The sequence below is a fragment of the Ectopseudomonas oleovorans genome (assembly GCF_003052605.1).
GTDB classification, from domain to species: Bacteria; Pseudomonadota; Gammaproteobacteria; order Pseudomonadales; family Pseudomonadaceae; genus Aquipseudomonas; species Aquipseudomonas oleovorans_A.
The window spans coordinates 1-41248 of the sequence record NZ_QASO01000002.1; the positions used below are offsets into that span (position 1 = coordinate 1).

Annotated in this window: 35 protein-coding genes and 3 pseudogenes; 18 read left to right on the plus strand and 20 right to left on the minus strand. The window is 63.7% G+C overall.

Annotated elements, in window-relative coordinates; genetic code table 11:
* Positions 1–254: 254 nt before the first annotated feature.
* From mksF to mksB, 3 genes are all read right to left on the minus strand, one after another.
* The gene (gene mksF, locus DBO86_RS00530; protein ID WP_108232694.1) at positions 255–3086 is read right to left on the minus strand and encodes an Mks condensin complex protein MksF; all 2832 of its coding nucleotides are present in this window, start codon (positions 3084–3086) and stop codon (positions 255–257) included.
* On the minus strand, positions 3083–3775 hold the full coding sequence (gene mksE / locus DBO86_RS00535; protein WP_108232695.1) for an Mks condensin complex protein MksE: 693 nt from the start codon (positions 3773–3775) through the stop codon (positions 3083–3085). Before mksE ends, mksF begins: the two co-directional genes overlap by 4 nt.
* A gap of 158 nt (positions 3776–3933) precedes the next feature.
* Positions 3934–5175, minus strand: coding sequence for an Mks condensin complex protein MksB (gene mksB / locus DBO86_RS00540; protein WP_108232696.1), 1242 nt, complete (start codon positions 5173–5175; stop codon positions 3934–3936).
* 309 nt (positions 5176–5484) lie between these two features.
* Between mksB and DBO86_RS00545 the strand changes: the two genes are divergently transcribed.
* The 4 genes from DBO86_RS00545 to rimI all read left to right on the plus strand — a co-directional run bounded on the left by DBO86_RS00545 (position 5485) and on the right by rimI (position 9374).
* A complete protein-coding gene (locus DBO86_RS00545) occupies positions 5485–6582 on the plus strand; it encodes a carboxynorspermidine decarboxylase (RefSeq protein ID WP_108232697.1) in 1098 nt (365 codons plus the stop codon).
* A gap of 128 nt (positions 6583–6710) precedes the next feature.
* Complete coding sequence (locus DBO86_RS00550; RefSeq protein WP_059392957.1) at positions 6711–7949, plus strand: saccharopine dehydrogenase family protein; 1239 nt, start codon at positions 6711–6713, stop codon at positions 7947–7949.
* 153 nt (positions 7950–8102) lie between these two features.
* Complete coding sequence (locus DBO86_RS00555; protein ID WP_090431854.1) at positions 8103–8891, plus strand: energy transducer TonB; 789 nt, start codon at positions 8103–8105, stop codon at positions 8889–8891.
* 30 nt (positions 8892–8921) lie between these two features.
* The gene (gene rimI, locus DBO86_RS00560; protein ID WP_024309357.1) at positions 8922–9374 is read left to right on the plus strand and encodes a ribosomal protein S18-alanine N-acetyltransferase; all 453 of its coding nucleotides are present in this window, start codon (positions 8922–8924) and stop codon (positions 9372–9374) included.
* A gap of 185 nt (positions 9375–9559) precedes the next feature.
* Here the strand turns inward: rimI and DBO86_RS00565 are convergent, their stop codons facing one another.
* Genes DBO86_RS00565 through hmpA form a run of 3 tightly spaced genes read right to left on the minus strand, consistent with a single transcriptional unit; the run spans position 9560 to position 12173 of the window.
* The gene (locus DBO86_RS00565; RefSeq protein WP_108232698.1) at positions 9560–10735 is read right to left on the minus strand and encodes an NnrS family protein; all 1176 of its coding nucleotides are present in this window, start codon (positions 10733–10735) and stop codon (positions 9560–9562) included.
* Positions 10722–10973 (minus strand): transmembrane sensor/regulator PpyR, encoded by a 252-nt coding sequence (locus DBO86_RS00570; protein WP_108232699.1) that lies wholly within the window; start codon positions 10971–10973, stop codon positions 10722–10724. The genes DBO86_RS00565 and DBO86_RS00570 overlap by 14 nt, the downstream gene beginning before the upstream one ends.
* 3 nt (positions 10974–10976) lie before the next feature.
* On the minus strand, positions 10977–12173 hold the full coding sequence (gene hmpA, locus DBO86_RS00575) for an NO-inducible flavohemoprotein (RefSeq protein WP_108232700.1): 1197 nt from the start codon (positions 12171–12173) through the stop codon (positions 10977–10979).
* Between the two features lie 349 nt (positions 12174–12522).
* Here hmpA and norR point away from each other — a divergent pair, with 349 nt between their 5' ends.
* The gene (gene norR, locus DBO86_RS00585; RefSeq protein WP_108232701.1) at positions 12523–14073 is read left to right on the plus strand and encodes a nitric oxide reductase transcriptional regulator NorR; all 1551 of its coding nucleotides are present in this window, start codon (positions 12523–12525) and stop codon (positions 14071–14073) included.
* 128 nt (positions 14074–14201) lie between these two features.
* Here norR and DBO86_RS00590 read toward each other — a convergent pair whose 3' ends face one another.
* From DBO86_RS00590 to DBO86_RS00600, 3 genes are read right to left on the minus strand one after another with little or no spacing between them, the layout of a single operon-like run.
* A complete protein-coding gene (locus tag DBO86_RS00590; protein WP_108232702.1) occupies positions 14202–15128 on the minus strand; it encodes a class I SAM-dependent methyltransferase in 927 nt (308 codons plus the stop codon).
* Positions 15121–15459 (minus strand): FKBP-type peptidyl-prolyl cis-trans isomerase, encoded by a 339-nt coding sequence (locus tag DBO86_RS00595; protein WP_099526623.1) that lies wholly within the window; start codon positions 15457–15459, stop codon positions 15121–15123. The genes DBO86_RS00590 and DBO86_RS00595 overlap by 8 nt, the downstream gene beginning before the upstream one ends.
* 1 nt (position 15460) lies before the next feature.
* Positions 15461–15889 carry a group II truncated hemoglobin gene (locus tag DBO86_RS00600; protein ID WP_181565111.1) on the minus strand — a complete coding sequence of 143 codons (429 nt, stop codon included), beginning with the start codon at positions 15887–15889 and terminating at the stop codon, positions 15461–15463.
* 149 nt (positions 15890–16038) lie between these two features.
* Between DBO86_RS00600 and DBO86_RS00605 the strand changes: the two genes are divergently transcribed.
* The 5 genes and pseudogenes from DBO86_RS00605 (at position 16039) to DBO86_RS00625 (ending at position 21560) form a co-directional block, all read left to right on the plus strand.
* Positions 16039–18402 carry a DNA polymerase II gene (locus DBO86_RS00605; RefSeq protein ID WP_208630303.1) on the plus strand — a complete coding sequence of 788 codons (2364 nt, stop codon included), beginning with the start codon at positions 16039–16041 and terminating at the stop codon, positions 18400–18402.
* 262 nt (positions 18403–18664) lie between these two features.
* Positions 18665–19651, plus strand: a complete 987-nt coding sequence (locus DBO86_RS00610; protein WP_108232705.1) for a TerC family protein — start codon at positions 18665–18667, stop codon at positions 19649–19651.
* Between the two features lie 63 nt (positions 19652–19714).
* Entirely contained in the window at positions 19715–20017 is a 303-nt protein-coding gene (locus tag DBO86_RS00615; protein ID WP_108232706.1) for a hypothetical protein, read from the plus strand.
* Between the two features lie 255 nt (positions 20018–20272).
* Positions 20273–20612: pseudogene (locus tag DBO86_RS00620) on the plus strand (manganese efflux pump).
* Between the two features lie 3 nt (positions 20613–20615).
* The gene (locus tag DBO86_RS00625) at positions 20616–21560 is read left to right on the plus strand and encodes a hypothetical protein (RefSeq protein ID WP_244185487.1); all 945 of its coding nucleotides are present in this window, start codon (positions 20616–20618) and stop codon (positions 21558–21560) included.
* On the opposite strand, the gene DBO86_RS00630 is transcribed toward DBO86_RS00625, so the two are convergent.
* The 7 genes and pseudogenes from DBO86_RS00630 to DBO86_RS00660 form a co-directional block, all read right to left on the minus strand.
* A complete protein-coding gene (locus DBO86_RS00630; protein WP_237141236.1) occupies positions 21541–22008 on the minus strand; it encodes a hypothetical protein in 468 nt (155 codons plus the stop codon). The two genes, DBO86_RS00625 and DBO86_RS00630, sit on opposite strands and share 20 nt — an antisense overlap.
* Positions 21959–23098: an NAD(P)/FAD-dependent oxidoreductase gene (locus DBO86_RS00635; protein ID WP_108232707.1), complete on the minus strand. Its 1140-nt coding sequence runs from the start codon at positions 23096–23098 to the stop codon at positions 21959–21961. Before DBO86_RS00635 ends, DBO86_RS00630 begins: the two co-directional genes overlap by 50 nt.
* A 73-nt stretch (positions 23099–23171) precedes the next feature.
* Positions 23172–24620 (minus strand): ATP-dependent RNA helicase RhlB, encoded by a 1449-nt coding sequence (gene rhlB / locus DBO86_RS00640; RefSeq protein ID WP_004424226.1) that lies wholly within the window; start codon positions 24618–24620, stop codon positions 23172–23174.
* 110 nt (positions 24621–24730) lie between these two features.
* Positions 24731–25042: pseudogene (locus DBO86_RS00645) on the minus strand (membrane dipeptidase); the annotation flags it as partial.
* Positions 25043–25168: 126 nt separating this feature from the next.
* The gene (locus tag DBO86_RS00650) at positions 25169–26107 is read right to left on the minus strand and encodes a GGDEF domain-containing protein (RefSeq protein ID WP_074860831.1); all 939 of its coding nucleotides are present in this window, start codon (positions 26105–26107) and stop codon (positions 25169–25171) included.
* A gap of 191 nt (positions 26108–26298) precedes the next feature.
* Complete coding sequence (locus DBO86_RS00655; RefSeq protein WP_108232708.1) at positions 26299–28200, minus strand: acyl-CoA synthetase; 1902 nt, start codon at positions 28198–28200, stop codon at positions 26299–26301.
* A gap of 24 nt (positions 28201–28224) precedes the next feature.
* Entirely contained in the window at positions 28225–28884 is a 660-nt protein-coding gene (locus tag DBO86_RS00660) for an alpha/beta hydrolase (RefSeq protein ID WP_074861235.1), read from the minus strand.
* Between the two features lie 479 nt (positions 28885–29363).
* On the opposite strand from DBO86_RS00660, the gene DBO86_RS00665 reads away from it, so the two are divergent.
* From DBO86_RS00665 to DBO86_RS00700, 8 genes and pseudogenes are all read left to right on the plus strand, one after another.
* Positions 29364–30392 carry an amino acid ABC transporter substrate-binding protein gene (locus tag DBO86_RS00665; protein WP_108232709.1) on the plus strand — a complete coding sequence of 343 codons (1029 nt, stop codon included), beginning with the start codon at positions 29364–29366 and terminating at the stop codon, positions 30390–30392.
* Positions 30393–30488: 96 nt separating this feature from the next.
* Positions 30489–31673, plus strand: coding sequence for an amino acid ABC transporter permease (locus DBO86_RS00670; RefSeq protein ID WP_208630305.1), 1185 nt, complete (start codon positions 30489–30491; stop codon positions 31671–31673).
* 9 nt (positions 31674–31682) lie between these two features.
* Positions 31683–32780: an amino acid ABC transporter permease gene (locus DBO86_RS00675; RefSeq protein WP_108232710.1), complete on the plus strand. Its 1098-nt coding sequence runs from the start codon at positions 31683–31685 to the stop codon at positions 32778–32780.
* Positions 32781–32936: 156 nt separating this feature from the next.
* Positions 32937–33698 (plus strand): amino acid ABC transporter ATP-binding protein, encoded by a 762-nt coding sequence (locus DBO86_RS00680; protein WP_017675242.1) that lies wholly within the window; start codon positions 32937–32939, stop codon positions 33696–33698.
* An 80-nt stretch (positions 33699–33778) separates the two neighbouring features.
* Positions 33779–34009: pseudogene (locus tag DBO86_RS00685) on the plus strand (nuclear transport factor 2 family protein); the annotation flags it as partial.
* Positions 34010–34072: 63 nt separating this feature from the next.
* A complete protein-coding gene (pcsA, locus tag DBO86_RS00690) occupies positions 34073–34828 on the plus strand; it encodes a phosphatidylcholine synthase (RefSeq protein ID WP_424282603.1) in 756 nt (251 codons plus the stop codon).
* A complete protein-coding gene (locus DBO86_RS00695; RefSeq protein WP_104728156.1) occupies positions 34825–35124 on the plus strand; it encodes a GIY-YIG nuclease family protein in 300 nt (99 codons plus the stop codon). The genes pcsA and DBO86_RS00695 overlap by 4 nt, the downstream gene beginning before the upstream one ends.
* A gap of 46 nt (positions 35125–35170) precedes the next feature.
* Positions 35171–36106 carry a glutathione S-transferase family protein gene (locus tag DBO86_RS00700; protein ID WP_108232712.1) on the plus strand — a complete coding sequence of 312 codons (936 nt, stop codon included), beginning with the start codon at positions 35171–35173 and terminating at the stop codon, positions 36104–36106.
* 104 nt (positions 36107–36210) lie between these two features.
* Here the strand turns inward: DBO86_RS00700 and eutC are convergent, their stop codons facing one another.
* From eutC to DBO86_RS00720, 4 genes are all read right to left on the minus strand, one after another.
* Positions 36211–37020, minus strand: a complete 810-nt coding sequence (eutC, locus tag DBO86_RS00705) for an ethanolamine ammonia-lyase subunit EutC (protein WP_108232713.1) — start codon at positions 37018–37020, stop codon at positions 36211–36213.
* A 15-nt stretch (positions 37021–37035) separates the two neighbouring features.
* Positions 37036–38430 (minus strand): ethanolamine ammonia-lyase subunit EutB, encoded by a 1395-nt coding sequence (locus DBO86_RS00710; protein ID WP_104728162.1) that lies wholly within the window; start codon positions 38428–38430, stop codon positions 37036–37038.
* An 85-nt stretch (positions 38431–38515) separates the two neighbouring features.
* The gene (eutH, locus tag DBO86_RS00715; RefSeq protein WP_108232714.1) at positions 38516–39775 is read right to left on the minus strand and encodes an ethanolamine utilization protein EutH; all 1260 of its coding nucleotides are present in this window, start codon (positions 39773–39775) and stop codon (positions 38516–38518) included.
* A 162-nt stretch (positions 39776–39937) separates the two neighbouring features.
* Positions 39938–41248, minus strand: a 1311-nt coding sequence (locus DBO86_RS00720) for an aldehyde dehydrogenase family protein (protein ID WP_108232715.1), incomplete at its 5' end; no start/stop codon positions are given.

Below are 41248 nucleotides of genomic sequence, written 5' to 3' on the forward strand. Positions count from 1 at the left end.
AAACTCCGAGGGCCGGTCTGGGCGCTTAGCTACCGCAGGCGACACATCAACGGAACCAAGCTCGCTGATGCTGTTTGTCAGTAGGCAGGAACCGCCGTATACGGAACCGTACGTACGGTGGTGTGGGAGGACGGCGGGGGTGACCCCGCCTCCTACCCGATTTTGCGGCTATAAAGGCTCGCGGCTAAAGCGGAATGCCGCCCAGCCGCTCCTACACGTGCGTGGGTCGTAGGAGCGGCTTTAGCTGCGACGAGTCAGGCCGGCTCGGTGGCTTCTTCCTGCGCAGGCGCCTGAGCCTTGGCATTCTCGCGTGGCTTGATGAATTTCCAGTCCGCCTCGTCGATATAGATACCGTTGGGGCCGCTGCCGCCTTCCAGGTCGATGGCCACATGGGCCGAGACCTGCGGCTTGACCGAGGCCAGGATCGGCACGAAGCCAAGCTGCAGGCTGGTTTCGATCAGCGCCTGCTGGTTGCGTTCGTCGATGTCCGCCGCCTCGTCCAGGTAGTAGGGCAGGCGCACGCGCCCGGCCAGCTCGCGATCCATCAGGTGCAGCAGCAGGTACATGTTGGTCAGCGCCTTGATGGTCATGGTGGTGCCGTTGGAAGCAGCGCCATCGATGTCCGTGTGGATCACCGGTTGGCCATGCACCTTGGTGATCTCGAAGGCCAGTTCGAACAGATCTTTCAGACCCAGCTGGTTGCCGTTGGCGGCTACCAGGCGCGACAGGTAGTCCTTGGCTTCCTCGTTCTTCGTATCCTGATCGGCTGATTGCGACAGGTCGAATACCGACAGGGTTTCGCCTTCCTCATATTGGCCGGCGCTGTGGATTATCTGATCGATATGGCGCAGGGCTTCCTTGTTCGGTGCCAGGACGATGCGGAAGCTTTGCAGGTTGGAGACCTGGCGCTTGTTGATCTCGCGGTTGAACAGCGCCAGTTGGTGTTCCAGGTTGTCGTAGTCGCTGCGGATATTGCGCAGGGTACGGGCGATATCGGTGACTGCCGCACGGCGCGCCTTGGCCAGGGTCAGGGCTTCGTCCTGGCGGTGGGCGTAAGCGTTGACCAGCAGTTGCAGGCGGCGCTCGACGTCGTCCTCGCTGTCGAACTTGGCAACGCCCTTGAGGCGTACCTGGGCGTAGAGCGCTTCGATCTGACCGTCGATACGCTGCAGCGCCTGCCAGGTGTCCTGGTAGTCGTTAAGCAGCGGCAGCAGGTTGTCCAGCGAGTCGTCCACCGGCTCCATGAACGGCGTGCCGAATGGCAGGTCGGCCGGCAGCAACTGGCGACGACGCAGGGCATCTTCCAGGGTGCGTTCCTTGGCTTCCAGATCGGCCAGTTGGCGGCCGACCAGTTGCAGCTTGGCGGACAGCTGCTGCACGCGCTCGGCGAAGGCATCGCTGGCACGCTTGAGTTCGTCCTGGGCGCCTTCCAGCTCGGCCAGGCGCTCCAGCTTCTGCGGTTCCTCGGCGGCCAGGGTCTGGCTCTTGCGGAAGTCTTCCAGGGCCTTCTGCGCGTCCAGCACGGCCTGGTACAGCGTCTCAGCCTGGGCCTTGCTGGCGGCGCGGTCGGCGGCCACCGACTGCTGGGTCTTGAGCTGCTTGAGCTCGCGCTCCAGGCGATCCTTTTGGTCGCGCAGGGCAGCGCGGTCGGCCAGGGCCTGCAGGGCGGGTGGTTCGATATGGCTGAGGTCGATGGACAGGCCCGGCACGGCGAAGGTGTCGCCCTTGAAGCGATCCAGCACTGCTTCGACCGCCTTGACCCAGTCGTCACCGTCGGCCTGGATGCCCTTCTCGCCCAGTGGCAGGCTGAACAGCTGGCCGTTGAACAGGCGCATCAGGCGATCGACATCGGCCTGGCTGAATTCCTCGCGCAGGCGCGAGTAGCTGTTGTTGTCGGCGTGATCGAGTTGCTGCTTGACCGACTTGAGACGTTTTTCCAGGTCGCGCAGGCGCTCATCCAGGTCTTCGCTGGAGAACTGCCGCGACTGCGCCAGGGCGCCGGCCAGCTCATCGTGGGCGTCCTTGGCCGCGAGCAGTTGCTCTTCCAGCACCTTGGCGTTGTCCACCAGGGCGAAGCGGTTTTTCAGCACCGCAAGCTCGCCGAGCCAGCGCTGGATCTCGCTGATCTCGCGCTCCAGGCGCATCAGCTCACTGGTGCCGCCACGCTGCTCGTTCTGCAGGCCGTCCTGCTCGCTGCGGTAATGCTCGGCCTGGATCACCAGCTCTTCCTTGCGCGCATCGGCATAGTCGTGCCAGGTACCCAGCAGGTTGTCGAGCAGCGGCGAGAGGCGGTGCAGCTTGCCGCGCAGCACTTCGCGCTGGGCCACGCCCGAGGCCAGCGCTTCGATCAACGGGCCGGCGGTGACCAGCGCCTGGTAGTCCTGCTCCATACGGCGTACGTCGCGGAAGGCTTCCTCGGTGGCGGCGATATAGTCGACGCTGCCGGAGCGCAGGCTGTGCTCGAAGGCATCGAGGAACAGCTGCTTGAGCTTGGCGGCGGTGATCTCGCGCATGTGCAGCAGGTTGATGAACAGGGCGCGGAAGGTCTTCAGGCTCTGCTCGCTGGTCGAGCGCAGCGGGATCAGGGTCAGATCCAGTGGAATGCTGGTGTGACCGCCGACCAGCAGGCGACGCAGTTCGTCGGGCTTCAGTTCGTAGGCGGTGATGCCGGCCTGGCCGAGGTTCTTGAACAGCTCACGCTGACGCAGGCAGGTGCCGTTCTGCTGATAGTGCTCCAGATCCAGCTCGCCAGCGTAGGCGAAGAACTGGTGGCCGAAGCCGCCGCCCGGGCCGCGACCGGCTACGCCGATCACGTGCGGGCCGTGGGGCAGGGCGACTTCGACGAGGATGTAGCTGGTGTCTGATGCGAAGTAGAACTTGCGCGAGGCTTCCAGGCTGTACTTGCCGAAGCTCATGTCCGACATGCGCGCCAGGATGGGGAACTGCAGGGCGTTGATCGAGGCGGATTTACCCAGGTTGTTGGCGCCGTAGACCGACAGCGGGTTTTCCAGCGGGAACAGGCCGAGGCTGTAGCCGGCGGTATTCAGCAGGGCGAAGCGGCGGATGCCGTAGCGTTCCTGGCTCATGCGTCCATCTCCTGTGCGGCGCGTTCTTCGGCCATGGCGCGGGCCAGGGCGTCTTCCTCGGATTCTTCGACGCCCACGGCTTCAGTCGGATCGGCGTCGCCATCATCGTCCAGCAGCACCGGAGCCGGCAGCGGCAGGTCACTGCTGTGCAGGCTGGCGGCCAGGTCGCGGTCGTGCTGCACCGACAGGCAGACGTCGAGGAAACGATGCATCGGCGGCAGGAAACGGTACACACCGTTGCTGTCCTCGGCGAAGCCGAGCTGGATGAGACGACGGATGATCTTGTCTTCCAGCTCCTCGAAGGTGGTGACTTCGGCCTGCAGGAACAGGTCGCGGTACTTTTCCAGCAGCGCCGGCAACTCGTCACGGCCGATGCTGCCGCCGTCGAGTACGGAGAGCGGATCGCGGCCCTGGTCAGCCAGGTGCTCGACCAGAATGAAGGTGAACAGCGCCAGACGCTGGGCGGTTTTGTTCACCTGCGGCGCCACCTGCTCGGGTACGAAGTAGTAGAAGCCGCGCGGGTCGCAGACCAGCTCGAAACCGAGGGCGCGGAACAGCGAGCGATATTGATCCTGCATGCTCGACAGCTGGGCGTAGCACTCCGGCTCGCTGCGCGAGATGTGGTAGCCCTTGAACAGGTCGCGGAAGGCGGCCGCGAGCTGGGTCATTTCTTTCAGATCGATGTTCATACGCAAGTCATCTGACGAATGTGGGAGCGAGCTCTGCTCGCGAAGCGTCCCGTAGTCGTTCGCGAGCAGAGCTCGCTCCTACAGGCTCGATCAAGGCAATCAACAAGGTGGAGCAAAGAAGGCGTTGGCTGCGCGCCCTGGTCCACCCTAGGTAAAAATCAGGCACTGGGGCGGCCCACCAACGCATAGGAGCTGATGCTGATTTCGTGCTCGCGGGTCAGGTAGGTCTGACGTTCCAGGCGGTCGCGCTGGAAGCGGCCTTCACGCGACAGGCGCGAGAACCAGTAGAGCAACTCGTCGGTGGCGCCTTCCGGTTCCTGCTCCAGCAGCCAGGTCATCAGGTCCGGCAGTGGCAGGGCCTGTTCGCAGCGCTCGATCATTTCTCGCGCGGTTTTCGGCGCCTTGGGCGCGCCGCCCTTGCGGCTGCTGCTGGCCTTGGGGAAATGCGCCGGCTTGGCTTCGAAGCGGGCCAGGGCGTAGACGTAGGCCTCGACTTGGCTGGCCGAACCGAGGAAGTTGCTCTGTGGCCGGGTGAACAGCGGCATGGCTGCCTGTGGCACGGCGTCGATGCCTTTCTTGCGGATCACCGACAGTGCCAGCGCCGCGCCACGGGTCACGGCGTTGTGCCGACGGGCTTCCTCGCGCAGCGGCAGGAGCAGTTCGCGGGCCTTGCGCAGGGTGAGCTGGGCGGTGGTCTGCATTTCCAGGATGCGCGCGTGGGTACGTAGCAGCAGGTCATCGTCGACCAGTTGGCCGAGGCGCTGCTGGTCGCCGAGCAGGCGCAGCAGCACCTGTTCGACGCGGCGCACGCCCTGCTCGAAAGCGCCGTCGGCGGCGACCAGTTGAATCATCGGCTCGACGTATTCGTCCCAGGTGGCCAGCACTTCGGCATAGCGTTGGCGCAGGGGAATCTGCCGGTCGCTGGTCTTGGCCCGATCGGCCACGCTGACCAGCGCCTGTTCGTCGTTGGCCAGCTTCTTCAGCACGTCGCGCACGCGCATATCGAGCAGACGCAACTGACGCGCGAGGTCGTTGGCATCACGCACCTCGAAGGCGTCCTGGATATAGCCGGCCAGGCGCTCCAGGTGGCGCAGGTAGGCTTCGATTTCCAGGCACAGGCCGAGGCGGTGCTCGCGGCGCAGGTAGGCGAGAAAATCATGGATTTGCGCGTTGAGCTCGAAGCGGTTCGGGCTCTTGGCCACCGGCACCAGGATGTCCAGACGAATCCAGGTGTCGAGCAGGGCAGTGGTGTCGCTGGGCGTGGTGTCGGGCAACTGGGTGGCGAGCTGGTTGCGCAGCTCCACCAGGCTCAGGGTGCCGGCGTCGAAACGCTCGCAGAGCGGTTCGAGCAACGTCCAGTGTTCGGCGAGGGCGCGCAAAACGCGCTTGGGATCGATCATCGAGGCGCCGGGTCCAGGCAAGTGAAAAGGGGAGGATTGTACTGCAAGCGCGATGCCTGTTTTGAGTCCCAATCGATCAGAGGCATGGAGCAGCGATGCCGGGGACAAGCTTATCGCGACGTGACGTCATCGGGCTGTAACCAGGCTTTCATAGCCTGTCAGCCCAGGCAGGCCGAATAATGGTCATCGCCGGTTGTACAAAAAATCTCCAATGCCCTTTCGATATTCATCGGTTATCGGCACAATTCGCGTCCACTTTTTTCCGGGGGCCACAAGGCACCCCTTGGCCGACCTTGCTGGAGCGACGAGATGATCCAGACGCCGTACTACCTCATCGACAAACAGAAGCTCCTGGTCAACCTGGAGAAGATCGCCTATGTGCGCGAGAACTCGGGCGCCAAGGCGCTGCTGGCGCTGAAATGCTTCGCCACCTGGTCGGTGTTCGACCTGATGCAGCAATATATGGACGGCACGACCTCATCGTCCCTCTATGAGTTGAAGCTCGGCCGGCAGAAGTTCGCCGGCGAAACCCACGCCTACAGCGTGGCCTGGGCCGACGACGAGATCGAAGAGATGGTCGCCAACTGCGACAAGATCATCTTCAACTCCATCGGCCAGCTCGAACGCTTCGCCGAGCGGACCGAAGGCACCATCCGCGGCCTGCGCGTCAACCCGCAGGTGAGCAGCTCCGACTACCTGCTGGCCGACCCGGCGCGTCCGTTCAGCCGCCTCGGCGAGTGGGACCCGGAAAAGATCGCCAAGGTCATGGGGCAGATTTCCGGCTTCATGTTCCACAACAACTGCGAGAACGGCAGCTTCGAGCTGTTCGACAAGATGCTGAGCACCATCGAGGAGCGCTTCGGCCACCTGATCGCCCAGGTCGAGTGGGTCAGCCTCGGCGGTGGCATCCATTTCACCGGCGAGGGCTATCCGCTCGATGCCTTCTGCGCGCGCCTGAAAGCCTTCTCGGAAAAATACGGCGTGCAGGTGTACCTGGAGCCGGGCGAAGCGGCGATCACCCTCAGCGCCTCGCTGGAAGTGACCGTGCTCGACACCCTGTACAACGGCAAGAACCTGGCGGTGGTCGACAGCTCCATCGAAGCGCACATGCTCGACCTCCTGATCTATCGCCTCAACGCCAAGATGGCGCCGAACGACGGCGAACACAGCTACATGGTGTGCGGCAAGAGCTGCCTGGCCGGCGATATCTTCGGCGAGTACCAGTTCGACAAGCCGCTGAAGATCGGTGACCGTCTGTCGTTCATCGACGCGGCCGGCTACACCATGGTCAAGAAGAACTGGTTCAACGGCCTGAAGATGCCGTCCATCGTGGTGAAACAACTCGACGGTAGCATCGAAGTGGTTCGCCAGTTCGAGTTCGACGACTACCTGTCCAGCCTGTCCTGACATTGCTGCGGTGGGCTGAAGCCCACCCTACGGCTCAAGACTCGGTGTAGGGTGGGCCGGGCGGCGTTCCGCTTCGGCCCACCTCAGCACATGCTTTCAACAAACGCAGTTCTCTGGAGGTGAAACAATTGAAGAAGAATGTTCTGATCATTGGTGCAGGAGGTGTTGCCAAGGTGGTGGCCCATAAGTGCGCGCAACACAATGACGAGTTAGGTCGCATTGCAATTGCGTCGCGCAACATCTCCAAATGCCAGGCCATCATCGACAGCGTGCAGGCCAAGGGCGGCCTCAAGCAGCCCGGCGAGATCAAGGCCTATGCGCTGAACGCCCTGGACGTGGAAGCGACCAAGGCTCTGATCCGCGAGACCGAATCGCAGATCGTCATCAACGTCGGTTCGGCATTTCTCAACATGTCCGTGCTGCGCGCCTGCATCGACACCGGCGTCGCCTATCTGGACACCGCCATCCACGAAGATCCGAGCAAGATCTGCGAAACCCCGCCGTGGTATGGCAACTACGAGTGGAAGCACCTGGCCGAATGCCAGGAAAAGGGCGTGACCGCCATCCTCGGCGTGGGTTTCGACCCGGGCGTGGTCAACTCCTATGCCGCTCTGGCGCAACAACAGTACTTCGACAAGATCGAGTCGATCGACATCCTCGACGTCAACGCCGGTTCGCACGGCAAGTACTTCGCCACCAATTTCGACCCGGAAATCAATTTCCGCGAATTCACCGGCACGGTCTACAGCTGGCAGAACAGCCAGTGGGTGAGCAACCGCATGTTCGAAGTCAAACGCACCGACGATCTGCCGGTGGTGGGCGAACAGAACCTGTACCTGACCGGCCATGACGAGGTGCACTCGCTGTCCAAGCACCTCGACGTACCGAACGTCCGCTTCTGGATGAGCTTCGGCGACCACTACATCAACGTGTTCACCGTGCTGAAGAACCTCGGCCTGCTCTCCGAGCAGCCGGTCAAGACCGCTGAAGGTCTCGAAGTGGTACCGCTGAAAGTGGTCAAGGCCGTGCTGCCGGATCCCGCCTCGCTGGCGCCGGGCTACACCGGCAAGACCTGCATCGGCGACCTGGTCAAGGGCACCAAGGATGGCCAGCCGCGCGAGCTGTTCATCTACAACGTCGCCGACCACGAAGAAGCCTTCGCCGAGACCGACAGCCAGGGCATCTCCTACACCGCCGGCGTGCCGCCGGTCGCCGCGGCGCTGCTGGTGGCGCGTGGCGAGTGGGATGCCAAGCGCATGGTCAACGTCGAGGAGCTGCCGGCCGAGCCGTTCCTCAAGCTCCTCGATGTGATGGGCCTGCCCACCCGCATCAAGGACGAGCACGGCGACCGTCCCTGGGATCAGTAATCTCAGGTGGCCTCCGAAAGCCCCGCTGCGCGAGCAGCGGGGTTTTTTGTTTCTGGGCGCTTTGTTTGCCCGCAATCTCCCTGCAACGCTTCCCGCTCCGGTCATTTCACGCGACAATCCGCCCCTGTTGAAAATCCTCTCTCTGGAGCGCCTGTGATTCCCGAACAGCGCCGTCGCGCCTACCTCGATGCCATGCAGGTAGCCACCTGGCTGCCGCGTACCGAGCTGCCCTTTGCCGCGCCATCGCGTGCCGAGTTGCTGGCGCCGCCGCCTGTTGAAGTGCCGCTGGCTATCGTGAGCGAACCGGTAGCCGCGGTGGCCGAGCCGGTACGCGAGAGCCCGGTCGAGCGGCCGAAGATCGAAATTCCACGCCCGGGCGCCCAGCCGCGCCAGGCAGCTGTCGAGCCGGTGGCCGAGGCGGAACCTGTCGAGGAAAAACCGGCCCGGGTCAGTGCGCCTCCGCCGCGTTTTGCCTTGCAGTTGCTGCGGGCTGGCGATTGCGCCCTGTTGGTGGAACTGCCCACCGGCCAGCCGTTCCAGAGTCGCGATCCGGCCTACATTCTGCTCAAGGATCTGCTGCGCGCCGCCGGTCTGCCGGACAGCCCGCAGTTGCTCGGCGAGCCGGTGCGCTGGCCGCTGCTGGTGCGCGGCAACATGGATCAGGGCCCGCAAGCGGCGCTGGAATTCGTGCAGAGCTTCGTCGCTGCGCGTCTGGAGGAGCAGCCCAGCGTCTGCCTGTGGCTGGTTGGCCTGCCGGCCATTCGCTTTGCCGGCGAGGGTGACGAGCACAGCTACAACCGCGAGCTGCAGATCGAAGGCCTTGGCGCCTGCTGGGCCTTGCCGGGCCTGGAGCTGCTGATGGAAGAGCCGACGCGCAAGCGTGAGCTGTGGCAGGCCATGCGGCGCGTTCGCCAGCGTTGGTCAATCCCTGCCCAATCCTGAGAACCCGTCTTTGAGCCCGAGTTACGCCCGATGAGCGATGCGATTTCCTTCCGCCCGATGACCGAGGCGGACCTCGATGCCGTGCTGAAGATCGAATACGCCGCCTTCAGTCATCCCTGGACGCGCGGCATCTTCACCGACAGCCTCAAGTCCTATAACTGCTGGCTGATGTTCGAGGGCAACCAGCAGGTCGGTCATGGTGTGATCAACCTGATCCTCGACGAAGCGCATCTGCTCAATATCACCATCAAGCCGGAAAGCCAGGGCCGTGGTCTTGGCTTGCGCCTGCTCGAGCACCTGATGAAAGAGGCTTACGAGCTGGGCGGGCGCGAGTGTTTCCTGGAAGTGCGCGCCAGCAACCAGAGCGCCTACCGCCTGTACGAGCGCTTCGGCTTCAACGAGGTGGGGCGCCGCCGCGATTACTACCCGGCAGTCGGCGGGCGTGAAGATGCGCTGGTGATGGCCTGCACGCTAGTCGATTGAGGCCGCCTGCATAGGGTGGATGGCGCGTTGTCGATCCATCTCCCTGGTGGATGTGAAGAAGCGACATCTACCCTACGCGCCAACACCTGCGTCTGATTCGGTGCGCACGGCGCACCCTACGCGAACGCGCTAGTCCCTCCGCCCGTAGGGGGCGCCGTGCGCACCGACATTTCCGCCAGCGCTTATCACCCAGGATGCCCATCCACCCGCGCCCGACACAGCATCGGCGCGTAATACCAGGCGAACAGGGCGAAGGCTACGCCCCAGCAAAGCGCTGCCAACCATAGCCACCCGCCACCGCATGTGACCCGAATCAGCGCGCCCAGATTGAGCAGACCGAAGGCCCAGGCCATTGCCTTCGGCGGTTGCAATGCGCGGCCGGTATGACCGAGGCTGACCCGCGCCATCATCGCCAGGATCAGCCCGCCCATCGCACCCACCGCCAGCGCGTGGTTGGCCAGGCTGGGTTGCGTCAGCCAACCCAGGTGCCACGCAGCCATGCCGAGTGTGGCCAGCAAAAGCCAGGCGTAGGCCAGGTGCAGCGACCACAGCAGCGGCACGCGCCAGATGCCGCGCAGGTGCCAGCGCCACAGGCGCAGGCCGTGCAGCGCGCTCAGCACGATGAAGGGGGCAGCCAGCCAGGGACTGGCCAGCAGGTTATGCCCGCTGGCGAACAGTGCGGCGACCAGCACGCCGCAGACCAGCAGCAAGCGATCCAGCCAGGGATGGGCGGCGAAGGCTTCGACCCGACCCAGGCCGCGCTGGGTGAAGAAGGGAATCACCCGACCGCCGATCAGGCTCAGCATCACGGCGATCAGCCAAAGTGCGGCCAGTGCGCCACGGCGTTGCAGGCCATCATCGCCCTGCACCAGGCCGGCGAGCGTGAGGGACTGGCACAGCGCGAGCAGGCTCAGCACCAGCAGGATCGGGTAGTTGTTGCGTTGCCGGGCGGTGATCAGCTGGCGCGCCATCTGCGCAATGAACAGGCCGATAAACACCAGTTGCAGTGCGATCAGCATTGCCAGCGGCACGGGGAAGAACCACGCCAGGCGCGCGGCCAACCACAGCCCGAACAGCGCAATCAGGGGGCGGCCGCTGAGACCCGGACTCCCGGTCCAGGTCTGCACGGCAGTCAGCAGGAAGCCGGCGATGATCGCCAGGCCGAAACCAAAGGGCATTTCGTGGCGATGCCAGGCCAGCATGCCTCCCGGCACCGCAGGGTTGATCAGACCGTGCAGCGCCGCCGCCCAGAAGGCGACGGCGAGCAGGCCGAACAGTGCGCCAGCAAGGAAGAACGGACGAAAGCCCAGGCGCCACAGTGGCGTGATGGCCAGGGCCCGCTTGCGATCAAGCAACTGCATGTACGTATGCCTCGTCTTTCAGGCGTTGCTGCGCGACCAGGCGCAGCACATAGCCGATCTTCAAGATGCTGGGACCGAGCAGTGTCAGGCTGTGCGCCAGCACCAGCGTCGGCACGTTCAGCTGCTTCTCCAGGCCATAGGCTGCCACCAGCCCCACCAGCAGCAGGATCAGGCCGACCCAGAGCAATTGGCTGGACAGGTGCAGGATCTGCAGCGGTGGAAGATTCAGTGGGTACATGCTTCACCTCCTCATCGTGCAGCTATCCAGAGCCGAGGCCGGGCCGAAGAACTCGTAGCGGCTCTGCTCGGCAGGTACGCCCAGTGCCTGCAGGTGGCGCCTGACCTGGGCCATGAAGGGTTTCGGGCCGAGGAAGTAGGCGTCCAGATCGCGCTCGGCCGGCAGCCACTGCTCCAGCAGTTCGCGGCTGAGAAAACCCTCGGCGTCGGCCGCATCCCCCGCACGCGGCTCGCTGTAGCACACGTAATGGCGAATCTGCGGATGCTCGGCGGCATGCGCATCGACCCAGTCGCGGAAGGCGTGCACCTCGGCATTGCGTGCGCAGTGGATGAAGTGGATCGGCCGGCCCGAATGCCGCGCAGCATCGAGCATGGTCAGCGCCGGGGTAATGCCGACACCGGCGCTGATCAGGGCCAGCGGCTTGTTCGACGCGCTCAGGGTGAACTCGCCTGCGGGCGGGAACAGCTCCAGCACATCGCCAACCTGAACCTTGTCATGCAGATGGTTGGACACACGGCCGCCTGGCTCGCGCTTGACGCTGATGCGGTACTCACGGCCGTTAGCCAGGGCCGACAGCGAGTAGTTGCGGCGTACCTCTTCGCCGTTCAGCTGCAGGCGCATACCGATGTACTGGCCGGGCTGATGGTCGAGCAGGGCGCCGCCATCGACAGGCTGCAGGTAGAAGGAAACGATCTCGGCGCTTTCGACGACCTTGCGTGCTACGCGGAAGGCCCGCGCGCCACGCCAGCCGCCAGACGCTGCGGCATTCTGCGCGTACAGGCTTTCTTCTGCGCCGATCAAAATATCGGCCAGTTGTTGATAGGCTGCCGCCCAGGCATCGATCACCGCGTCGGTGGCGATCTCGGCGCCCAGTACCTCGCGGATCGCACGCAACAGGCAGTCGCCGACAATGGGGTAGTGCTCGGGGAGAATCTGCAGCGACACATGCTTGTTGACGATCTGCGCCACCAGCGGGCCGAGTGCTTCGAGGCGGTCGATATGCCGGGCGTACATCAGTACGCCGTTCGCCAGTGCGCGCGGCTGGTCGCCGCTGGCCTGGTGTGCCTGGTTGAACAGCGGACGTACCTCGGGGTGTTCGCTGAGCATCATTCGGTAGAAATGCGTGGTCAGCGCTTCGCCGCCGCTTTCCAGCAGAGGCACGGTGGCTTTGATCAGGTCACGTTGAGCATTGGTCAGCATGGGGGTATCTCCGCAAGGCAAATAAAGGCGCCGGTGTGGCTAATGCCGATCAGATAAGATTGCCAAAGCGGCCTTTCGTAGGAGCCCCGCCTCGGGGCGAAGCTTTTCAATTGCGCATCGCCCTGGTTCGCGGCGGGGCGCCGCTCCTACGTATTCGCAGCGGCGACGTTTAACTGACTGGCATTAGCCGGTGTGGCTCGTCTGGCCAGTTGTGGCGTGCTAGCGTTAGCGATAGATACCTATCAGTAAGCGTGCCAATTAAATAATCCTTAAATATCAGTGGCTTACTTGTTTTGTTGTATTAATGACTCGCCTTGCGCGTGAGTCATAAAGACTTTGAGTAGTCGAAATGACCGCTAATCCTCTGCTGGAAACTCTTATTCCCCTGGTCGCCGATCTGTCTCGCGAGCTGGACGATGGCGAGCGTTATCGCCGCCTGCTCGCGGCCTTGCGCCAGTTGTTCCCTTGCGATGCCGTGGCGCTACTGCGGCTCGACGGCGAAATTCTGGTGCCCTTGGCGGTCGAGGGGCTAAGCCCCGATACCCTGGGACGACGTTTCAAGGTCAGCGAGCATCCGCGCCTGGCTGCGTTGCTGGAGCACGCCGGGCCTACGCGTTTCGCCGCCGATTGTGGCCTGCCTGACCCCTACGACGGGCTAGTCGAGGGGCTGCATGGCCATCTGGAAGTGCATGATTGCCTGGGCTGCCCGCTCTATCTGGACGAACAGCTCTGGGGCCTGCTGACCCTGGATTCGCTTGATCCGACCAGTTTCGGCCGGCTCGATCTGGACAGCCTCGAGGCCTTCGCCAGCCTGGCGGCGGCCACGGTCAAGGTCAGCGAGCGTATCAGCGGCCTGGCGCAGCGGGTCGAGGCCGAGCGCCAGCTCACCGAGCTGTACAAGCAGGCGCGTCAGCAACCGCGCGAGCTGGTAGGGCAGAGCGCGGCGCTGCGCAAGCTGCAGGGCGAAATTCGCCTGGTCGGCGACAGCCCGCTGACCGTTTTGATCACCGGTGAAACCGGCGTCGGCAAGGAGCTGGTGGCCGAAGCCATCCACGCCGCCTCGCCACGGGCGCAGCGGCCGCTGGTCAGCATCAACTGCGCGGCATTGCCCGATGCGCTGGTGGAGAGCGAACTGTTCGGTCATGTGCGCGGCGCCTTCTCCGGGGCAATGAGCGAGCGCAGCGGCAAGTTCGAGTTGGCCGATGGCGGCAGCCTGTTCCTCGATGAAGTGGGCGAGCTGCCGCTGGCGATCCAGGCCAAGCTGTTGCGCGTGCTGCAGAGTGGTCAGTTGCAGCGTGTCGGTTCGGATCGTGAGCACCGCGTCGACGTGCGGGTGATCGCCGCCACCAACCGCGACCTGGCAGCGGAAGTGCGTGCCGGCCGTTTTCGCGCCGATCTCTATCACCGCCTGAGCGTCTACCCGCTACCAGTGCCGCCATTGCGTGAACGCGGCCGCGATGTGCTGCTGCTGGCCGGTTACTTTCTCGAAGAGAACCGCGCCCGGCTCGGGCTGCGCAGCCTGCGCCTGAGTGCCGAGGCGCAGAAGGCGCTGCTCGGTCATGATTGGCCGGGCAACGTGCGCGAGCTGGAGCACCTGATCGGCCGCGCGGCGATCAAGGCGCTGGCGCGCCATGGCGAGCGCCCGCGCATTCTCAGCCTCGATGTGCAGGATGTGGATCTACCGAGCAGTAAGCTGCACGCAGCCGTCGAGGTCGTGTTGACGAGCGCTGAGCCGGTGCCGGAAGGCGTCGAGCTGCGCACAGCGGTGGATGCCTTTCAGCGCCAGTTGATCGAGCAGTGCCTGGCGCGCCATCAGGGCAAATGGGCCGATGCGGCGCGCGAGCTGGGGGTGGATCGCGCCAACCTCAGCCGCTTGGCCAGGCGCCTGGGCATTCGGTAGGGTGCGCTGCGCGCACCGGGTCTGTCAGCGTTGGCTGGCGGTGCGCACGGCGCACCCTACGACGAGCCAGGCATCTGCCCGTAGTCCGGATGCAATCCGGGGCCAGCCATTCCCGGATTTCATCCTGGCTACAGTCGGAACACCAACGCTTTCAGGCCGCTCTCGGGGGAGATGTCGGGAAACTCCGGTGGGTTGTCCAGGCGCCCGATGAAGCGCAGTTGCGGCGCTTCGGCGGCCATGCCGTCGATGAGAAAGTCCGGGCCGATGTCCGGGTCGTTGACGCAGGCCAGCACCGTGCCGTGCTCGGTCAGCAGCTCAGGCAGGCGCCGGAGAATCTTGGCGTAATCCTGGATGAGGGCGAAGCTGCCTTTCTGGAAGCTCGGCGGGTCGATGATCACCAGATCGTATGGCCCGCTCTTGCGCACCTTGCCCCAGGACTTGAACAGCTCGTGGCCGAGAAATTCCACCCGGGAGAGGTCATGCCCGTTCAGGCGATGGTTGTCACGCCCGCGCGACAGGGCCGCGCGGGCCATATCCAGATTGACCACATGCGCGGCGCCACCGGCGATGGCGGCGACGGAGAAGCCGCAGGTGTAGGCGAACAGGTTGAGCACGCGCTTGCCGGCGGCCTGCTCGCGCACCCACTGGCGGCCCAGGCGCATATCGAGGAACAGCCCGCTGTTCTGCTTGCTGCCCAGGTCGAGCAGGTAGTGCAGGCCGTCCTCGATGATCGGCCATTGCGCCTGCGGCTCGCCGGCCAGCCATTCACTCTCGCTGCCCAGCACGTAGCGGTGTTGCAGCAACAGGCCGCGTGCGCCGCTGGCCTGCCATTGCGGCGTTTCCAGCAACTCCATAAGCAGCGGTCGCAGCGCCGGCGACGGTTCGCGGAACAGCATCACCAGCACGATGCCGGACAACCAGTCGACGGTGATCTGCTCCAGCCCCGGCCAGCAGCGACCACGGCCATGGAACAGGCGACGGGTCTCGCTGCCGGGGTGGTTGTCCAGTGCCAGCAGCAGGTGTTCGCGCAGTAGGGCGAGGGCGGTATCAGTCATCGCGGGTCAGCACTTCCAGCAGCTCGATTTCGAAGGTCAGGTCGGAGTTGGGTGGAATCGCACCCATGCTGCGCTCGCCATAACCCAGGTGCGCCGGCACCTGCAGCTTGCGTTTACCGCCCACCTGCATGCCCATCAAGCCCTGATCCCAGCCCTTGATTACCCGGCCAGTGCCGATCACGCACTGGAAGGGTTTGCCGCGCGAGTAGGACGAGTCGAACTCGCTGCCATCGGCCAGCCAGCCGCGATATTGGGTGGTGATCAGGGCGCCCTTGACCACGGCCTTGCCGTCGCCGATTTGCAGGTCTTCGATGATCAGTTGGTCAGTCATGTCAGGTTTCCTTGCGGTGACGGTTTTGGCTGGCTTGCACGGAGCGTTCGGCGGGCACGCGCAGTTGAACCAGCAGGTAGTCGGCGAACGCCGGGTCATAGTTCTGCAGGGCGATGGCGCCGGCCATGCAGCTCAACCAGCTTTCGGCCAGTGCCTGGTCAATTGGCCACTGTGCATGAAAGGCCGGAATGCTGATGCTGCCGTATTTCTCGGCGAATAGACGCGGCCCGCCCAGCCAGCCGCTCAGGAAGCACGCCAGCTTGTCGCGCGAGGCGCTCAGGTTGGCTGGGTGCAGGGCGCGCAGGGCGGTGGCCTCGGGGCGTTCGTCCATCAGCCGGTAGAAGTCGTCGACCAGACGGCGCAGGCCGTCGATGCCACCGGCAGCCTGGTAGGACGCATCGCCGGTGCCGTAGGGAGGTGTGTCACTCATCGCGTTGTTCCGCGGAAAAGGCGCCATTGTAACCGCTGGCGTAGAATGCTCGGCCAGTTTGGTTCGAGGTAATGGGCAACTGCAGAGGCTGTTTTCTCCCCTCTCCCGCAAGCGGGAGAGGGGGCCGGTCGTGCTTGCCTGAAACGATGATGACGCAACCCCAGCAAGGCTTCGTGCTCAGCCGCCATTGGCGCGACACGCCGGAGGGCACCGAAGTGGCCTTCTGGCTGGCGACCGATGCAGGCCCGCGCCAGGTGCGCCTGCCGTGCCAGGACGTGGTGGCGTTCATCCCGGCCGAGCAGCGTGCCTGGGCCGAGCCGTTGCTGCGTAATGAGAAGGGCGTCGAGCTGCGCGAGTTGGCCTTGTGCGACTTCAAGCGCCGCCCGGTGCTGGGCCTGTATTGCCGCCAGTACCGCCAGTTGCTGCAGTTGGAGAAGAAGCTGCGTCAGGTCGGTGTCGATGTGTACGAGGCCGATATCCGCCCGCCAGATCGCTACCTGATGGAGCGCTTTATCACCGCCAGCGTGCTCTTCGACGGTATCGAGCAACAGGACGGCAGCCTGCTGTGCAAGTCGCTCAAGCCCGCCGCCGATTACCGCCCGGCGCTGCGCCTGGTATCGCTGGATATCGAGACCAGTGCCCGTGGCGAGCTGTATTCCATTGCCCTGGAAGGCTGCGGTCAGCGCCAGGTGTACATGCTCGGTCCGGCCAATGGCGACGCCAGCAGCGTCGACTTCGACCTGGAGTACTGCGACAGCCGCAAGGTGCTGCTCGAACGCCTGAATGAATGGCTGCAGCGGCACGATCCGGACGCCATCATCGGCTGGAACCTGGTGCAGTTCGACCTGCGCGTGCTGCGCGATCACGCCGAGCAACTCAAGGTGCCGCTGCTGCTGGGGCGTGGCGGCGACGTGATGGGCTGGCGCCAGCACAACAGCAGCCAGCACTACTTCGCCGAGGCGGCCGGTCGGCTGATCATCGACGGCATCGAGGCGCTGCGTTCGGCCACCTGGAGTTTCCCTTCGTTCAGCCTGGAATCGGTGGCGCAGACGCTGCTCGGTGAAGGCAAGGCCATCGACACGCCCTATGCGCGCATGGACGAGATCCAGCGCATGTTCGATGAGGACAAGCCCGCGTTGGCGCGCTACAACCTCAAGGACTGCGAGTTGGTCACGCGGATTTTCGCCCACACCGATCTACTCGCTTTCCTCCTCGAACGTTCCAGTGTTACCGGCCTGGCGGCTGACCGTAGCGGCGGTTCGGTCGCGGCCTTCACCCACCTGTACCTGCCGCCGATGCACCGCCTGGGCTACGTCGCGCCTAATCTTGGCGACATTCGCGGCGAGAACAGCCCTGGCGGCTTCGTCATGGATTCGCGCCCCGGCCTCTACGATTCGGTGCTGGTGCTGGACTACAAAAGCCTGTATCCGTCGATCATCCGCAGCTTTCTGATCGATCCGCTGGGGCTGGTCGAAGGCTTGCACCAGCCGGATGATGAACACTCGGTGGAAGGCTTTCGCGGCGCGCGTTTCTCGCGCACCCGGCATTGCCTGCCAGCCATCGTCGAACGCGTCTGGCAGGGCCGTGAGGCGGCCAAGCGCGACGGCAACGCGGCCTTGTCGCAGGCACTGAAGATCATCATGAACGCCTTCTACGGCGTGCTCGGCTCCAGCGGCTGCCGCTTCTTCGACCCGCGCCTGGCCTCGTCGATCACCCTGCGCGGGCACCAGATCATGAAGCGCACGCGCGAGCTGATCGAAGCCGAGGGGCATGCGGTGATCTACGGTGACACCGACTCCACCTTCGTCTGGCTCGGCCGTGCCCACGACGAGGACGAGGCAGCGCGCATCGGCCGTGCGCTGGTGGCGCGCGTGAACGCCTGGTGGCGCGAGCATCTGCAGAGTGAGTACGGCCTGACCAGCGCCCTGGAGCTGCAGTTCGAGACCCATTACCGGCGTTTTCTCATGCCCACCATTCGCGGCACCGAGGAGGGCAGCAAGAAGCGCTACGCCGGCCTGGTGCTCGCCGCCGACGGCAGCGAACGCATGGTGTTCAAGGGCCTGGAAACGGTGCGCACCGACTGGTCGCCGCTGGCCCAGCGCTTCCAGCAGGAGCTGTATCGCCTGGTGTTCGCCGGCCAGCCCTATGAGGACTACGTGCGCGACTACGTCAAGCGCACCCTGGCCGGTGAGCTGGATGAGCTGCTGGTCTATCGCAAGCGCTTGCGCCGACGCCTCGACGATTACCTGCGCAACGTGCCGCCACACGTACGCGCCGCGCGCCTGGCCGACGAGCACAATCAGAGCTTGGGGCGGCCCTTGCAATATCAGCGCGGCGGCTGGATCAGCTATCTGATCACCACAGGTGGGCCGCAACCGCTGGAGCGTCTGCTGTCGCCGGTGGACTACGAGCATTACATCAGCCGCCAACTGAAACCGGTGGCCGATGCCATCCTGCCGTTCGTCGGCGGTGAGTTCGAACGGTTGGTGAACGGGCAGCTGGGGCTGTTCTGAAACCTTTGGATAAACAGCGAACCCTGTAGGAGCCCGCTTGCGGGCGATCAGCCGACGGCGCCAGGATTGTCCGCAAGCGAGCTTCTACAAGACGACAGTAGGCTCTGTAGTGGCGCAGAATTGGAAATATTTTGTAAAATTTTACCCGTTGAGTGGCGTTCGCGGCCTGAATATTGTGGCGCCCGTGATACCGGGCCCCTCTGGCGGTTAACACCGCGATGTCGGAGTCACAGTCTGTTCAATCTGACTGTAGGAGGGGCTCATGACTGCCCTAGAACCGTTCCTCTTCGCCGACTTCCTCGGCACGGCCACCTGGTTGTGGCTGGTCTTCATCGCTGTCGTCATTTCTCTGTTGGCCTTCGATCTTGGCGTGCTGCACCGCGATAATCGCGAAATCGGCGTGCGTGAAAGCTTGATGTTGTCGGCTGGCTACATCACCGCAGGCCTGCTGTTCGGCGTCTGGGTGTTCTTTCAGAAAGGCGGCGACGCCAGCATGGATTACGTCACCGGCTTTCTGATCGAGAAATCGTTGTCGATGGACAACGTATTTCTCATGGCCATGATCTTCAGCTTCCTGGGTATTCCAAGGCAGTACCAGCACAAGGTGCTGTTCTGGGGAATCATGGGCGTGCTGGTGCTGCGCGCCATCATGATCGGCCTGGGCGCGGCGCTGATTCACGAGTTCGCCTGGATTCTCTATGTATTCGGCGCCTTCCTGTTCTTCACCGGCATCAAGATGCTGTTCGCCAAACTCGACGATGCGCCGGATCTGGAGAACAACATACTGGTGAAGTTCCTGCGCAGGCACCTGCGCGTGACCGATGGCCTGCATGGCGAGCGCTTCTTCGTGCGCCAGGATGACGGCCAAGGGCGCAGCGTGCTGTGGGTGACGCCGCTGTTCCTGGCGCTGATCCTGATCGAGTGTGCCGACCTGATGTTCGCCATCGACAGCGTGCCGGCGATCTTCGCCATCACTCAGGACCCGTTCATCGTCTACACCTCGAACATTTTCGCCATCCTCGGCCTGCGCGCCCTGTACTTCGCCCTGGCTGCGCTGATCCACCGCTTCGCCTACCTCAAGTACGCGCTGGCCCTGGTGCTGGTGTTCATCGGCGCGAAGATCTTCCTGGTCGGCATCATCGGCAAGATTCCGGCCGTGGTGTCGCTGAGCGTGATCCTGGTCCTGCTGGTCGGCGGAGTGCTGCTGTCGCTGTACAAGACCCGCGGCCAGCCGCTCGCCAAGATCTGACGGATAAGCTTTTGCCCGGTTACGCCCCGTGTGTATCCGGGCCTTCGACACTGGAGAGACCTGATGCAAAACCCTTGGAAACACCGCTTGACGCCTGCCGCACTTGGTCTGGCACTGATCGCCCTGGCGGGCTGCGACGCCGCCGAGCAGTCCGCACAGAAGCTCGCCGAAGAGGCGAAGAAGGAAGTGCAGGCGCTGATCAGTGACTCGGTCGGCGAGGTGGTCGATGAGGTCAACCGCCAGGTGGACTCCCTGCAGGAGTCCACCAACCGAGCACTTGGCAAAGACGACAAGGAGAAAGAGCAGGGCGCCGAGACGCCGCAGGTGGAGCCCGAGAAACCGCTCGAGCAGGGCGTCGAAACCTGATGCCTGCTCGGTGGCGCAGGCTACCGCTGAGCGGTTGCTGGGCGCCGCCACTTCCGCCCCGGCGTGCTTGGGTTTATCCTGCGCGCCTCTTTGGGGAGTAGCCTGCCGTCGCGCTAGCGTCGGCGCGTTGGTCAACATTCTCGGCAACCTGCCGTGGCCAACCCATCCGCTGGGATCGGTGAGACCAACGACAGTCCTGTGCCAGGTCGGGCGCGCAGTGGCTTGTCGTTGACTCAGGCCCGGCTGGAGTTTCCCTTGAATCCTCTCTTGCTGCTTTTTCTGTCTTTCGCCATGTCGACGGATGCCTTCGCGGCTGCCATCGGCAAGGGCTCGGGCCAGCACAAGCCACGCGCGCTGGGGTGATCTTTGGCACCATTGAGGCCATCACGCCGATCATCGTCTGGCTTTCGTCGAGGTGAACATCCTGGTCGCTGCACTGTGTATCGGTCTGGCCACCACCCTGATGGTGACATTGGGCATGTTGCTTGGTCGTATGCTGGGCCAACTGGTCGGCAAGCGTGCCGAGATCGTCGGCGGTGTGGTGCTGATGCTGGTTGGCGCGACGATTCTCTACGAACACTTTGCGAGTCTGTGAAACATGAACATGTCCCTGCGTTTGCTGAAAAGCGCACTTCTGGCGGCTGCCGCGCTGGTTGCCGCCGCCCTGATGTTTTTCGCCTGGCAGTACTTCTTTCCGGTGCAGGCCGCCAGCGGCTGGTCGTACCGCGTTGCCTACGATGACGTGCAGAAGGCGGCCGGGCTGGCGCGAGCAGCGGATGGCGGGATTCTGGTCAGCCAGGAACTGCAGGATGGCCGCGGCAGCATCCTGTTGATGCAGCCCGACGGTGACCGCGAAGTGGTGGTCGAAGGCCTGTCCAAACCCGATGGCCTGCTCAGCGCCCGTGGTGGCCTGGTGTTCAGTCAGGAGTCGGGAGGCAAGCCGGTCAGCTTCCTGCAAGGCAAGCGTGTTTCCGAACTGTTCGCGGGCGATCAGGTGCAGGGGCTGTGGGATGACGGTCACTACCTCTATGCCATCGAGGACCGCAAGGGCAACGGTCGGCTATGGCGCTACCGCTGGGATGACCGGCAACTGAGCGTGGTGCGTGACAATCTCTCGGAAACCGAGTCGATCACCCGCTGCACCGACGGCCGTATGCTCTACAGCGAAAAGGAAACCGGTGTGATTCGCGAGCTGCGCGAGGATGGCCGCGACCCGGTGGTGATCGACGGGCTGCGTAACCCGACGTTCATGCTCTGCGACGAGCAGGGCCTGTGGATCAGCGAGGACTCGACCCATCGCGCCCGTCTGCTGCTGGTCGATGCCCAAGGCGCGCAGACCACTGTGTTGTCATTTCTCAAGGCGCCGCAGGCGATCTTGCCGCTGGACGATGGCCGTTACCTGATCGCAGAGGGAGGGCGTGATCGGGTGTTGGAGTTGAGCCTGAACAAGGCTGACGGTTTTCGCCGCGAGCTAGAGCGCTCGGCCAAGCATGAAGAAGCGGCCGAGCAGGAGCAAAACGTACTCAAGGGCGTGGGTGGTTGAGCCGCTCCAGCAGCGCTGTCAACGCCAGACATGGCCCGGACGCCAGGCCCAGCTGCGGCAATTGTGCGAGAAACAGCCCACGAAGGATCTCGCCGGCCGTCCAGGTATTGCCATAGGCACTGGCGAGCAGATTGACCGCGCTGTAAGCGGCGATGGCGGCGCACAAGCCGAACACTGCGAGGACGGCGAGGCGCCGCTTCAGCATGCCGCTGGCAGCGGCCAGCAGAAACAGCGCGAATGCCGGCAGACAGGCCAGCGCCAACTCGATGGCGATCTGACCGTCAGGCTCCGCCAGCAGCGGCCAGGCCAGACCAAGCCCTCCGTGCTGCAGGTGACAGGCAGCAGGCCGATGAACAGGGCAGTGCTGGGCAGCAGCAGTGAGCCCTGCAACAGCCTGATCAGCGCGCCTGGCATGACGACAGCCGTGCCGGGCTGAGCATCGCTTCACTCAGGCCCGCCTCGAGCAAAGGTTGCGGCAAGGGTTGCCTGCGAATCAACGCCGCGCAGGCCTGGCCCATGGCGGCGCTGGTCTGGATGCCGTAGCCGCCTTGCGCTGCCACCCAAAAGAAGTTTTCGGCCTGGGTATCGAAACCTCCAACCAGATCGCCATCGGCGACGAAGCTGCGCAGGCCGGCCCAGGTATGCGCCGGACGACGAATCTGCAGCGTGGTGTGGGTTTCGATCTGGTGGATGCCCTGGGCGATGTCCAGCTCTTCCGGCTGCACGTCATGCGGCGCCACCGGGTCGGCATTGGCTGGCGAGCCGAGTAAGAGACCGGCATCGGGTTTGAAATAAAACGATTCGTCCAGGCTCACCAGCGCCGGCCAGTGCTGGCAGTCGATGCCTGTCGGACCGTTGAAGGTGAAGGCGGCGCGGCGCTTGGGCTGTAAACCGATGCCGGGTAGGCCGGCCAAGCCAGCGATCTCGTCGCACCAGGCACCGGCGGCATTGATCAATACGCTCGCGCGATAGCTCTGCCCGGCGCAATCCACCTGCCAGCCGTCGGCGAGGCGGCTGATGCTGATGACCTCGCGCTGGCAATGAATCTCCCCGCCCTGTTGACGGATGCCGCGCAGGTAGCCCTGGTGCAGCGCTGCGGTGTCGATATCAGCGGCGCTGGGGTCGAGCAATGCACCATGCACCAGCTCACGGCGCAGCACCGGAACCAGCGCGCAGGCCTCGTCAGCACTGAGCAGACGAGCCTCTGCAACATGCTCACGGGCCTGATCGTACTGGCGCTGCAACTCGACTGCGTCACCGCTGAAATCCACCACCAGCTCGCCACGTGGCGTGAGCAAGGGATGCTCGGCGAAGCCGGTTGGCGGGGCATCGTAGAAAACGCGACTGGCGGCCGTCAGCGCGCGGACCTGGGGCGTGCCGTAGGCGACAGTATACAGCGCCGCTGAGCGGCCGGTGGAGTGATAGCCGGGCTGCGCCTCGCGCTCGAGCAACAGAGTCTTGCCATGGCTGGCGAGAAAGTAGCCGGTGGAGGCGCCGGCAATGCCGGCGCCGATGATGAGGTAGTCGCAGTGTTGCATGGCGTGTCGATCAACGGGGTCAAATGAAAAAGGCGAAGCTGGAGGGCTTCGCCTTGGTTCTACCTGCGCTGGCTCAGTGCTTGCGCGGCACCGGCTTGAGCAGTTCGTCCGGCGGCATTTCGCACTGGATCTTGCGGCCGATCAGCGCTTCGATCGGCGGCAGGGCGAAGGCGTCGTCTTCACCAGCGAAGCTGATCGAGGTACCGCTGGTGCCGGCGCGGCCGGTACGGCCGATGCGGTGCACGTAGTCGTCCGGGTCTTCCGGCAGGGTGAAGTTGATCACGTGGCTGATGGCATCGACGTGGATGCCGCGACCGGCCACGTCGGTGGCGACCATGACGCGGATCTTGCCCTCGCGAAAGCCTTCCAGGGCGCGGATACGCTTGTGCTGGGGAATGTCGCCGGACATCTGCACGGCGCTGATGCCGTCGCGGGTCAGGCGCTCTTCGATGCGTCGTACTTCGTCCTTGCGGTTGGCGAAGACCATGACCCGCGTCCAGTCGTTCTGGCTGATCAGGTTGTACAGCAGCTTGTACTTGTCAGCCGAGGCTACGGCGTACACGTGCTGCTCGACGGTGTCGCTGGCAACGTTCTCCGGCTCGATCTCGACGATGGCCGGGTTGACCGTCCACTGCTTGGCCAGGTTCATCACGTCTTCGGTGAAGGTGGCGGAGAACAGCAGGGTCTGGCGGTCGCCCTTCATCGGCGTCTGGCGGATGATCTGGCGCACCTGCGGGATGAAGCCCATGTCGAGCATGCGGTCGGCTTCGTCCAGCACCATCACCTCGACCATGTCCAGGTGCACTTCGCCGCGCTGGTTGAAGTCCAGCAGGCGGCCTGGCGTGGCCACGAGGATGTCGCAGAAGCGCGATTCCAGCTGCTTGAGCTGCTTGTCGAAGTCCATGCCTCCGACGAATTGCATGACGTTGAGGCCGGTGTATTTGGTCAGCTCGGCCGCGTCTTTGGCGATCTGCACCACCAGTTCGCGGGTCGGCGCGATGATCAGCGCGCGAGGCTCGCCCATGTAGCGCTCTTTCGGCGGCGGGGTCTGCAGCAGCTGGGTGATGATCGAGATGAGGAACGCGGCGGTCTTGCCGGTGCCGGTCTGGGCGCGGCCAATGGCGTCCTGGCCCTTGAGGGTGTAGCCCAGTACGCCGGCCTGGATCGGCGTGCAGTAGGGGAAACCCAGATCATGAATGGCATGCATCAGCTCGGGGGCAAGCTTGAAGTCATGAAAACGGGTCTTGCCTTCGGCAGGTTCGACCACGAAATCTTCCAGTTTCCAGGTGTCGACTGGCTTGGCTGGGCGCTCGCGGCGCGGTTTGTCGGCCTTCGGCGGGCGGGGTTGTTGCGGCGCCGGGCTATCGCCTGCGCTCTCGCTGGCAGTGCGGGCGGGCTTGTTCTTGCGTGGGCGCTTCTGCTCTGCGTCACCGCTCTGGGCGGGCGCTGCTACGGATGACGGCGCTGGTTGTGGCTGCTCGTCTTCGGCTTTGCCGAACATTTTCTTGAGTGCTTTGAGCACGGGCTTCTCATCGACTGGTTAAGGAGTGAACGCCCGCCAGTGTAATGCAAGACGCGGGCGTGGCGAAGTGCTTCGCTCGCGTCTGTCAAGAGTACCGTGCGGTCAGTGCCTCATTTCTCCGGCAGGCTGGCCAGCAGCAGGCGCTGTACATTGCCACCCATGATGGCGGCGATGGCCGTGTCGTCGAAGCCGGCGGCTTGCAGGCCTTCGGTAATCTGCGCCAGGCCGGTAACGTCGAACGGGGTGTGTACGGTGCCATTGAAGTCCGAGCCCAGGGCGACATGCTCGACGCCGACCTTGTCCGCCGCGTAGCGGATGGCTTTGACGATGGCGGCGACCGAGGTGTCGCACACGGCGGTGCTCCAGTAGCCGATGCCGATCACCCCGCCCGTGGCCGCGATGGCCTGCAGGTGCTTGTCGTTATGCTCGGCACTGTAGCAAGGCAAGGGACGGCGTTGCGCGGCAGCTCTGTGGGAGGCGCTTCAGCGGCGATTCGGTCGCGGCTAAAGCCCCTCCCACAATGCCTAGCGCACCAATGTCGCAAATTATCAGCCGCAGAGGCAGTTACGCCCCTGTTGCTTGGCCTGGTATAGCGCCGCATCGGCCCGCGCGATCAGGCTTTGCAGGCTGTCCTGGTGCTGCATCTGCGCCAGGCCGATGGAGATGGTGACGCCGGGCAGCACGCCAACCGGCGAATAGAAGGAGGCGATCTGCTCCAGGCCGATACGCAGGCGCTCACCGATACCGCGTGCAGCCTCATCGGCGATCTCCGGCAGGAGAATGACGAACTCCTCGCCACCGAAACGTATCAGGCTGTCCTTCGGCCTCAGCTGGCTGCTCAGGGTATGCGCCACCAGGCACAGGGCGTAATCGCCGGCCAGGTGGCCGTGCTGGTCGTTGTAGGCCTTGAAGTGGTCGACATCGAGCATCAGCAATGACATGGGTTCGTCGTTGAAGGCACAGCGGGTGGTCTCGCGCTCGAACACGTGTTCCAGCCAGCGCCGGTTGAAGCAGCCGGTGAGGGTATCGACGTTGGCGTTCTGCTCACTGTCGAGAATCTGCCGGTTGCCTTGGCGCACGCGATCGCAGAGCAGCTCCAGCAGGTTCTGCATCATCTGTGGGGATTGTTGGAACAACGCCACCAGTGACTCTCGGTGCAGGCGCAGGACGATGGAGGGGCGCTCGGCCACGACGTAGGCGGAGGGATGTTCGTTGTCGATGAAGCTGATTTCACCGGCGCAGTCGCCGACTTCGAGGGTGCTGACGGCCTGGTTGTCCAGTGATCCTAGGTAGACGCGCAGTTGGCCCTCGATCAGGAGATAGAGGTGCTGGTTGCGATTGAAGGGGGAGAGCAGTACTTCGCCGGCTTCCAGCTCGCAGGCACGAAATTCCCGCAGCAACTGGTCGAGGCTGCTGGTGGCGACATTATGAAATAGTCGCAACTGTTGAACTTGCTGCAGGTCTGCCTGCCAGTGCGCCGGTTTCATTGCGATCTCGTCGGGCCTGGCCGGGCGAATAGGCCTGAGGGCACCACCAACGCTCCCTGTCGTGTCTACGAATAGAGTTCGACAGTATTCCCGAGCTTCAGGCGTGGCAATGCTTGCCTGAAGCTCGGCCGACCAGTGGTTGCGCGAAAGTGCAAAGCTGTTAACTAGCGCGCGTCCTGGCGCGCTCTGGATCACGCTGCGAAGTGAATGCGATGGCCCACCGCGTAGCCGGACAGCCGTTCGCCAATGCTGGCAGCCAAGGCCTGATCCTGATTCGGCAGGTGGATGTGGGCCAATTGACCAGCCCTGTCATCGCTCAGCACTTCAACCCGAACAGCCGGGTGCAACTCATCGATAGCCGCTTGGTAAACCCGGGCGATGGCATCGAAGCGCAGCGCTGGTTTGAAGGTCTTGCCCACCGCCGTGAGCGGAATGGCATCGATGATCCAGGCATCCTTGGGCACCGCGGCGCGTTCGGGAATATGTGCGGCGGCATGTTCCAGCAGCTCGGTTTCACTGGTCTGCGCGCCCGGCTTGAGCTGCACGTAGACCACCGGCAATTCGCCGGCCTTCTCGTCTGGCTTGCCCACGGCAGCGGCCATGGCCACGGCGGGGTGTTTGTGCAGGGCTTCCTCGATCATCTGCGGGTCGATGTTGTGACCGCCGCGGATGATCAGATCCTTGCTGCGCCCGGTCAGCCAGATGTAGCCGTCGGCATCGACGCGACCGAGGTCGCCGGTATTGAACCAGTCGCCATCGACCCAGATGTCGGCGTTCTTGCTCGCCTGCAGATAGCCCCTGAATACCGTGGCACCGCGGATGCACAGGTTGCCGATCTCATCCTGCTCTGCATCCCGGAGATAGCGTCCCTGCTCGTCGAGTACCTTGATGCGCACTTCGCAGTACGGCATGGGCAGGCCGATCGAGCCGGGGCGGCGCTCGCCGGCTGGAGGGTTGGCGCAGCTGCCGCAGGTGCCCTCGGTCAGACCATAGCCTTCGAGCAGGGTCAGGCCGGTCTTGGCCTCGAACTGGCGTATCAGTTCCACCGGCATGGGCGCGGCGCCGCACAGGGCGTATTTCAGCGAGGACAGGTCATGGCCTTCGCTGGGAATCTGCAGGAGGCCGGCATAAATGGTGGGCACACCGCTGAAGAAGCTGACCTTGTGGCGTTCGATGACCTTCCAGAAATTGCCAATCAAGGTGGTGTTGCGATAGCCCTGCGGCGTGGCCAGCAGCACTTCGGCACCGCCGATGAAAGCCGTCAGTCCGGTGACGATGACGCCGTTGACGTGAAACAGCGGCAGGCCGCAGAGCGTCACGTCGCCGACGCCGAAGCGCGTCACCAGGTTCATGCTGTAGGCCATCGCCACTTCGTTGCCGTGGCTGTGCGGCGCCAGTTTTGGCGTGCCGGTGGTGCCACCGGTGTGGAAGTAGCTGGCGATATCGTCAGCGGCGATCACGCGGCCACTTTCCAGGTGATCGGCTGGGCAGGCGGCGATGGTCTCGTCGAAGTCCAGCACGCCCTCTGGTAGCGGGCCGCGCTGGGCCTTGAGTGCGCTGCGTTGTGGCTCCGGCAGCAGGTTGGCCATATCCACGCAGAGAATCGCTTTCAACTCCGGCAGCTGATCGCGCAGAGCGTTGACCTTGGCCCACAGCTCGGTGCCGGGGAAGGGCGCCAGGGTCACCAGCAGCTCGGAGTCCGACGCGTGGATCAGCTCGGCGATGTGCTCGGGATCGAGCAGCGGGTTGATCGCATTGACGATGCCGGCGGCCTCGCCACCCCAGATGGTGTAGTGGGTCTGCGGCAGGTTGGGCAGCAGGAAGGACACCGCCTTGCCGGGACGCAGGCCCAGGCGGTGGAAGGCGTTGGCGGTCTGGGTGATCTTGCCGAGCAGCTCGGCATAATTCAGGCGTAGCGGGGTTTCCTCTCCCGTGCCCTGGAGAATGAACGACAGCGCCGCTGCCTCGGGGCTGGCCTGCGCCGTGCGGCGAATCAGCTCGAAGGTGCTGCTGGGCAGGTCGCGCTCGCTCAGCGGGGTGCTCTCGATCTGTTGAATATCCTGCAGGGTGCGAATGAGGGGCGCTGTGCTCATTTATCGTGCATCTCTTCGGTTCGGTCAGTCTGTCAGCAATTGGCTCAACCATTCGGCGATATCGCGAATCTCTTCCGGTAGCACTTCGTGGGCCATCGGATAGTCGCGCCATTGCACCGGCACCCCGCAGGCGTGCAGGCGGTCATACGCGGCGCGTCCCATGTCGGGTGTCACCACGTCGTCGAATCTGCCATGCAAACAAAGCACCGGCAGTTGTCTTTTTGTATCCGCCAGCTGCATGTCGTCACTGAAGGTCGGTGCGTAGGTCGAGAGTGCCAGCACCCCGCCGAGGGTCTCCGGATAACGCAGGAAGGCGGTGTGCAGTACCACCGCGCCACCCTGGGAGAAGCCCGCCAGGACGATGCGTTCAGCGGCGATGGCGCTTTCGCGCTCGGCCTCGATCAGGGCGATCACCTGGTCGGCGGACTCGTCCAGCTGGGCCTGGTCGATGGCGCGCGCCGGGCTCATGGCAAGGATGTCGTACCAGCTCGGCATGCTCCAGCCGCCGTTGATGGTCACCGGGCGGGTTGGCGCCTGCGGCAGGATGAAGCGTGTGCTGGGCAGGCGCTCCTGCAGCAACTCGGCGACCGGCAGGAAATCGTAGCGGTCAGCCCCCAGCCCATGCAGCCAGATCACGCTGGCATCGGCGGATTGTGGGGGCTGCAAAATCATGGGTGCGGTCATTGGTAGCTCCAGTGTGGTGCGGGCGCATCGAATTGGGGCGTGCCCCTGTTCAAGGCTTGGCTAATCTGTGAATAAGTTGTCGCACGGGTGAATCTTTTGCTCTTGCCCCCCCTGCACATACGGCAATTCGCCATGTGCTGGTACGGGGCTTGCTATGGCTCATCCGGACTGACGACGCGGTGCGCTAACGGTAACACTGTGCCATTGCGCATTGCTCAACAGGCAGGAATCTGCTGTGTGGGGTTCCTAACTAGACCGTCGGGGTGATGAAACGCCCAGGCGGATGACGATCCGTCTCAGGCCCGTTCAACCAATGGGCTGGGTAGGAGCAGTTGGCCAGCAGAGGGAAATGCCGACTAGGCTCCTGCCTGACGTTCGAACTTCTCGTCGATACCGTTGCTGCCGGCGGGTCGCGGCCTCAAAAGGGTGAGGAAGGCGGACGGAGACTCCAACACAACAAGAGCAACTGGAGGTTTTTGATGAAGATGGTGAAATCCACCCTGGCTGTGCTGACCACCGCAGCTGTGCTCGGTGTCAGTGGCTTTGCTCAGGCAGGCGCCACCCTGGATGCAGTGCAGAAGAAAGGCTTCGTGCAGTGCGGTATCAGCGACGGTCTTCCTGGCTTCTCCTACGCCGATGAAAAAGGCAACTACCTGGGGCTCGACGTTGACGTCTGCCGCGCTGTTGCAGCCGCGGTTTTCGGCGACGCGACCAAGGTCAAGTACAGTCCGCTGACCGCCAAGGAGCGCTTCACCGCGCTGCAATCCGGCGAAGTCGACATCCTGTCGCGTAACACCACTTGGACCAGCTCGCGCGACGCCGCACTGGGCCTGAACTTCACCGGCGTGACCTACTATGACGGTCAGGGCTTTCTGGTGAACAAGAAGCTGGGGGTTTCCAGCGCCAAGGAACTGGACGGCGCTACCGTCTGCATCCAGGCCGGTACCACCACCGAGCTGAACCTCTCCGACTACTTCCGTGCCAATGGCATGAAATACACCCCCATCACCTACGATACCTCTGACGAGAGCGCCAAGTCGGTCGAAGCCGGTCGTTGCGACGTGCTGACCTCCGACCAGTCGCAGCTGTACGCACAGCGCATCAAACTGGCCAACCCGGACGACTATGTCGTGCTGCCGGAAGTCATCTCCAAGGAACCTCTGGGCCCGGTCGTGCGCCAGGGTGACGAAGAGTGGTTCGACATCGTGCGCTGGACCCTGTTCGCCATGGTCAACGCCGAAGAGCTGGGTGTGACCTCGGCCAACGTCGAAGCCACCGCCAAAGACACCAAGAACCCGGACGTAGCCCGTCTGCTGGGTACTGAAGGTGAATTCGGTAAAGACCTCAAGCTGCCGAAAGACTGGGCAGTACAGATCGTCAAGCAAGTCGGTAACTACGGCGAGTCCTTCGACCGTAACGTCGGTGCCGGCAGCGAGCTGAAGATCGAACGTGGTCTCAACGCCCTGTGGAACAAGGGTGGTCTGCAGTACGCACCGCCGGTGCGTTGACCGTCCACAGCGGCAGGCCTATGGCCTGCCGCTGTCGTTTCCGATTAGTGAAACCCGGCCGGCTTGCGTGCGGCCGGGGTTTCCGTGAGGGTTGTCATGCATACGACTGCTAATGCCCCGCGCCCGCAAGGATCGCTTCTGAACGATCCGCAGGTGCGCGCTTGGGCTTTCCAGATCATCGCTGTTGTCGCTGTCGTGGCGCTCGGCTGGTTTCTCTTCCAGAACACCCAGGCCAACCTGGAGAAGCGCGGGATCATTTCCGGCTTCGCTTTCCTCAACAACAGCGCCGGTTTCGGTATTGCCCAGCACCTGATCGACTACACCGAAAGCGACAGCTACGGTCGCGTGTTCGTGGTCGGTCTGCTCAATACCCTGCTGGTGTCCTTCATCGGTATCGTGCTGGCCTCCATCCTTGGTTTTCTGCTGGGTGTGGCGCGGCTGTCGCCGAACTGGCTGATCAGCAAGCTGGCGACCGTCTATATCGAGATCTTCCGCAACATTCCGCCGTTGTTGCAGATCCTTTTCTGGTACTTCGCGGTCTTCCTCGCCCTGCCTGGACCTCGGCAGAGCCTGGATGTTGGCGAAACGTTCTTTCTCAACAGTCGCGGTCTGTACATGCCTGCGCCGAGTCCGTCGGAGAGCTTCGGTCTGTTCGCCGTGGTGCTGCTGGCTACCATCGTCGGCATCGTAACCCTGGGACGCTGGGCCAAGAAACGCCGCGAAGCTACCGGCAAGATCTTCCCGCTGCTGTGGATCTCGCTGGCGCTGATCGTAGTCATCCCAGGCCTCACCGTGCTCATCGGCGGTAACCCGCTGGTGTGGAGCGTGCCGGAGTTGACCGGTTTCAACTTCCGTGGCGGCTGGGTGATGATCCCCGAGCTGATGGCGTTGACCCTGGCGCTGACCATCTACACCGCGGCTTTCATCGCCGAGAACGTTCGCTCCGGGATCATGGCGGTCAGCCATGGTCAGACCGAAGCTGCGCGCTCGCTGGGCCTGCGCCCTGGCATCACCCTGCGTCTGGTGATCATCCCGCAGGCACTGCGCGTGATCATTCCGCCACTGACCAGTCAATACCTCAACCTGGCGAAGAACTCGTCCCTGGCTGCCGGTATCGGCTATCCGGACATGGTGTCGCTGTTCGCCGGCACTGTGCTCAACCAGACCGGCCAGGCCATCGAGGTGATCGCCATCACCATGAGCGTGTACCTGGCGATCAGCATCAGCATTTCCCTGCTGATGAACTGGTACAACAAGCGCATCGCGCTGGCTGAGCGGTAAGGAGCAGCCATGCAGACTCATACATTCAAACCGGACCTGCCGCCGCCACGCTCGAACGTCGGTGCAGTGGGCTGGCTCAAGGCCAACCTGTTTTCCAACTGGTTCAACAGCCTGTTGACCGTTTTTGCGTTGTACCTGATCTGGCTGATCGTGCCGCCGCTGCTGCAGTGGGCGATCATCGATGCCAACTGGGTCGGCAGCACTCGCGCCGACTGCACCAAGGAAGGCGCGTGCTGGGTTTTCATCCAACAGCGCTTCGGTCAGTTCATGTACGGCTTCTACCCCAGCGAACTGCGCTGGCGCGTGGACGCCACGCTGTGGCTGGCAATCGTCGGCGCGGCGCCGCTGTTCGTGCCGCAGATGCCGCGCAAGGCGGTGTACGGTCTGGCTTTCCTGGCGATCTATCCGTTCATCGCCTGGACCCTGCTGCACGGTGGTGTATTCGGCCTGGACGTGGTTTCCACCAGCCGTTGGGGCGGCCTGATGCTGACCCTGGTGATCGCTGCTGTCGGCATCACCGGTGCGTTGCCGCTGGGCATCCTGCTGGCGCTGGGGCGACGCTCCAACCTGCCGGCGATCAAGGTCATCTGCGTCACCTTCATCGAGTTCTGGCGCGGTGTGCCGTTGATCACCGTGCTGTTCATGTCCTCGGTGATGTTGCCGCTGTTCCTGCCCGAAGGCATGCATTTCGACAAGCTGATGCGTGCGCTGATCGGGGTGATCCTGTTCCAGTCCGCCTACATCGCCGAAGTGGTGCGTGGTGGCTTGCAGGCCATTCCCAAAGGCCAGTACGAAGCCGCTGCGGCCATGGGCCTGGGCTACTGGCGGATGATGGGCCTGGTGATCCTGCCGCAGGCGCTGAAGCTGGTGATTCCGGGCATCGTCAACGTCTTTATCGCCCTGTTCAAGGACACCAGCCTGGTGATCATCATCGGCCTGTTCGATCTGCTCAACAGCATCAAGCAGGCGACCACCGACCCGGCGTGGCTGGGCATGGCCACCGAGGGCTACGTGTTCGCCGCGTTGGTCTTCTGGATTTTCTGTTTCGGCATGTCCCGCTATTCGCTGCATCTCGAGCGAAAACTGGATACCGGCCACAAGCGTTAGGAGCTGATCAGTATTTGCTGCGCGTCGGCCAGGCGGCGTTGAAAACACTCTCGGGATGCTCATGTACAACCGTACATTGCGCTCCCTCGAATGTTTTCGCCTTGCCTGGCTCTAGCTCGCTAAATCCTGAATCGAGCCCCTCAAGAGGAGTGAGTCATGAGTGAAGCAATCAAACAACCCAGCGCCGAGCCGATGATCCTGCTGCAGGGTGTGAACAAGTGGTACGGCCAGTTCCATGTGCTCAAGGACATCAACCTGAGCGTGCAGCAGGGCGAGCGTATCGTGCTCTGCGGGCCGTCCGGTTCGGGCAAGTCCACCACCATTCGTTGCATCAACCGCCTGGAAGAACACCAGCAGGGGCGCATCGTGGTCGATGGCACCGAATTGACCAGCGACCTCAAGCACATCGAAGCGATTCGCCGTGAAGTGGGCATGGTGTTCCAGCACTTCAACCTGTTCCCGCACCTGACCGTGCTGCAGAACTGCACACTGGCGCCGATGTGGGTACGCAAGATGCCCAAACGTCAGGCCGAGGAAATTGCCATGCACTTTCTTGAGCGCGTGCGTATCCCCGAGCAGGCCAACAAGTTTCCGGGCCAGCTCTCCGGCGGTCAACAGCAGCGTGTGGCGATTGCCCGCGCGCTGTGCATGAAGCCGAAGATCATGCTGTTCGACGAGCCGACCTCGGCCCTCGACCCGGAGATGGTCAAGGAGGTACTCGACACCATGATCGGTCTGGCCGAAGACGGCATGACCATGCTCTGCGTGACCCACGAGATGGGTTTTGCCCGTACCGTGGCCAACCGCGTGATCTTCATGGACAAGGGCGAGATCGTCGAGGAGGCCGAGCCGAACGCCTTCTTTACCAACCCGCAGAACGAGCGCACCAAGCTGTTCCTCAGTCAGATCCTGCACTGAGCCGGCATTGCGCCATGGATCAGGGAGCCTTCGGGCACCCTTTTTCATTGTGCGCCCAGCATGGGCGCACTCCTGCGGGTGCAAGCTACCGTTTCAGCGCCACCGGTCGTCAGGTGGTCAACCATATTCAGGCGCGCTTCGTGTTTCGCGACGGACTCATCGTCGAGCATCGCGATCACTTCGATCTCTGGCGCTGGGCACGTCAGGCGCTAGGTGGCAAAGGGCTGCTGCTGGGGTGGGCGCCATCGGTTCAGGCTACCATTCGTCGGCAGGCGGCACGCGGGCTGGTGCAATTCCGCGCTTCACGCTAAGGCAGATGAAGGAACGCAGTGGTAGGCTAGCCGGTCTTAGCCTTCAATAATGAGAGTGCGCACATGGGGTGCCGCACCTCCACTGCCAAGAGACCTGCCGTGACCGAACTGATCGTTGCCGTAAAACAGGCCAAAGCCTGGGGGGTCCATGCCGTTACCGCCAGCGGTGTGATCCTCGCATTGCTGGCGCTACTGGCTGTACTCGACGGCCAACCCCAGCAGTGCCTGCTCTGGCTCGGTCTGGCGTTGCTGGTCGATGGCCTGGACGGCTCGCTGGCGCGTCGTTACGACGTCAAGGGTGTGCTGCCGCATTTCGACGGCTCGACCCTGGATCTGGTGATCGACTACCTCACCTACGTGTTCATTCCGGCGATCTTCCTCTATCGCTTCATTCCCCTCCCTGAATACACCGCGCTGTTCGCCGTGGGGTTGATTCTGCTGTCGTCGCTGTTCTGCTTCTGCAACCTGAACATGAAGAGCAAGGACAACTACTTCGTCGGCTTTCCGGCGGCGTGGAACGTGGTCGTGTTGTATTTCTACATCCTCGACGTGCATCCCTGGATCACCCTGGCCATTATCGTCCTGCTGGCCGGCCTGACCCTGACCAAGATGAAGTTCCTGCACCCGTTCCGCGTGCGTCAGTTCATGCCGCTGAACATCCTGGTGACCTTCGTCTGGATGCTCTCCAGCGCGCTGCTGATTCTGCAGTACCCCGTCAGCCAGCCCTGGCTGCTGACGCTCTGGTGGTTGGCTTCGGCCTACTTCGTCGGCATGTGCCTGTGGCGCTCGGCGCGCGAGTGGTTTCCGGCGCGCGGATGACGGCGGCCGTCGATAAGCCCTGGTTCGTCTACCTGGTGCGTGCTGCCAACGGCGCGCTGTATTGCGGCATCAGCGATGACCCGCAGCGGCGTTTCGCCCAGCATCAGAGCGGCAAGGGTGCACGGTTCTTCCATACCAGCCCGGCGCTGGCGCTGGCCTATGTCGAAGCCTGCGCTGGCAAGGGCGATGCCCTGCGCCGTGAGCGGGCCATCAAGCGCCTGAGCAAAGCGGCCAAGGAGGCGCTCATTCTGAGCGTTGATGGCGCTTCATCAGCCGTAGGCGGTGTGCGTGACTAGGTTGCGCGGGTAAGCTGGGTGCTTTCGAACCGTCGCGGAGCGCGCCATGCACGAGTTGATCCTTCATCACTACCCGACCTCGCCGTTTGCCGAGAAGGCTCGCTTGCTACTGGGCTTCAAGCAACTGTCCTGGCGCTCGGTGATGATCCCGCCGGTGATGCCCAAGCCGGATCTCACTGCGCTGACCGGCGGCTACCGCAAGACGCCGGTGTTGCAGATCGGTGCCGACATCTACTGCGATACCGCGCTGATCGCTCGCCGTCTGGAAGCCGAGAAAGCCACCCCGGCACTGTTCCCGGAAGGGCAGGGCTTCAATGTTGCGACCCTCGCCCAATGGGCCGACGCGGTGTTGTTCCAGTATGCGGTGTCACTGGTCTTCGCCCCCGAGTCCATGGCGGTGCGCTTTGCCAAGGTGCCTCCGGAGTTCGCCAAGGCTTTTGCGGCTGATCGTGCCGCGCTGTTTTCCGGCGGCACGGCCAGCCGTTTGCCGCTGGAGCAGGCGCGTCACCAGTGGCCGGCGCTGATGGGGCGTTTGCAGCAGCAGTTGCAGCAGGGCGGTGGTGACTTCCTGTTTGGCCAGCCCTCGATTGCCGACTTCGCCGTCGCGCATCCGTTGTGGTTCCTGCGCGCCACACCGATCACGGCACCCCTGGTGGACGATTATCCGGAAGTCGCCGCCTGGCTGGCGCGGGTGCTGGGCTTTGGGCATGGCTCACTGAGCGAGATGAGCGGCGAAGAGGCTATCGCCGTGGCGCGCGAGGCAACGCCGGCAGCACTCCCGGACGAGGATTTTATCGATGCCAATGGCTTCCAGCCTGGCCAGGCGGTACGCATCGCAGCGGTGGACTACGGGGTCGATCCGGTGGAGGGTGAGTTGCTGTTCTCCGGGCGCGAGGAGCTGATCCTGCGCCGCGAGGACGAGCGTGCCGGCACCGTGCATGTGCACTTCCCGCGCCTGGGCTTTCGTATCGAGGCGTGCTGATCGGTCGTAAAGATCGCGGCTGAAGCCCCTCCCACAAGGCTTACCTCCTGTGAGAAGGGCTTTGTGAGCGGCTGGGTGGGAGGGGCTTTAGCCGCGACAGCATCTCAACGCTGATCCGGCAGCAGAAAATTACCCGGCCCGGCGTTGTCCAGCGTCGGCACTTCGGCTTCGTCCTTGAGATCGACGCCCGAGAGCTGGCGGCGGCAGGCCTCGCGCATCAGGTACATCAGGCGGAAGGTGGCCATGCCATAGCTCAGACCCTCCAGGCGCACGTTGGAGATGCAGTTGCGGTAGGCGTCGTTGAGGCCAACGCGCGGCGCGTAGGTGAAATACAGGCCCAGGCTGTCCGGCGAACTGAGGCCGGGGCGTTCGCCAATCAGGATCACCGTCATCTTCGCCCCCAGGCGCTGTCCCACTTCATCAGCCACTGCAACCCGGCCCTGCTCCACCAGGGTGACCGGCGCCAGCGACCAACCTTCTGCCTGTACCTGCTCCAGCAAACGGTCGAGAAACGGCAAGCTGTGTTTGTGCACCGCCAGCGATGACAGGCCGTCAGCGATGACGATGGCCAGGTCATAGCCACGGCCGTGCTCGGCGGCGTAGTCATCGAGCAGGCGTGCGGCATCCTCGTGCAGGCGCCGGCCCAGATCCGGGCGTTGCAGGTAGGTGTGGCGGTCGGCGGCGGCACTGTGCAGCAGCAGCGTGGGTAACTGGCGATCATGCAGCGCTTCGCGCAGGGCAGTGTGGTCGAACGGCAAATGCACGGCGTCACGCGCCTGGGCGTGGGCGAACTGGAAATCCAGTTGCGCAGCGGTCGGCAGGCTGGTGCCGGCGCGGCCCAGGGCGATACGTGCCGGCGTCAGTTGGCGCAGTTGCTGCCAGGGGTTTGCGGTGGCGGGGGACTTTTCGCTCATGACGGCCTCGATTGATCAGGACAACTGCGCCAACGCCTGGCGAAATGCCGGGGGCAGCTCATCGCCCATGCGCAGGCGGCCACCCTGTTGCTGGAAAATCCCCATGCGCGCCAGCCAGGCCTCGAACTCCGGCGCGGCGTGCAGGCCGAGCACCTTGCGTGCATACAGGGCATCGTGGAAGGAGGTGGTCTGGTAGTTGAGCATCACGTCATCCGAGCCGGGAATGCCCATGATGAAGTTGATGCCAGCCGTGCCGAGCAGGGTCAGCAGCATGTCCATGTCGTCCTGGTCGGCTTCGGCATGGTTGGTGTAGCAGATGTCGCAGCCCATGGGCACGCCGAGCAGCTTGCCGCAGAAGTGATCCTCCAGGCCGGCGCGGATGATCTGCTTGCCGTTGTACAGGTACTCCGGGCCGATGAAGCCGACCACGGTATTGACCAGAAACGGATTGAAGTGGCGGGCCACGGCGTAGGCGCGGGTTTCGCAGGTCTGTTGGTCGACGCCGTGGTTGGCGTTGGCCGACAGCGCGCTGCCCTGGCCGGTCTCGAAGTACATCAGGTTGTTGCCGAGGGTGCCGCGCTTGAGGCTCAGGCCGGCTTCGTAGCCTTCCTGCAGCACCTTGAGGCTGACGCCGAAGCTGGCATTGGCCGCTTCGGTGCCGGCGATGGACTGGAACACCAGATCCAGCGGCGCGCCGCGCTCGATGGCAGCGATGGAGCTGGTGACGTGGGTCAGCACGCAGGATTGGGTGGGAATCTCGTAGCGCTGGATCACCGCATCGAGCATCTCCAGCAGGGTGCATACGGCGCTCATGCTGTCGGTGGCCGGGTTGATGCCGATCATGGCATCGCCGTTACCGTAGAGCAGGCCATCGACCACGCTGGCGGCGATGCCGGCCGGATCGTCGGTCGGGTGGTTCGGTTGCAGGCGGGTGGACATGCGCCCGCGCAGCCCCTGGGTGTTGCGAAAGCGGGTGACCACGCGGGTCTTCTGCGCCACCAGGACCAGATCCTGAATGCGCATGATCTTCGACACTGCCGCGACCATCTCCGGCGTCAGGCCGGGGGCCAGCGCCGTGAGGCTGGCTTCGTCGGCATCGTCGCAGAGCAACCAGTCGCGAAACCCGCCCACCGTGAGGTGGCTGACCGGGGCGAAGGCCTGGGCATTATGGGTGTCGATGATCAGGCGGGTGACTTCGTCGCTCTCATAGGGAATCAGCGCCTCCTGCAGAAAGGTCTTCAGTGGCACATTGGCCAGCGTCATCTGCGCGGCGGCGCGCTCGGCATCGCTGCCGGCCGCGACGCCGGCCAGGTAGTCGCCGGAGCGTGCCGGCGTAGCCTTGGCCATCAGTTCGCGCAGGCTGTCGAAGCGCCAGGTCTGGCCGGCCATGCTGTGGGAGTAGCTTGCCATGTATCTGTCCTCAACCAGTCTCTCTCGGTCGCCGTCGGGCAACGCCCGGCGTCTGCGTGGCAGGCGTCAGGCGTTGCGGCGGTTGTCAGGCCGGGCTGACCTGCGGCTTGCCTGCGACCGGGTACTCATCCTGTTCGATGATGCCGACAGCGCGATCCTGTTGCTCCAGTTCCAGCGCCTTGGGCACCGATAGCCAATAGGCCAGGCCGATGGCGGCAAAACCTGCGATCAGCTTGCCGATCAGCACTGGCAGGATGATGGTGGGCTGGAAGTTGGCCGTAAAGGACAAGTGGTCACCCAGCAGGAAGGCCGCGCAGACGGCGAAGGCGATGTTGATCACCTTGTCCTTCGGTGGCATGAAGCGCACCAGGCGGAACATGGCCAGGATGTTGGCGATGGTCGCGAGCATGCCGGCGCTGCCCACGGCGCTCAGGCCGACCTTGCTGCCCAGGTGTTCCAGCGGGCCGCCGAAGTATTTGCGCAGCAGGTAGACCATGGGGAAGGCGCCCGCCAGCATGATGCCGATGTAGCCGGCGGTTTCCAGGGCGCGGGTCTGGTCTTCGGCGTCCGCGATGATCGGGTCGAAGCCCCAGCCACCAAAGACGATGGTGAACACCCCGGTGAAGTACTCGACGATGGAGAATACCAGCACCAGTTTGATCATCGCGTCCAGGCCGCGGCCGAAACCGATGAAGCCCTTGATCATCAGATCCGGCAGAAAACGCAGACCGGTAGCCAGGGCGACGACGAAGACGATGATCGGCAGCAGGTTGGCGAAGATGCTGCCCAGGCCCATGGCCAGCTGATAGGTCGCCTCGCCATTGGTGGCGACCACTTCGCGGATCATCGGGTCGCTCGCCACCAGCAATACGCTGGCAATCAGTACGCCGAGCGGAATGGTCAGGATGCCGGACATGATGCCCAGTGCCATGTATTTGTGGTCACGCTTGTCAAGCATCGCCAGCCCCATGGGGATGGAGAAGACGATGGTGGCACCACCCATGAAGCCGGTGATCAGCGCCATGACCAGCGCTTCCTTGCTCGACGCCAGCGCCGATGCCAGGTGATAGCCGCCCATGTCCGAGGCGATGATCATGGTCGCGGCCAGTGCCGGGTCGGCGCCGAGGGCGTTGAAAAACGGCCCGCAAGCCTTCTCGATGATCACCGTGAGATACGGGATGGAGGCCATGATGCCGGCCGCCGGTACGAAGATGTAGCCGGTGGCGTGGATGCCCTCCATGAACTCCTTGCCCAGGCCCTTCTCGCTGTCGTAGATGGCCGCGAACGCCCCTGCAACGGCGCAGGCCATGATGATGTAGAGAACGTAATTACCTATCTGATCCATTGCTGTGCCCTGACTGTCTTTATTGAGTGACGGTGCGGTATTGGCCCGCTCGAACGCTGCCTTGGCCGAGCCCTCTGCGCAGAGGCAGCAGGGCCGGCTTGCGGACGATCCGAACGGGCGTGAGCCGCGTCTTGTGCATGGCAGACCGTAAACAACGGTGGATTAAAAGAACCCCAGCGGATTGATGTCGTAGCTCACCAGCAGGTTCTTGGTCTGCTGGTAGTGGTCGAGCATCATCTTGTGGTTTTCACGGCCGACACCGGACTTCTTGTAGCCACCGAAGGCGGCGTGCGCCGGGTACAGGTGGTAGCAGTTGGTCCACACACGGCCGGCCTTGATCCCACGACCCATGCGGTACGCGGTGTTGATGTCGCGGCTCCACACACCGGCGCCCAGACCGAACTCGGTGTCGTTGGCAATCGCCAGGGCTTCGGCTTCGTCCTTGAAGGTGGTCACGCCGATCACCGGGCCGAAGATCTCTTCCTGGAACACGCGCATCTTGTTGTGCCCCTTGAGCAGGGTCGGCTGGATGTAATAGCCGCTGGCCAGGTCGCCTTCGAGCCGCTCGGCAGCACCGCCGGTAAGCACCTGCGCGCCTTCCTGCTGGGCGATCTCCAGGTAGCTCAAGATCTTGTCGAACTGCTGCTGCGAGGCCTGGGCGCCAACCATGGTCTCGGTGTCCAGCGGGTTGCCGCGCTTGATCTGTTTGACCTTCTTCATCACCTCGACCATGAAGGCGTCGTAGATCGACTCCTGCACCAGCGCGCGCGACGGGCAGGTGCAGATCTCGCCCTGGTTGAAGAAACCCAGCACCAGGCCTTCGGCAGCCTTCTCGATGAAGGCCGGCTCGGCGTTCATGATGTCGGCGAAGAAGATGTTCGGCGATTTGCCGCCCAGCTCGACAGTGCTCGGGATGATGTTCTCGGCAGCGCACTTCATGATGTGCGAGCCCACCGGGGTGGAGCCGGTGAAGGCGATCTTGGCGATGCGCGTGCTGGTGGCCAGCGCCTCACCGGCCTCGCGGCCAAAACCCTGGACGATATTGAGCACGCCTGGTGGCAACAGGTCGCCGATGATTTCCACCAGCAGGGTGATCGACAGCGGCGTCTGCTCGGCCGGCTTGAGCACGATGGCGTTGCCGGCAGCCAGCGCCGGAGCCAGCTTCCACGCGGCCATCAGCAGCGGGAAGTTCCACGGGATGATCTGCCCGACTACGCCCAGCGGCTCGTGGAAGTGATAAGCCACGGTGCCGTCGTTGATCTCGGCGGTGCTGCCTTCCTGAGCGCGGATGCAGCCGGCGAAGTAACGGAAGTGGTCGACGGCCAGCGGTACGTCGGCGTTCAGCGTCTCACGCACCGGCTTGCCGTTGTCCCAGGTTTCGGCCACGGCGAGCAGTTCGAGGTTGGCTTCGATGCGGTCGGCGATTTTCAGCAGGATGTGCGAACGCTCCTGCACGCTGGTGCGGCCCCAGGC

What these genes read in the sequence shown, in the direction of transcription:
- mksF (WP_108232694.1), bottom strand. Translation starts at nt 3,086, where the DNA reads ATGAGCCAGGAACGCTACGGCATCCGCCGCTTCGCCCTGCTGAATACC.
- mksE (WP_108232695.1), bottom strand. Translation starts at nt 3,775, where the DNA reads ATGAACATCGATCTGAAAGAAATGACCCAGCTCGCGGCCGCCTTCCGC.
- mksB (WP_108232696.1), bottom strand. Translation starts at nt 5,175, where the DNA reads ATGATCGATCCCAAGCGCGTTTTGCGCGCCCTCGCCGAACACTGGACG.
- DBO86_RS00545 (WP_108232697.1), top strand. Translation starts at nt 5,485, where the DNA reads ATGATCCAGACGCCGTACTACCTCATCGACAAACAGAAGCTCCTGGTC.
- rimI (WP_024309357.1), top strand. Translation starts at nt 8,922, where the DNA reads ATGAGCGATGCGATTTCCTTCCGCCCGATGACCGAGGCGGACCTCGAT.
- DBO86_RS00565 (WP_108232698.1), bottom strand. Translation starts at nt 10,735, where the DNA reads ATGCAGTTGCTTGATCGCAAGCGGGCCCTGGCCATCACGCCACTGTGG.
- DBO86_RS00570 (WP_108232699.1), bottom strand. Translation starts at nt 10,973, where the DNA reads ATGTACCCACTGAATCTTCCACCGCTGCAGATCCTGCACCTGTCCAGC.
- hmpA (WP_108232700.1), bottom strand. Translation starts at nt 12,173, where the DNA reads ATGCTGACCAATGCTCAACGTGACCTGATCAAAGCCACCGTGCCTCTG.
- norR (WP_108232701.1), top strand. Translation starts at nt 12,523, where the DNA reads ATGACCGCTAATCCTCTGCTGGAAACTCTTATTCCCCTGGTCGCCGAT.
- DBO86_RS00590 (WP_108232702.1), bottom strand. Translation starts at nt 15,128, where the DNA reads ATGACTGATACCGCCCTCGCCCTACTGCGCGAACACCTGCTGCTGGCA.
- DBO86_RS00595 (WP_099526623.1), bottom strand. Translation starts at nt 15,459, where the DNA reads ATGACTGACCAACTGATCATCGAAGACCTGCAAATCGGCGACGGCAAG.
- DBO86_RS00600 (WP_181565111.1), bottom strand. Translation starts at nt 15,889, where the DNA reads ATGAGTGACACACCTCCCTACGGCACCGGCGATGCGTCCTACCAGGCT.
- DBO86_RS00605 (WP_208630303.1), top strand. Translation starts at nt 16,039, where the DNA reads ATGACGCAACCCCAGCAAGGCTTCGTGCTCAGCCGCCATTGGCGCGAC.
- DBO86_RS00610 (WP_108232705.1), top strand. Translation starts at nt 18,665, where the DNA reads ATGACTGCCCTAGAACCGTTCCTCTTCGCCGACTTCCTCGGCACGGCC.
- DBO86_RS00615 (WP_108232706.1), top strand. Translation starts at nt 19,715, where the DNA reads ATGCAAAACCCTTGGAAACACCGCTTGACGCCTGCCGCACTTGGTCTG.
- DBO86_RS00625 (WP_244185487.1), top strand. Translation starts at nt 20,616, where the DNA reads ATGAACATGTCCCTGCGTTTGCTGAAAAGCGCACTTCTGGCGGCTGCC.
- DBO86_RS00635 (WP_108232707.1), bottom strand. Translation starts at nt 23,098, where the DNA reads ATGCAACACTGCGACTACCTCATCATCGGCGCCGGCATTGCCGGCGCC.
- DBO86_RS00650 (WP_074860831.1), bottom strand. Translation starts at nt 26,107, where the DNA reads ATGAAACCGGCGCACTGGCAGGCAGACCTGCAGCAAGTTCAACAGTTG.
- DBO86_RS00655 (WP_108232708.1), bottom strand. Translation starts at nt 28,200, where the DNA reads ATGAGCACAGCGCCCCTCATTCGCACCCTGCAGGATATTCAACAGATC.
- DBO86_RS00660 (WP_074861235.1), bottom strand. Translation starts at nt 28,884, where the DNA reads ATGACCGCACCCATGATTTTGCAGCCCCCACAATCCGCCGATGCCAGC.
- DBO86_RS00665 (WP_108232709.1), top strand. Translation starts at nt 29,364, where the DNA reads ATGAAGATGGTGAAATCCACCCTGGCTGTGCTGACCACCGCAGCTGTG.
- DBO86_RS00670 (WP_208630305.1), top strand. Translation starts at nt 30,489, where the DNA reads ATGCATACGACTGCTAATGCCCCGCGCCCGCAAGGATCGCTTCTGAAC.
- DBO86_RS00675 (WP_108232710.1), top strand. Translation starts at nt 31,683, where the DNA reads ATGCAGACTCATACATTCAAACCGGACCTGCCGCCGCCACGCTCGAAC.
- DBO86_RS00680 (WP_017675242.1), top strand. Translation starts at nt 32,937, where the DNA reads ATGAGTGAAGCAATCAAACAACCCAGCGCCGAGCCGATGATCCTGCTG.
- pcsA (WP_424282603.1), top strand. Translation starts at nt 34,073, where the DNA reads ATGGGGTGCCGCACCTCCACTGCCAAGAGACCTGCCGTGACCGAACTG.
- DBO86_RS00695 (WP_104728156.1), top strand. Translation starts at nt 34,825, where the DNA reads ATGACGGCGGCCGTCGATAAGCCCTGGTTCGTCTACCTGGTGCGTGCT.
- DBO86_RS00700 (WP_108232712.1), top strand. Translation starts at nt 35,171, where the DNA reads ATGCACGAGTTGATCCTTCATCACTACCCGACCTCGCCGTTTGCCGAG.
- eutC (WP_108232713.1), bottom strand. Translation starts at nt 37,020, where the DNA reads ATGAGCGAAAAGTCCCCCGCCACCGCAAACCCCTGGCAGCAACTGCGC.
- DBO86_RS00710 (WP_104728162.1), bottom strand. Translation starts at nt 38,430, where the DNA reads ATGGCAAGCTACTCCCACAGCATGGCCGGCCAGACCTGGCGCTTCGAC.
- eutH (WP_108232714.1), bottom strand. Translation starts at nt 39,775, where the DNA reads ATGGATCAGATAGGTAATTACGTTCTCTACATCATCATGGCCTGCGCC.